Here is a 57,671-nt window from a genome sequence, read left to right on the forward strand (position 1 = left end):
CGAGCAAGGCGTGGCGCAGCGAAGTGATCCGGCCGGGCCGGCTCGTCGTCCGTGCGGCGATCTCCGCCGCGCCCGTTGGCGTCGTTGCCGTCGCAAGACAGGCAGCCGCCGCGCACACTTTCGCATCCATGATGGCAACATCCGCTGGCATCGCTCCGGCGCTGCCTCCTGCCTCCCTCCATGCGCGTGCAAGCACCGAATTACGCGCAAGATTTCTTCATCTTAGGCAAAAATTCGGATCACCAAGCAGTGGGAAACACCCGCGAAAACGTCGGAAATCGTGCTGATTCCGGGCTGCGTCCCGATGAGGTGGACGAATGCGTTGGCCGACATCATCGGTCCGGTGCGACGTCGTAAATTGATCAGCGGATTGCTCGCCGTGCACGACAAACTTCATACGTTCTCGCGCACTGCCCGATCCTGCGCGCCGGGGTGCGCAAGGCCGGTGTGCGGTCGTGCATGCCGGGGCGTTCGTGACACCGGACCAGATCAGGACCATGCTGGACCGATACGGCGATCGCCACGCCGCACTGGCGGCATGTTCGAGACCAGTGGGACAGTCTCGTCTGCATCGCGGTGATCGCGTCCCGGGACGCGTCACGCACCGGGCGCGACGAGGAGCTGCATCGCGCGCTCGAGCGATGGCTCGCGAATCCTGTCTCGATGTGGACATCGCCCGGGCTCCGTCATCGGGAAATTCTCGCGGCGCCGTCCATCCGGTCCCGGCTGACCGCTGTCGCGCATGCCCGACTCGACGAACCGCGCAGTCGCGTGACGGCTCGCGGCATGGCGCTCTGACGCGGCCGGCCGCGCCCGGCTTCGCCGACACGCGTTGATGCGCGTCGCCGCCGCCGCGAGTATGCTTGTGCCTCGAACGCTCTCCAACACGCGGCGGCACGGCGAACGCAACACCGATGCCCCGCCAACCGTCACTCACCATCGATGGATTTCGACGTCATCGTTCTCGGCGCCGGCATCGTCGGCGTCTCCGCCGCGCTGCACCTGCAGGATCGCGGCCGCAAGGTCGCCCTCGTCGATCGCGGCGCGCCCGGCGAAGGCACGAGCTTCGGCAATGCCGGGCTGATCGAGCGCTCGTCGGTCGAACCGTATCCGTTCCCGCGCAGCCCGTTCACGCTGATGCGCTATGCGCTGAACCGCTCCACCGATCTCTACTGGCACAGCGCGTCGCTGCCCGCGTTCGCGCCGTGGCTCGCACGGTTCTGGTGGGAATCGGCGCCACCGCGTCACGCGGCGGCCTCGCGCGACATGCTGCCGCTGATCGAACGCTGCATCGTCGAGCACGATGCGCTGATCGCGCGGGCCGGCGTCGGCGAACTGGTCCGCGCCAGTGGCTGGCTGGAAGCGTTCCGCACGCCGGCCGCATTCGAACGCGGCGTGGCCGAGGCCGGCCTCACCGCGCGCCGCCACGGGCTCGGCATCACGCCGCTCGATGCGGCCGCGCTGCGCGCGCACGAACCGAGCCTCGCACCGGGCTTCTGCGGCGCGCTGCACTGGCTCGACCCGAAAAGCGTCGTCGATCCGGCCGCGCTCGTCAAAGCGTATGCGCACCTGTTCGTGCAGGGCGGCGGCACGCTGCTGACGGGCGACGCCGCGAGCCTCGACGCGCTGTCGCCCGGCTGGCAGGTGCGCACCGACGACGGCCCGGCGGCCGCGCCGGCCGTCGTCGTCGCGCTCGGCCCGTGGTCCGACACGGTGTTCGGCAAGTTCGGCTACAAGATCCCGCTGCGCGAGAAGCGCGGCTACCACATGCACTACGCGCCGTCCGCGCGCGGCGTGCCGTCGGCGCCGATCGTCGATCGCGAATACGGTTATGTGATCGCGCCGATGCGACGCGGGCTGCGGCTGACGACCGGCGTCGAGATCGCGCGGCGCGGGCTTCCGCCCACGGGCGTGCAGCTCGAACGCGCGGAACGCGTCGCGCGGCCGGTGTTCGGTTTCGGCGAGCGGCTCGATCCGCATCCGTGGCTCGGCTTCCGGCCGTGCACGCCCGACATGCGCCCGGTGATCGGCCCCGCGCCCGCGCACCGCGGACTGTGGTTCGCGTTCGGGCACAACCATCACGGGCTGACGCTCGGCCCGGTCAGCGGCCGCCTGCTGGCCGAGATGATGACCGGCGAGGCGCCGTTCACCGACCCGGCACCGTATCGCGCGGATCGCTTCTGAACGCGCGACGCCGGCGCCGGCACGCAGGCCGGGATGGCGCCGAAACCCGCCGTCAGCGAAAACGAAGCTGGTTTCGCCCGAGCTGCGCGACGGATGCGCAGCCCATCAGCCGCATGTCGCGTTCGATCTCCGTGCGCATCAGTTGCAACGCGCGCTCGACGCCGGGCTGCCCGGCGGCGGCGAGCGGGAACAGGTAATAACGCCCCAGCCCGACGGCCTTCGCCCCCAGCGCCAGCGCCTTCAGCACGTGCGAACCCCGCTGCACGCCGCCATCCATCATCACGTCGATCCGGTCGCCCACCGCGTCGACCACCTCGGCAAGCTGGTCGAACGCGGCGCGCGAACCGTCCAGTTGCCGTCCGCCGTGGTTCGACAACACGATGCCGGTGCAACCGATGTCCGCCGCCCTGCGGGCGTCGTCGACCGACATCACGCCTTTCAGGCAAAACTGCCCGTTCCACTCGCGCACCATCGCGGCGACGTCGTCCCATGACATCGACGGGTCGAGCATGTCCGTGAAGTAGCGGCTGATCGACATCGCGCCGCCGCCCATGTCGACGTGCCGGTCGAGCTGCGGCAAACGGAACCGCTCGTGGGTCAGGTAGTTGATCGCCCAGGCCGGCTTCAACGCGAACTCGGTCATCCCCGCGAGCGTCAGCCGGAACGGAATCGAGAAGCCGGTTCGCTTGTCGCGCTCGCGATTGCCGCCGGTGATGCTGTCCACCGTCAGCATCATCACGTTCACGCCGGCTTCCCTCGAGCGGTTCATCATCTCGCGGTTGAGGCCGCGATCCTTGTGAAAGTAGAACTGGTAGACCTGCGGGCCCGGGCTGATCGCGCGGGCTTCTTCCAGGCTCACGGTACCGAGCGACGACACGCCGAACATCGTGTCGAATTTCGCGGCCGCGGCGGCGACGGCCCGCTCGCCGTCATGATGAAACAGGCGTTGCAGCGCGGTCGGCGAACAATAAACCGGCATGCCGAGCTTTTGCCCCATGACCGTCACCGACAGGTCGACATCGCGCACGCCGCGCAGCACGTTCGGCACCAGATCGCAGCTTTCGAACGCGCTCGTGTTGCGTCGATACGTGGTTTCATCGTCGGCCGCACCGTCGATGTAATTGAAGATCGGCCCCGGCAACCGCCGCTTCGCCAGTTCGCGGAAGTCGTGGAAATTGTGGCAATCGTTCACGCGCATTCGTCACACTCCATTCGGCGCGCGGGCGGCATGCCGGTGGGCCGGCACGCGTCGCTCGCGTCGCTGCGTTCGTTCTATACCGACGGCCGGTGTCCTCGCAAGGGATGGTGGCCGTATCGGCACCCGGAACCGCGCCGCATCGCGCCACCGCTGCCGACCATGCAGCGAATCGATTCGCACGCTCAGTCGAGCGCGCGGCCGAAGATGCGAATCACTTCATCGAGATGCTCGGCCATCGCACGGCGCGCGGCGTCGGGATCGCGCGCACGGATCGCATCGAGGATCGCGCGATGCTCGAGCTCCGACCGGTGCGGCATGTCGTTCGGCATGTACAGCGACTGCAGCCGCTGGAACATCAGGTCGTACTTGTGCGCGAGCAGCTGCTTGATCATCAGCGCATACGCCGCGTTGTCGCTCGCTTCCGCGATGCGGATATGGAACAGCCGGTCGCCCGGGTGCGTGAGCGAGCCGCTGCGGTTGTCGTCCTGGTTGCGCAGGAACGCTTCGTGGATGCCTTCGATCTGCGCGTCCGAGCCATGCTTCGCGGCCAGCGACGCGGCTTCCGGCTCGATCAGCCGGCGCGCCTGCAGCAGCGCGAACGGCGGGATTTCGGTGTCGAGATCGAGCGCGATGCCGAGCTCGGGATCGATCTCGACGATCGAGAACGGCGCGACCGTCGCGTCGGGAGCCGGCGCGGGTTCGGGCGCCGCGGCCGCTTCGGGATGGCGCACCTTCACGCCGTCGCCGACGCGCACGCTGACGAGCCCGTTCACTTCGAGCGCGATCAGCGCCTCGCGCACCGACGTGCGCGACACGCCGAACCGTTCGGCGAGTTCGCGCTCGGGCGGCAGATAGCTGCCCGGCGGGAAATCGCCGGACTCGATCATCGCACTGAGCTTGTCGGCGATCTGCTGGTAGAGGCGGCGGTTCTGAATCGGCTGGATGGACATACGTTGACGCTGGTAATCGGTTTCGTTCCGGACGGCCCGTCAAATCGCACAGACCGTTCGCGCCTATTTTATATGCCGCGCTTCACATCGCCCGGCACCGCGTAGCAGCGCGCGGCCGTGCCGCCCCACAACGCGCCGCGCTCGGCCGCCGACAGGCGCGCTTCGGCCCAGCGTTCGACCAGCGACGCGACCTCGTCATACGACGCCGCGAGCAGGCACACGGGCCAGTCCGATCCGAACATCAGCCGCTGCGGGCCGAACGCGTCGAGCGCCGCGTCGAGGCACTGCTCGATATGCCGGATGTCCTGGCCACGCAGGCCGCGCCGCCAGTCGGCCTCGGTCACGAGCCCCGACAGCTTGCACGCGACGTGCGGCAGCGCACCCAACTCCCGCAGCGACGCGCGCCAGCGCGCAAGCGCGGTGTCGTCACGCTCGAACTCGGCCAGCGCCGGCTTGCCGACGTGGTCGAGCACGAGCCAGTGCGCATCGTGCCGCGCGCAGAACGCACGGACGTCCGGCAACTGGCGTTCGAACACGAGCACGTCGTACACATAGCCGTTCGCCTGCAGCCAGGCGACACCGCGATTGAAAGCGGGATCGGCGACGAACGCGCCGACGTCGGCTTCGTCCTGCACCTGGTGACGAAAGCCGCGCAGCTTCGGGCTGCGCCACTTGGCGACACGGTCGGCCAGCGCCGGCGCACCGAGAGCCTCCCAGCCGACCACCGCCGCGATGCGTGCATCGTCGCGCGCCAGATCGAGCAGGAACGCCGTCTCGTCACGGCCGGCGCGCGCCTGCACCGCGATCGACGCGCCGAGCGCCTGCGCATGCATCTGCGGCCACAGTTCGTCGGGCAGGTAGTCGCGTGCGAGCACGCCCATCCCGGGGCCGATCCACGGATAGTCGGCCGCGCGATAACGCCAGAAGTGCTGATGCGAATCGATACGCACTGCGCCCATGATGCCCTCGTGTTCAATCACCGCGGCGGCGACGGCCCGCAGCGTCGCCCCCCGCCCGTCCGCCACGTTCAGTCGTACAACACCGCCGCGATCTTCGGATCGTCGATATTGGTCTTGTCGTACCAGTAGAACCCGGTATCGATGACCTTCGGCAGCTTCTCGCCCTTGATCGCCTTCACGGCCGCCTCGACCGTCTTGTAGCCGATCCCGATCGGGTTCTGCGTGATCGCGCCGGCCATCAAGCCGCTGCGGATCGCGTCCTTCTGCTGCTTGCCGGAATCGTAGCCGACGATCACGACCTTGCGCTTCATCTCGCGCACGCCGTTGACCACGCCGATCGCCGAACCTTCGTTGGTACCGAACAGCCCCTTGAGCTTCGGATACGCCTGCAGGATCGACTTCGTCACTTCGGTCGACTTCAACTGATCGCCTTCGCCGTACTGCACGGTCACGACCTGCACCTTCGGGTGCGCGGACTTCATCCGGTCGAGGAAGCCGTCGCGGCGGTCGATGCCGGTGCGGCTCGTCTGGTCGTGCGCGACCACCGCCACCTGCCCTTCGTCGCCGATCAGCGCGGCGAGCTTGTCGGCCGCAAGGGCGGCCGCGGCCTTGTTGTTGGTCGCGGCCGTCGTCACCGGAATGTCGCTGTCCACGCCCGAGTCGAACGCGATCACCGGAATCTTCTCGGCCTGCGCCTTCTTCAGCAGCGGCAGTGCGGCCTTGCTGTCGAGCGCCGCGAAGCCGAGCGCGGCGGGCTTCTTCGCGATCGCGGCCGACAGCATGTCGATCTGCTTGTCGACCATCGCCTCGGTTTCGGGCCCTTCGAACGTCACCTTCACCTTGTAGTCCTTCGCGGCCTGCGTCGCGCCCGATTTCACGGCCTGCCAGAACTGATGCTGGAAGCCTTTCGAGATCAGCGGGATATAGGTTTCCTGCGCCTGCGCGCCGGCCGTGACGCCCGCGGCGAACGTCAGCCCGACGATCGCGTTCAACACCTTGCTCCTGATCACTTCGCGTCTCCTTGGTTGGTATCGACTGAAATGCCGGCCCGGCCGGCGGTGAAGCCCATGCCCTGGCGCCTCGGTATCGGCGTCAGCGGCGACGCCGGCGCAGGATGTCCACGTAGACGGCGAGAATGATGATCACGCCCGTCACGACCGTCTGCCATTCCTGTGCGACCGACATGATGCGCAGGCCGTTGGTCAGCACGCTCATGATGAACGCGCCGATGATGGTGCCGACGATGCTGCCCGCGCCGCCCGACAGCGACGTGCCGCCGATCACGACGGCCGCGATCGCATCGAGCTCGTAGCCCTGCCCGAGCGCCGGCTGCGCCGAGTTCAGCCGCGACGCGATCAGCAGGCCGGCGATCCCGCACACCGCGCCGCTGAACGTATAGACGGCGATCTTCCACGCATCGACGTTCACGCCGGACAGCCGCAGCGCCTCCTCGTTGCTGCCGAGCGCGAACGTGTAGCGGCCGAAGATGGTCCGGTTCAGCACGATCGACGCGCCGATCGCGACGAGAAACAGGATCAGCACCGCGTTGGGGATCGGCAGCGCTGGAATGAGGTTGCCGATCAGCGAATCCTGCGCAATCGACGTGAAGCCCGGCGTGTCGTTGAAGTAGATCGGCCGCGTGCCCGAGATCACGAGCGACAGCCCCTTGAGCAGCATCATCATGCCGAGCGTCGCGATGAACGGCGGCACCTTCATCTTCGCGATCACGAAGCCCGACACGCAGCCCGACAGCGCGCCGAAGCACAACGCGGCCAGAATCCCGAGCGGCAGCGGCATCCCCCACTTCGTTAGCACGACGCCGGCCATCACCGCGCAGAACGTCATCAGCGTGCCGACCGACAGGTCGATGCCGGACGTGATGATCACGTACGTGCAGGCGACGGCCAGCACGCCGTTCACGGCGGTGGCCTGCAGGATCGACACGAGGTTGTCGACTTCGAGAAAGTTCGACGACGCGAAGCTGAAGAACACGATCAGCAGCACGAGGCTCGCGAACGCGAGCAGCTTCTGCCGCGCGGCCGGATTGAAGAAGCGCGATTTCAGGCTCGACGCGGCGGCCGGCGTGTCGCCGGTGGCAAGGGGCTGAACGGGATGCGTATCGTTGGACATGATCGTTAGGCGTCTGAATCGGGACAGTCAAGGCAATCAGGACAACACGGTCGACTCGCGCTGCGTCGCGAGCTGCATGATCTTTTCCTGCGTGGCGTCGGCCGCGCGCAATTCGCCGGTCACGCGGCCTTCGCACATCACGAGAATCCGGTGGCTCATGCGCAGCACCTCGGGCAATTCCGACGAGATCATCACGATCGCCTTGCCGTCGGCGGCGAGCGCGTCGAGCAGCTTGTAGATCTCGCTTTTCGCGCCGACGTCGATGCCGCGCGTCGGCTCGTCGAAGAACAGGATGTCGCAGTCGCGCAGCAGCCATTTCGCGATCACGATCTTCTGCTGGTTGCCGCCCGACAAGAGCCGCGCGGGCTGCGCGACCGACGGCGTGCGGATCGCGAGCTGCCGCACGTACGACTGCGCGGCGTCGCGCATCCCGCGCGCATCGAGAAACAGGCCGCGGCGCACGAAGCGGCGCATGCTCGACAGCGCGATGTTGTTCTGCACGTCCATCCCGACCGCAAGCCCGAAGTGCTTGCGATCCTCGGACAGGTAGCCGATGCCATATTTCACCGCGTCGGCCGGCGTGCGGATCGTCACGGCCCGGCCATGCACGCGGATCTCGCCCGCATCGACCGGGTCCGCGCCGAACACCGCGCGCGCGACCTCGGTGCGGCCCGCGCCCATCAGCCCGGCGAAGCCGAGAATCTCGCCGCGCCGCAGCGTGAAGCCGACGTCGCGGATCGCGCGGCCGCGCGACAGCCCGCGCACTTCGAGCGCAATCTCGTTCGCGGACGTATCGGGCGGCGTGCGGGTTTCCGTATCGAGCTGGCGACCGACCATCATCGAGATGATCGATTCCATCGACGTGTCGGCCATCGGCACGGTCGCGACATACTTGCCGTCGCGCATCACGGTCACGCGATCGGCGATCTGGCGCAACTCGTCCATCTTGTGCGAGATGTAGATGATGCCGACCCCATGCGCGCGCAGGTCGCGGATGATGCGGAACAGCTCGGCGATTTCCGCGTTGTTCAGCGCGGCGGTCGGCTCGTCCATGATCAGCGCGCGCGAGTCGAACGACAGCGCCTTCGCGATCTCGACCATCTGCTGCTTCGCGACCGTCAGCCGGCCGACCGGCGTGCGCGGATCGAGATCGAGCCGCATCCGCTGGAAGATCGCGGCGGCGTCGCGGTTGAGTTTCTCTTCGTCGACGAACACGCCGAAGCGGCCGCGCGGCTCGCGGCCGATGAAGATGTTCTGCGCGACGCTCAGATGGTTCATCAGGTTCAGCTCCTGATGGATGATGCCGATGCCGAGCGCCTGCGCGGCACGCGGGTCGGCGATTTCCACCGCGCGGCCGTCCATCCGGATCTCGCCCGCGTCGCGCTGGTAGACGCCCGCGAGGATCTTCATCAGCGTCGACTTGCCGGCGCCGTTCTCGCCCATCAGCGCATGCACTTCGCCCGCGCGCAGGTCGAAACGGCAATCGTCGAGCGCCTGCACGCCCGGAAAGCGCTTGCCGATGCCGGTCAGCGCGATCAGCGGCTGCGTGGTGTTCGGGTTCAGGTCGGGTTGCATCGCGCGCGGCCCTCAGCTGATCGCACGATCGAGATGCGTGTAGCCACCGTCGACGAACAACCACTGGCCCGTCGTGTGCGACGCACGCTCCGACAGCAGGAACACCGCTGTATCGGCGATCTCGTCGGCCGTCGTGAAGCGCTGGCCGAGCGGCACCTTGCCGGCAATTTCCGCGACCTTCGCTTGCGGATCGTCGAAGCCGGCGATCCAGTTCTGATAGAGCGGCGTCATCACCTCGGCCGGAATCACCGCGTTCACGCGCACGCCGTCGTCGCGCAATGCGACGGCCCATTCGCGCGTCAGCGCGAGTTGCGCGCCCTTCGACGCGCAATAGCCGCTCGTGTTGCCCTGCCCGGTCACGGCCGTCTTCGACGAGATGTTGACGATCGCGCCGCGCGCCGCCTTCAGGTGCGGCACGCAGTAGTGCGCCATCACGTAGTAGTGGATCAGGTTGCGTTCGAGCGACGCGACGAACGCATCGCGCCCGGCGTCGAGCCCGATGCTGTCGTTGATGCCCGCGTTGTTGACGAGGCCGTCGATACGGCCGAAGCGCGCCAGGGTCTGCGCGACGCCGTCGCGGCACTGTACGTCGTCCTGCAGTTCGACAGTGACGCACGCGGCGCGCGGCTGTTGCTGCGTGAGTTCGCGCCAGAAGCCGTCGTCCGGCGCGTGGCGCGCGAACACCACGGGAACCGCGCCTTCGCCGGCCAGCCGCATCGAGATCGCGGCGCCGATACCCGACGCGCCGCCGGTCACGATCACGACCTTGTCTTGCAGATTCAAATCCACTTCGCGTCTCCGTCGTTCATGTTGTCGCCGCGCACGATGCCCACGACGCACGCCATGCAAATGGCGCGCCGTCGTGCATTGCCCTGCGTCAGCCGCGGAACCGGTACTGCTCCAGCGATTCGGGCTTCATCTCGATCGAGAAACCGGGCGCCGTCGGCGGCATGTACGCCGCGCCGCGCACCACGCACGGTTCGACGAAATGCTCGTGCAGGTGATCGACGTACTCGGTCACGCGCCCTTCCTTCGTACCGGAAATGCACACGTAGTCGATCATCGACAGGTGCTGCACGTACTCGCACAGCCCGACGCCGCCCGCGTGCGGGCACACCGGCAGCCCGTACTTCGCGGCCATCAGCATCACCGCGAGAATCTCGTTCACGCCGCCGAGCCGGCACGCGTCGATCTGCACGACGTCGATCGCGCCGCGCGCGATGAACTGCTTGAACAGCACGCGGTTCTGGCACATCTCGCCGGTCGCGACCTGCACCGGCGCGATCGCCTCGCGGATCTTGCGATGCCCCTCGACGTCGTCGGGGCTCGTCGGCTCCTCGATGAACCACGGCCGCGCGAACGCGAGTTCGCGCACCCAGTCGATCGCCTCGTCGACTTCCCACACCTGGTTCGCGTCGATCATCAGCTTGCGGTCGGGGCCGATCACCTCGCGCGCGATCGTCACGCGGCGGATGTCGTCCTCGAGGTTCGCACCGACTTTCAGCTTCACGTACTCGAAACCTTCGTCCACCGCCTCGCGGCACAGCCGGCGCAACTTGTCGTCGCTGTAGCCGAGCCAGCCGGCCGACGTCGTGTAGCACGGGTAGCCGTCGCGCTCCAGCGCGGCGATCCGCGCGGCCTTGCCGGGCGCCTGCCGGCGCAGCAGGTCGAGCGCTTCGTCCGGGCTCAGGCAGTCGGTCAGGTAGCGGAAGTCGATCGCCCGCACCAGCTCCTCCGGGCTCAGGTCGGCGACGAGACGCCACAGCGGCTTGCCGACGGCCTTCGCCCACAAATCCCACACCGCGTTGACGACGGCGCCCGTCGCCAGGTGGATCGCGCCCTTGTCCGGGCCGATCCAGCGCAACTGGCTGTCCGACGTGACGTGCCGCCAGAAGCGGCCCATGTCCTCGCGAATCCAGTCGAGGTCGAGGCCGACGACGAGGTGACGCATCGCGTCGATCGCCGCGCAGCAGATTTCGTTGCCGCGCCCGATGGTGAACGTGAGCCCGTGGCCTTCGAGCCCGTCGCGGTCGGTTTCGAGCACGACGTAGGCCGCCGAATAGTCGGGGTCCGGATTCATCGCGTCGGAGCCGTCGAGCTGGCGCGAGGTCGGAAAGCGCACGTCGAGGACGCGCATCGATCGAATGATAGGCATGACGAACCGTCCGTTGAAGGGAATCAGGCCTGCACGGTACGCTGGCGCTGCTCGCCGAGCCCGTCGATGCCGAGCGTGATCACCTGTCCGGCGCGCAGGTAGACGGGCGGCTTCTGTCCGAGGCCGACGCCAGGCGGCGTGCCGGTCGAGATCACGTCGCCCGGTTGCAGGCTCATGAAACGGCTCAGGTAGCTGATCAGGTGCGGCACGCGGAACACCATCGTCGCGGTCGTGCCGTTCTGGTAGCGGTGGCCGTCCACCTCGAGCCACAGCCGCAGCGCGTGCGGATCGGGCACTTCGTCGGCCGTCACGAGCCACGGGCCGATCGGGCCGAACGTGTCGTTGCCCTTGCCCTTGTCCCACGTGCCGCCGCGTTCGAGCTGGTATTCGCGCTCCGACACGTCGTTCACGACGCAGTAGCCGGCGACGTGCGACAGCGCATCGGCTTCGTCGATATAGCGGCCGCCCTGGCCGATCACCACGCCGAGTTCGACTTCCCAGTCGGTCTTCTCCGAGCCGCGCGGGATCTCGACGTCGTCGTTCGGGCCCGAGATCGCGCTCGTCCACTTGCCGAACACGACGGGCTCCTTCGGCACCTCCATCCCCGATTCGGCCGCGTGGTCGGAATAGTTGAGGCCGATGCAGATGAACTTGCCGACACGGCCGACGCACGCGCCGAGCCGCGGCGTGCCTTCGACGAGCGGCAGCGACGAAGGCGGAATGTCGCGCAGCCGCGCGAGCGACGCAGGCGTCAGCGCGTCGCCGGCGATGTCGTCGATCACGCCGGACAGGTCGCGAATGTGGCCCTGCGCATCGAGCAGGCCCGGCTTTTCATGGTGTTTGTCGCCAAATCTCAGCAGTTTCATAGCGTCATCCGAACGGAAACGGAAAGGGGAAGTGAGCGGAAAGGGTGGTCAGTTCGACACGGTCAGTTTGACCAGCCGCCGTCGATCAGGTGAATCGTGCCGGTGGTGAACGACGCTTCGTCCGACGCCAGGTACAGCGCGAGCGCGGCCACTTCGTCCGCGCTACCGATACGGCCGATCGGCTGGCGCGCGACGAACGCCTGGCGCACCTCGTCGGCGGACACGTGGCGCGTGCGCGCCTGGTCGGCGATCCGCTGCTCCAGCGACGGCGATTCGATCGTGCCCGGGCAGATCGCGTTGCAGCGGATGCCGCGTTCGACGAAATCGGCGGCCACCGCCTTGGTCAGCCCGATCACCGCCGCCTTGGTGGTGCCGTACACGAAGCGGTTCGGCACACCCTTCACGCTCGACGCGGCCGACGCCATGTTGACGATCGACCCGCCGCCGGCTTCGAGCATCGCGGGCAGCAGCGCGCGAATCAGCCGGTACATCGACGTGACGTTCAGGTTCAGCGAGAACGCCCACGCGTCTTCGTCGCACTCGAGGATCGAGCCGTGATGCACGTAGCCCGCGCAGTTGAACAGCACGTCGAACGCGCGTTCGCTCGCGGCGAGCGCCGCGACCTCGTTCGTAGCGGTGACGTCGAGCCGCCGCGTGACCAGCCGGCCGCCCGCGCGTTCGGCGTCGGCCTCGAGCCGCACCAGCGCGGCTTCGTTGATGTCGGTCGCCAGCACGTCGGCGCCCTCGCTCGCGAACCGCAGCGCGGTCGCGCGGCCGATGCCCTGCCCGGCCGCCGTCACCAGCGCGCGTTTGCCCTGCAATCTCATGAGCATCTCTCCGAAAAAGCCGGCCGCCAGTCGGCCGATTGGCACAAAGGACTAAAGGTCCAACCAATCATAGGAAGGGATCGCCCGTTTGTCACGAAATCGCGATTCAGTATTTACCCGGGGCGGATCAATCCGTCCGGCACGCAAGAATGCGGCGGGCGAGTGGCGTTGAAGTCCGGCCTCTCGATTCGCGCAAACCCGGTACCGGCGGGCCTTCCAGCCGATTCTTCACCGACGTTCGGGACGGCGTCCGCGCCAAACTGACAAAAAAGTCATGTTCGCGTCAGGGTGCCAACGGGTGGCGCACGCCATCATGGCGTTGCCGGACCGCGCTTCCGGTACATCGCCTCCCCGCCCGCGCCGGATCCCTGCGGGCACCTCCGTCCCCTGGCGATGTATCCCGTGACTGGGCGAGCAGACACGGCGCGCGGGCCGATTTTCCGCCCCGGGCTTTCCGTCCGGGGCTTTTTGTTCTTGGTTTTTCAAGAAAATAAGCGTGGATTGTTTCTAAATCGGCAAAAGGTAATTTGAGCCAGACAGGATGTTTTTTCCGGTCACAGACGCTTACATTTAGCGCACCACTCATGGAAACCCCTACGGATTCCCCCTTGGGTAGTGACACCCACTGCCATGGCCGAACCCGCACGGGCTTTAGGAAACGGCAAAATGAAGGCCTCCCAATCCCTGCCTGCGCTCGATCCCGCCGACGTCCACGTCGAAATCCTCGAACGTTCCGATACGCTGCTCGTCGTCCGCTGGGTCGAGCCCGGCCGCTGTCACTACGGCGAGCAACGCTGGCGCCGCCGCTTCGCGCAGCGCACCGGCACCTGCGCGCTGTCGCGCCAGGTCATCCATCGCGGCGACGAAGTGTTCCGCCCGGCCGAGCGTCCGGCCCCCGCGAACGCCGCCGCCATGATCTCCGCCGCCGAGGTACTCGCGCTGGCCGGCAGCAGGTAACACCTGCCGGCCGTGCGCCAGGCTGGCGGCGCCACGCTATCCGCCAGCCAGTCCTAGAAGCGCCGATCTAATTCCCCCGCTTGTCTGCTCCGTCCGCCCGCACTATCGTTACACCACTCAATGTAACGATTACGTGCGGCGGCCGACCGGCCGCGCCGATGGAGGCAGACATGCATGCATGGAGCGCGCGCCACGTCCCGGCGCAAGGCGGCAAGGTCGCGGTCGTGACCGGCGCCAATAGCGGCCTCGGCTGGCACCTCGCGGAAACGCTGGCCGCGAAAGGCGCGACGGTCGTGATGGGCTGCCGCGACGCCACCCGCGGCGCGCAGGCCGCCGACGCGATCCGCCGGCTTCATCCTCATGCACGCGTCGAAGTCGATCCGCTCGACCTCGCCGATCTCGCGTCGATCGCACGCTTCGCGGCCGACGTCGGCGAACGCCACGGCCGCGTCGACATCCTCTGCAACAACGCCGGCGTGATGTTCCTGCCGCTGCGGCACACGCGCGACGGCTTCGAGATGCAGTTCGGCACCAACCACCTCGGCCATTTCGCGCTGACCGGCCAGCTGCTGCCGGCGCTGCGCGCCGCACGTCGGGCGCGCGTCGTCACGATGTCGAGCGGCTTCAACCGAGGCGGCCGGATTCGCGTGGACGACCTGCGCGCCGCGCATCGCTACAACCGTTATCTCGCCTATTGCGACAGCAAGCTCGCGAACCTCGTGTTCGCGCTCGAGCTGCAGCGCCGCTTCGAGCGCGCGGCGTTCGCCGGCATCAGCGTCGCCGCGCACCCCGGCTATGCGGCGACCAACCTGCAGTTCGCGGGCCCGGCAATGGACCGCTCGCCCACCCGCGCCGCGCTGATGCGTGCCGCGAACCGTTATCTCGCGCAGCCGGCCGATCAGGGCGCGCTGCCCGCGATTCATGCGGCCACGTCGCCCGATCTGGCCGGCGGCGCGTACATCGGCCCGTCCGGCTGGTTCGAATCGCGGGGGCTGCCGGCACCGGCAAGCGTGCCGCGCGCGGCGCGCAACGTGGCAACGGCGGCGTTGCTGTGGGAAACCTCGGAAGCCGCGACGGGCGTGCGCTTTCTCAGTTCCGGCGCACCCGCGGGCCGCGCGTCGAGCCGGCCGTTCGATACGGCGGCCGAAGCACGCTGAATCGCGCGTCGCCGGCCACGGCATTCTTCATACTTATTACGGCAACCGAAAAGAAAGCCCGTTGAAAGACTGTTTCGACTCCTCACTGTTACCAGTCAGGAAACAATTTATCGTCAAATTCAGCGTTTACCCTGAACACGCCGGTGACTAACATTTGATCAATCGCTCAAGACATGGTGTCGAGAGCGAACTCAATAAAACACCGGAGGTCACCATGAAATCGCTCGTTTCCGCAGTCGTTGCCGCTGCCGCCCTGTCCGCTTCGTTCGGCGCATTCGCTCAACAAAGCACCGTGACGCGCGCTCAAGTGCGCAACGAACTCGTCCAGCTCGAACAGGCCGGCTACAAGCCGGGCGTGTCGAGCCCGTACTACCCGAACGACATCCAGAGCGCCGAAGCGCGCGTTCATGGTGTCGACAGCAGCGGCTACGGCGCGCAACCGGCTCCGCTCGTCCACTCGGGCGCGCCGGCTGCCGCTTCGTCGAACGCACGCGACTCGATCTTCTTCGGCCAGTAAGCCGACGCGCCCTCGGCGGGCGCCGCGCGTCGCGCGATGAAGTCACGCAGTCCTGACGAGCCCCCTTCGCGGGGCTCGTCTGTTTTGTGAAACGCATACCTCCGCCGCCCGGCAGCGGGTGGCTTCGCCCGGACGCCCGGCGTCCGGGTGCTTTTTCCCGGCGAGGTGTGCAAGAAGACGCCGTGTGTGCCGGTCAGCCGCCCACGGCCGCGGCCCCGGCCGGCGCCGACCGCGACAGCACGCGCCAGCGCGACAGCAACTCGTCGCGATCGACGTAACAGCCCTGCAGGTGCCGACGGCCCGTCGACGGGTCGAACTCAGTGCGCGCATGCAGCACGCGCCGGTTGTCGAACGCCCACATGTCGCCCGCCCGCAGCCGGCGCTGTACGCGAAAGCGCAGCTCGCGCGCCAGCGCAAGAAACCGCCGGTACGCACGATAGACCGCCGCGACCGAACCGGCCGGCGCATCGAGCGGCCCGCGCAGGAAGTTCGCGACGCGCACTTCCGTCACGTTGCCGCGTGCATCGAGGCCGATCACCGGCGCCGAACAGCGGTAGTCGCTGTTCGCGCTCTTGTTCCAGAACTCGAACGGCGTCGATGCGAGCTGCTCGAAATCGTTCGGATGTTCGCGCCGCAGCGCATCCGCGAGCGCGAAGCCGTCGAGGAAAATGCTGTCGCCGCCCGTCGCGTCGTTCGCGAGGCAATGCAGGAACTGCACGCCCGGCTGCAATTCACGCGTCGGCAGGTCGGTGTGCGGCGGAAGATTCAGCGACGTATACGCATTGCTGTCCGGGCGCGGCTTCGATTCGACGTCGAACAGCACACCGAAATTACTTTCACGGATCAGGCCGACACGTCGTGCGATCTCGTCGACGCGGCCGCGCTCGGCCGGTACGCCTTCGACGAGCGTGAGCCCCGTGCGCTGCAACGCGCCGAGCCATGCGAGCAGCGCGCGGTCGTCCTCCATCACGTCACGCCACGCGAATACGCCGATCGCCGTCGCATCGTCGCCGGTCCATACGTGCCGCCCGTGCGCGGCCAGGCGCTCCGCACGCGACGCGTCGTCGTACGCATGCGCACGCAACCAGCCCGGCGACCACGCGCTGCGGTGCCCGTCGTTCCATTCCACATGCAGCGCGCCGTCGGTCTCGACGTGCACGGTGAGCGCCGACAGATCCTCACGCGCATCGGCGATCTCGAACACCTGTTCGCGCGTGATCGCATGCACGCATGCGGAACACGCGCAGTTGTCGCGCAGCCAGTCGAAATGGAACGGCGAGCGTCGCGCGTCGCTCCACTCGACCTCCACTACGTCATCGCCGATCGTCGCTGCGGCGATCGCCGCGTCGGCCGAAAACGTCCGCCAGTCCTCGATACGGTGTTGCGCCGCTGCCTGCATCGTTGCCTCCCGGAAAACGCCCGCTACGCGTGTGGTGCGAGCAAGAACCCGCCGACCAGCCGGTGCATCCGCGCGGCCTGCGGGCTCGTCCCGAGCGCGCGCCAGCAGCCATGCACCAGCCCCTCTCCCATCCAGTAGCGCGCGATACCGCCGGCCGCGCGAATCCGTTCGACATACACGCGCGCATCGTCGCGCAGCGGATCATGCTCCGCGCCGGTCGCGAGCACCGGCGGCAAGCCGTCGAAGCGTATAGCTTCGAGCGGGACCGATGCACGCAACAGCGGGTTGCCGTCGCGCAGCACGTCGGCCAAGTCACCGCCCCAGTACAGTTCTCGATAGCGATGCACGTCATCGAGCGTCAGCATCGGCGCGTGCGCTTCCGCGTCGCGCGCGGGCGACTGCGGTTCGAAACCGAGCATCGGATAGACGAGCGCGACGCCGTCCACGTTGCGTTCGCCCGCATCGCGCAGCGCGGTCGCCACCGCCGCCGCGAGCGTCCCGCCCGCGCTGTCGCCCGCGAGCGTCAGCGGAGGCACGCACGACCCGAGCGGCCAATGCGCGTCGCGTGCGGCACGCGTGACTTCCAGGCAATCGTCGAGCGCGGCCGGCGCACGGTGCTCGGGCGCGAGCCGATAGTCGACGGCGATCACGTCGAGGCCCGTATCGGCTGCCAGTTGCGCGGTGATCAGCGCATGGCTGTCGAGCGAGCCGACGACGAAGCCGCCGCCATGAAAAAACAGCACCGTGCCGCGCGGTGTACCGTGTGCGCACGTATAGCGCCGCAGTGCGATCGTGCGGCCGCCCGGTGCGCGCCACACGGCGTCGTGCTGCACGATGCCGGCCGGCAGCGCGGCTGGCGTCCATTCGGCCGCGAAGCGGTCGTAGAGACGGCGCTGCTCGTCGGGCGAACGCGCCGCCGCATCGGCCGGATACCACGCGTCGACGGCCGCGACGAACGCCGCGATTTCCGGTTCGAGCATCGTGTGCGCTCCGCGGTCGAAGGTCGAAAATCGAAGATCGTGAAATGAAGCGCGCCGCTAGCGGCGCGGCGGCAGCCCGATCACGCGGCCCGCATACGCAGGCGCCGCACACTCGCGCTGCAACGCATGCAGTTCGGCCACGCGCGCGGCCACGTCGTCGTCGAACGGCGCCGATTTCGCGCCGTCGCGCGTATCGACGTGCAGCAGCATCTGCTCGCTCGCCGATACCGCGTCGTCATGCCCGTCGGCGAACAGCTCGAGATACAGGTGCAGCCGCTTCGCGTCGTGCGCGAGCACGCGCGCATCGACACGCACCGGCGTGCCTTCCTTGATCTCGTGCAGATAGTTCACGTGCGCTTCGAGCGTGTAGACCGAGCGCCCCCGCTCGCGGCGCGCGGCGTCGTCGAGGCCGATGCGATCCAGCAGCGCATCGGTCGCGAAGCTGAAGATCAGCAGGTAGAACGCATCGCGCAGGTGGCCGTTGTAGTCGACCCATTCGGGCCGCACGACGTCGCGGTAAATCGTCAGCGGGGTATCGCCCGTCATCGCCTGTCCTTTAGTCCTCGAATCGCATCCCGTGCCGCGCCTTCACCGCGGCGATCGATTTCAGCACCTCGGTGATGCACTCGTCGCGATAGCGTTCGAGCGCCTTGATGCTGCGCGTGCCCTGCTGCTCGGTCGTGCCTTCGACAACGCTGTCGATCAGCGCGTCGGTCAACGTCGGCGCGACCAGCTTCGTCCACGGCAGTTCGAGCGCGGGGCCGAATTGCTGCATGAAGTGTCGCATGCCCGCGTCGCCGCCAGCCAGCGTGTAGGTCAGGAACGTACCCATGAACGACCAGCGGATACCCGCGCCGAAGCGGATCGCATCGTCGATCTCGCCGGTCGTCGCGACGCCTTCGTTGACGAGATGCAGCGCCTCGCGCCACAACGCCTCGAGCAGGCGGTCCGCGATGAAGCCCGGCACTTCCTTGCGCACGTGCAGCGGCCGCATGCCGAGCTTGCGATAGACCTCCATCGCGCCCTCGACCGCTACCGGCGACGTGCGCGCGCCGCCGAGCACCTCGACGAGCGGCAGCAGATAGACGGGATTGAACGGGTGACCGACCACGCAGCGCTCCGGATGCGTGGCCCGCGCGTAGAAATCGGTCGGCAGCAGCCCCGACGTCGACGACGCGATGATCGCGTCGGGCTTCGCCGCGCGGCTGATCTGCTCGTGCAGTTCGAGCTTCAGCGCCTCGCGCTCGGGCGCGCTCTCCTGGATGAAATCCGCATCGGCGACGCATGCCTCGATCGTCGATACGAAGCGCAGCCGCGCGGGATCGGCGCCTGGCGCGAGGCCGACGCGTTCGAGCGCGGGCCACGCGTTCGCGACGTTCGCGCGCAGTCGCGCTTCGGCGCCCGGCGCCGGGTCCCACACGACCACGTCGAGACCGTGCGCGAGCGCGCGGGAAATCCATCCGCTGCCGATCACGCCGGTGCCGATGGCGGCAAACGTCTTGATGTCGGTCTTCACAGCCATGTCAACGCATCCTTCGAATCAGGGGAAATCGGTCGACGGCCGCGCGTGGACGCACGCCGCCGTGCCATGTCAGTCAGTGGGTGAAAAAGCTCACGCGAATTCGGCGATCGCGCGACGTTCGAGCGCACGTTCGCCGCGCGCCGGCAGGCCGAGCTTGCGGCGGCCTTCGGCCGGCGTCAGCACGCGGCCGCCGAGGCGCTCGACGATCTCGCGGGCGCGCTGGACGAGCGTGCCGTTGGTCGCATGCACGCCGCGGTCGAGCCAGATGTTGTCTTCGAGGCCCACGCGCACGTGGCCGCCGAGCAGCATCGCCTGCGCGACCATCGGCATCTGCATGCGGCCGATCCCGAAGCCCGCCCAGTGCGCGCCGGGCGGCAGGTTGTCGACCATCGCCTTCATCGTGCCCGTGTCGGCCGGCGCGCCCCACGGAATGCCGAGGCACAGCTGGAACAGCGGCGGATCGTCGAGCAGCCCTTCCTTGAGCAACTGCTTCGCGAACCACAGATGGCCCGTATCGAAGATCTCCAGCTCCGGCTTCACGCCGAGTTCCTGGATGCGCTTCGCGCCGGCGCGCAACTGCGCGGGCGTCGACACGTAGATGTAGTCGCCGTCGCCGAAATTCAGCGTGCCGCAGTCGAGCGTGCAGATCTCGGGCAGCAGTTCCTCGACGTGCGCGAGGCGCGTGAGGCCGCCGACCAGATCGGTGCCCTTGCCGAAGCGCATCGGGTCCTCGCCGGGGCCGATCTCGAGATCGCCGCCCATGCCGGCCGTCAGGTTGATGATCACGTCGACGTCGGCCGAGCGGATGCGGTCGACCACTTCGCGATACAGGTTCGGGTCGCGGCTGCCGCGCCCCGTCTGCGGATCGCGCACGTGGCAGTGGGCGACCGTCGCGCCGGCCTTCGCGGCTTCGATCGCGGCGGCCGCGATCTCCTTCGGCGTGACCGGAATCGCCGGATGCTTGCCGACCGTATCGCCCGCGCCGGTGACGGCGCAGGTGATGATGACTTCGTGGTTCATGCGGGATGCCTCGCTTGATTCGGGTTGTGTCGCATTGCAGATAGCGCGTGGGCGCCGGCCCTTACAGGCCGAGATACGCCTTCACGGCAGGCAGGCCGTCCTTGCCGTCGAACGTCTTGACGCCCGCGAGCCACGGATCGAGCACCTGCGGGTTCTTCTTCAGGTACGCCTTCGCGGCCTCGGCCGGCTTGGTCTTGTTCATCACCGACTGCATCAGCTGGTTCTCGAGCTGCGTCGAGAAGCGCAGGTTCGTCACGAGCTTGCCCGCATTCGGGCAGCGCGCGATGAAGTCCGGCGCGGTGAGCGTGTACACGCGCGCTTCGCCGTAGTTCGGGCCGAACGCCGCGTCGCCGCCGGACAGGTAGTTCATGCTGAGCTGGATGTTCATCGGATGCGGCTCCCAGCCGAGGAACACGACCCACTTCTTGTCGCGGACCGCGCGCTCGACCGTCACCAGCATCCCCGCTTCGCTCGATTCGACGAGCTTGAAGCCGCCGAGCCCGTACTGGTTCGTGTCGATCATCTTCTGGATCGTCGCGTTCGCGCTGCTGCCCGGCTCGATCCCGTAGATCTTGCCGTCGAGTTCCGCGCGGTGTTTCGCGATGTCGTCGAAGGTCTTCAGGCCGGCCTGGTATGCGTAGCTCGGCACCGCGAGCGTCGCCTTCGCGCCCGACAGGTTCGGCGGCTCGACGACGTTGATCGACTTGCTGTCGAGGAACGGTTGCAGTTGCTTTTGCTGCACGGGCCACCAGTAGCCGAGCGACACGTCGAGCTGCTTGCTCTTGAGGCCGGCGAACGAAATCGGCACCGACGCGATCGTCGTGGTCGGCTTGTAGCCGAGCGCCTCGAACACGGTCGACGCGAGCGCCGTGGTCGACGTGATGTCGGTCCAGCCGATATCCGCGAAACGCACGGTCCGGCAGGTCGTGGCCTCCGTCTCGGCCAGCGCGGCGTGCGTGAACGCGCCGGTCGCCAGCACGGCCGCGGCGAGCGCGGCGATCTTCGTCGACTTCATGGTTCGGTTCCTCCCGGTTGGTCTCGCGGCAGCCGGTGCGCGAAGTGTGCGCCGGCCTGCATCGTGGGAGTAAAAGTAACGAGCCATATTCGCCGCGAGAAGACCGGCGGCGACCTGTTCTTGCCTGTTTGCGACTATGAGTGGAAACCACTAGGTTTCGCTTGAGGCTTGATGGATGGGCGTTTGGGGTTTTTCTGGCGTGCGGCGAGATTGCCCGGATGCGGCGCTCGCCTTTCGATTCCGCCATGGCTTTGCTGACGGATTTCCGACAGGTCGCCGGATCCGGTTGACCGGCCCTATGCTGGCAGTCGCCGGGCGATCGCGCGCGGCCCGCCTGTAGCCGTGCCGCCTCGTGTCCGGCCGTTGCGCGTCGCTGTAACGGACGCGCACGGACACGGCCGGCCGTCGCGATGTCGGTCTCCGGTCTTTCCGCCAAGGAACACCATGATGCTTGCCGCTTTCTTCGTCGTCGCCCTTGTCGCCCTCATCGTGCCGATGCAGCGCGGCGTGATGCGCGGCGCGGATGCGAAACTTCGCGCGCGATTCGATGCGGAAGGCCCGCGCGGCGACGCGTCGCGCCGGTTGATGCACGATGCGGGGTACCGCGTCTGAGTATCGACGTCGGGCGCAGGCCAGCCGAACTCTCGGGCCGGTACGGTGGCGATGCGGCGCGTTTAGCCCGCCGTCACCACTCGAACGAACGCCTGCGCGAGCACCGTCGGTTCGACCGGCAGCACCAGCGCGCACACCGATCTCGCATCCTCGTCCGAAATCGGCACGAACACGACGCCGTCGATCCCGATGCTCGCCATCCGCGCCGGCACGATCGCCACGCCCCGGCCGGCCGCGACGAGATTCAACATCGACGTCTTCGGCGACACGATCCGCGCGGCCGCCGGCACGAAGCCGCGCTTCAGGCACAGATCGATCACGACGCGCGCGAGGCCGCCGCGCTCCCGATACACGGCCGATACGAACGGCTCGCGCCGCAACCGCGCTATCGCGATGCGCTTGCGGCCCGCGAGCGGATGATCGACCGGCAGCGCCGCGCACAGGCGCTCGGCCGCCAGTTCGACGAAACGCACGCGTGCATCGCGCCGCAGCACCGGCAGGCGGACGATCCCGATATCGGCGTGGCCGTTCGCGATCTCCGTCACCTGATCCTCCGACGACGCACGATCGAGATCGATGCGCGCGCCCGAACAATCGCGCATGAAACGGTCGAGATCCGGCATCAGGCTGCTGACGGGCACGGTACTGGAATGCAGCAGCCGCAGCACGCCGGCCTCCCCGCGCGACAACTGCGCACCTTCGTCGGCGGCCGCCGTCAGCGTGGCCGGGATCGACGCCACGCGTTCGCGGTAGAGCGCGCCGGCCGGCGTGAGCCGCACGCCTCTCGGCTCGCGGTCGAACAGCACGAACCCGAGTTCGTCCTCGAGCTGGCCGATCTGCCGGCTGAGCGCCGACTGCGCGACATGGAGCGCACCCGCGGCCGGCGTGAAGCCGCCGAGATCCGCGACGGTCAGGAAATACTGGATTTGCCGGAGTGATGGCATGCCGAAACGAGATGGATGAGCGTCAGATTCGATATTTGCGTTATACCGGCGCGCTCCGCAGAATGAAAGCCCTCCATGCCGCCATCACCGTTGCGGCCATCCTTTCGGAGCGTTCATCCTCGTGGCTACCCTCCTGTCTTATCTGCTGGTCGTGGCGGCCGGCATCAGCGTTGCGTTGCAGCAGGTGCTCAACGCGAACCTGCGCGCGCAAATCGGCTCGCCGTGGTGGGCCGGCTCGGTCAGCTACCTCGTCGGCCTGGCCGCGATGCTGGCAGTCGCGTTGCTGTCGCCTCACCCGCGCCTGAGCGGCACGTTCTCCGGCGCGGGCTCGTGGTTCAGCTGGACGGGGGGATTGTTCGGCGCGGTATTCGTCGGCGTTGCGATCCTGATGGTGCCGCGATTGGGCGCGGCGACGACGCTCGCGCTGATCGTCGTCGGACAGATGACCGGCGCGCTCGTGTTCGACCACTTCGGCGTGCTGGGCATCGCTCAGCATTCCGCAAGCCCGATCCGCGTGGCCGGCGCGGCGTGCCTCATTCTCGGGGTCGTGCTGATCCGCGCTTGACGGCGGCGCGTGCGTACGTGACCGGCATATCGGCAACGCATGCACGCGCCGCGACGCTCACGCGGTGTTCATCATCACCGACTTGCTCTCCGTGTACTGGTCGATCACCGCGCGACCGAGTTCGCGGCCGAAGCCCGACTGCTTCATCCCGCCGAACGGCAACGCGTTGTCGAGCAGCGAGTGGCAGTTGACCCACACGGTGCCCGCGGCAATACGCGGGATCAGCTTGTGGATCGCCGCGAGATCGTTCGACCAGATGCTCGCGCCGAGGCCGTACGGCGTGTCGTTCGCGAGCTGCACGGCCGTATCGACGTCGTCGAACGGCATCGCGACGAGCACCGGCCCGAAGATCTCCTCGCGCACCACGCGCATCGCCTGCGTCGTATCGACCAGCACCGTCGGTTCGACGAAGAAGCCGGGGCCGTCGATCGCGCGGCCGCCCGCGGCGGCACGCGCGCCCTCGCCGAACCCCGAGTCGATGTACCCGCACACGCGCTCGCGCTGCTTCGCCGACACGAGCGGGCCGATCTGTGTCGCCGGGTCCATCCCCGGGCCGATCTTCAGGCTCGCGGCGATCTTCGCGACGCGCTCGATCACGCCGTCGAACACCTGCGAATGGATGTATGCGCGCGAACCGGCCGTGCACACCTGCCCCTGGTTGAAGAAGATCGCATTCGCCACGCCCAGCGCGGCCTTGTCGAGATCGACGTCGGGCAGCACGATCACCGGCGACTTGCCGCCGAGCTCCAGCGACATCCGCGTCATGTTGTCGAGCGCCGCGTAGCCGATCGTCTTGCCCGTCTGCGTCGACCCGGTGAACGCGATCTTGTCGATGCGCGGATCGCGCGACAGCGCCGCGCCGGCCGTGCGACCGTAGCCGGTGACGATATTGACGACGCCGTCCGGAAAGCCGGCCGCCTGGATCAGCTCACCGAGCCGCAATGCGCTCAGCGGCGTGTCTTCGGCGGGTTTCAGCACGATGGTGCAGCCGGTCGCGAGCGCCGGCGCGATTTTCCACGCGGCCATCAGCAACGGGAAATTCCACGGAATGATCGCCCCGACCACGCCGACGGGCTCCTTGCGCGTATAGGCGAAGATTTCGCTGTCCGGCAGGTACGGCATGCCGGCGTCGATCACGCTGCCTTCGATCTTCGTCGCCCAGCCGGCCATGTAGCGGAAGCACTGCGCGGCCATCGCGACGTCGAGCCCCTGCGCGACCATCACCGGCTTGCCGTTGTCGAGCGATTCGATCTCGGCCAGCTCGCGCGCATTGGCCTCGATCAGGTCGGCGAGCACGAGCATCAGGCGCTCGCGGTCGGTGGTCTTCGCAGTGCGCCACGGGCCTGCATCGAAGGCACGGCGCGCGGCCACGACCGCCTGCTGCACGTCGCGTTCGTCCGCTTCCGGCACGCGGGCGAGCACGGTGCCGTCGGCCGGGTTCACGACATCGAGCTGGCGGCCCGACGCGGCATCGCTCCACTCGGCGCCGATCAGCATCTGCTTCGGCTTCGCGAGAAACGCGCGCGTCGCGTCGAGCAACGCAAAGGTTTCGTTCGTCTCCATGTTCCTGTTTCCCTGATTCGTTGAGTGAGTCGGTCAGTAGCGATCCGCGACGCCGTCGATCCCGCGCGCCTGCAACGCACGGACGAGACCGGCGCGCACGGTCGCGACGTCGGACAGCGCGGGACGGCGGTGCGCGGCGACTTCGGCGGCCGTATAGGGCTTGAAGTCGCGCGGCAGCGCATCGCGGTTCATCGTCGTGAGCACCCAGTTCAGCACGTCGGCCAGTTCCCGATCCGACAGCGCCGAGTTCGACGCGCCGGGCACGCGCATCACGTACTCGCGCCCGGCCGGCAGATGCGTGAAATAGCCGAGCGAATTCGGGAGCGGCGGCACCTTGCCGGGAATGCCGCCGCCCGTCGCCGTGTGGCAACCCATGCAGTTGAGCACCCAGTGCTGCCGTGCGAGCGCGGCATCGGCCGCGTCGTCGGCCTGCGCGGGCATGGCGAACGCACCAGCCGCCGCGCCCGCCAGCAGCAGCCAGCACGAAAGCCGATGCGACAAACCGCCGAGCCACGACGACGACGCGCACCGCGTGCCGTGCACGGACGCGCGCACGCCGTTCACAGGCCGAGCCCCTTGATCACCACCGCGCGCTGCGCATGCACGGCCGTGCCGTCCATCTGCTTCGCTCGCGCCGCACGGATATCGGCCGCGGTGAACGGCTTCGCGTCGCCGTGCCGCGCGTTGAGGTCGAACACGACGTAGTTCAGCACGTGCGCGATGTCGTCGTCGCTCGCGCTCGCGAACGACGGCATCTTGAAGTTGTAGCGCTTGTCGTGCACCTCGATCTCGCCGAACATCCCGTGCAGCAGCGTCGCGATCAACTGCGCCCGCCCGGCTTCCGCCGCCGCGTACTTGCCCGGATACTCGGTCAGCGGCGGCGCGAGGCCGTCCTGCCCTTTCCCGCCCGCCTGGTGACACACCGCGCACTGCGCGTCGAACAGGCTTTTCCCGGCCGGGTAATGCACGATTTCCTGTGCGTGCGCCGCGTGCGGCAACGCGAACGCCGCGACGGCCGCCATGCACACAACGACGCCCTTTCCTGCTTGCTTCACTTTCATTGCTTCGCCGCTCCCAGCAGAACCGAAACCGAACAGTGGTAATTCGAATTACCGTTCGCCATGCACCAGTTGATGTCGTTGTTCAACGACAGCTTGTACAGCGGCTTCTCGCGCTCGTTGCGGTTGCAGAAGCACTTGCCGCACGATGTCTTGCCGCAGCAGTCGTTGTACGACACGATGTAGTCCGAACCGTCGTGCGGATTGCGGCAGGTGCCGATCCACGTGATCGGCGAAGGCGTCGTGCCCGGCGGGCAACTGCTCGACGTGCCGCCGCAGCAGCTGCAGAGCCAGCCGTCGATAGCGCAGTATTTCCAGTAGTCGCAGCTCGTCGGATCGTCGCTCGCGCCGGCACCGGATGCGCCTGACGCCCCTGATGGTGCATCGGCCGCATACGCGGTGCGGTCGACCGGCAGCAGCGGCAGCAGTGCCGACCCCACCAGCACCTTGCCGAGCCTTGCCATCGCGCTGCGCCGCGAACTGTGCTGCGCGACGCCGCGCGCCGACCGCTCGAACCATGAATCAAACACGCCCATGTCGTCGTTCTCCAATGACGTTGAAAAAGGTTCGGCCGGTCACGCGTGCTGCGCGTGTCCGTCGTGGGCATCGTGGCTATGATCGCCGTGCACGAACTGCTGCAGCGACGCGACGCCGCGCTCCTTCGCCTCGAACAGGCTCTCGAGATGCTCGCGCGTGTTGACGAGCCCCTTCGCGCGCACGGTGCCCGTTTCGTCGAGCAGCACCGCATACGGCAGCTTGCCGATCTGGTACGCGAGGCCGAGCTCCTGCGACAGCACGTACGGGAAGCGCCCGAGGTCGTGCTTTCGCGCGAAGCGCGTGTGTTCGTCGGCATCGCCGTCGCTCGCGAGCACGATGTTCACCGGCGTCGCCTCGCTGGCCTGCAGCGACGGCAGCAGCGGCAGCAGCTTCTTGCAGACGGGGCACGTCGGCGACAGGAAGAACAACAGCGTGGCCTTGCCCGCCGCGTCGATGCCGCCGACCTTCACCTGCGCGCCGCGCATGTCGGTCAGTTCGAATGTCGGCGCGATCGCGCCGACCGCCGGCCCCTTGTCGATCATCAGCGCGCCGGCCGGCATGATGCGTTCGTACAGGATGCCGACCTGGCGCACCAGCGCGAGGCAGATCGCGCCGAGCGCGAGGACGGCCACCCACAGCAGGGCGGTGGAGACGGTGAGAGCGGTTTGCATCATGAATTCCTCAGGTGGGAAAGGCGCGGGACGTTGGCGAGCAGCACGTCGACGGTGAGCAGCGCGCAGACGATCAGCAGCACGGAGAAGAACAGCGTCAGGTAGTCGAACCACACGACGGCGCGCGTGCCCGGCTCGACGAACGCGGTCGCGGCCAGCGCGACGAGCAGCAACACGCGGCCGACATGCAGCCAGCCGATGCCGCGCGGGGCGTCGGCTCGGGCGGCGGTGAAGCCGGAACAACCGCAGTCGATGTCGGTGTGGCCGCGCAGCAGGTTGATCGCGAGCCCGGCCGCGAACGCCAGGAGCAACGCGATCAGGCCGGTCGCGCCGGCCGTGCGCGTATCGGGAAACAGCAGCGCCACGGCGGCGACCGCTTCCGCGAGCGGAATTGCGAACGCGACGGGCGCGGTCAGCGCATCGGGCAGCAGCCGGTAGCCGGCGAGCGCCTGGCGGAACGCGGCGGGCCGGCGCATCTTCGCGAAGGCGCCGAGCAGCACGACGGCGGCCGCGCCGGCCTGCGCGCTGGTGGCGAGTACGGGATCGACGGTCATCGCGGCCTCACGGGTTGACGAGCAGCGTCGACGTATTGCCGACCTGCTTCTCGACGTGCAGCAGCTTGCCGCTACGCGCGTCCATCACGACGAGGTCGGAGGTCGCCGTCAGCCCGTAGAACAGCGGCTTGTCGTCCTCGCTGACCTGGATCGACACGAGCGGCTCGACCTTCAGCTGCGCGAGATCCCAGCGCGCGACGCGCTGCTTCGACTTCAGGTCGACCACCCACACCTGCGTGCCCGGGTCCTTGTGCGAGCCGTCGGTGCCCTTGTGCATCAGCACGTAGTAACGGTTCTGCTTCGCCTGCACAGCCGTCTGCTGCATGCCGCCCGGGCGCCAGCCTTCGGCGCGCTCGGCGTCCGTCAGCAGCGGCCACGGCTTGCCGAACGCCGGCTTGTCGCCGCTGAAATCGGCGCTGCGCACGTTGCCGCCGTAGGTGGTGAACAGGTATTCGCCCTTGTACCGCGACGCGTTCACGAACGCCGGGTCCTTGTCGACGTCGATGAATGCCTCCGACATCGTGCGCTTCGTCTCCTTGCCGTTCGCGTCGAGCGTGACGGTCAGCGCCTTGCCGCTTTCGCACAGCGCGGTGAAGCGGTCGTTACCCGACGGATACGCAAGCACGCACGCGGCCGTGTCGATCTCCGACAGCACCTTCTTCGAGACGGCGTCGATCACCGTCACCGATGCGGACGGCGTGATGTTCGCGACGTACAGCCGCTTGCCGTCGGCGCTGAATGCGGTGTTGTACGGCGACGGCACGTGCTGCGCGTGCTTCGCCGGAATCACGATCTCGCCCGCGTGATCGAGCGTCGTGTTGTCGATCATCTCGACGACGTCGGTGCGCGTGCCGTGCGAGCCGCGCGAGAAATAGGTCGTCGCGACGAAGCTGGTCTTGCGGTCGGGCGAGATCGCGAAGCCGGGGCCGAAGCCGCCGTCGATCTGGCCGAGCAGCTTCTTCGCATCGGCGTCGTACACGTAGATGCGCCCGTCGGTCATCGACGGCATCGAGATGTCGACGATATAGACCTCGTGCGGATGCCATGGCGGCATCTTCTGCACGACCAGTTCCTCGGGTTTTTCCGCCGCGTTCGCGCCGCCGGCCCATGCCGCTGCCAACGCCAGCGTCGCCGCGAGCGCCGCGGTTCGTCGCCTTGTCCTCATGCCGCCTCCAGTGGGAATTCACGTTATGTGGGGCGACTGTAGTTCGACAATAAAACCGTCCAGCACCCGGACCGGCAACGCGTACGTGCCGATTCGGGATATTGGAAATGCGCGTGAAAGCCGTCTGCCCCGCGCCCCTTCCGACCCTCTGCAGCACGTGTCCGGAATAGCGCTCCTCCTTATTGCGCCGACCGCTCGGCCGGTTTAATCTTGCGCGGTCCGAACGACCGCCGGAGGCGCCGTGCTCGTGTTACATCAGAGGTTCGACGACGCAGACCGGCATGCCGAGGCGCTGCGCGGCTGGGATCAGCGTTACGACCAGATCGGGTCCGGCGCGTATCGCAGCGCGGTCAAGCACGCGGTGCTCGACGGCGTGCAGCTGTTCCAGGAAACGGCGAACGTGCGCATCATCCAGCGCGGATGTTTGCCGCACGGCCATACGGTGTTCGGGATGCCGCTCACCGGCTCCGGCACCTTCGCGTTCGGCGGTGCGCGCCTCGAGCGCGGCACGATCGTGATGGCGCGGGGCGGCATACCGTTCGAACTCCATTCACCCGACGACATGTCGCTGATCGGCGTGGTCGTCGAACCCGGATTGATGCAGCAGATCGAAGATGCCGCCGACGTCCGGCTGGACGCACGCGCGCTGCGACGCGGCGTCGTCGAGGTGCCGGTCGCCGCGCGCGAACGCGCGAGCGTGCAGCTCGCGACGCTGCTCGAACGCGTGCTGTCGGCGCCCGATACGTTCGACGCGGCACGCGCGCAGTGCGCGATCCGCGCCGACGTCGGCAACGTGCTCGTCGATCTCCTCACGTACCGGATGCCCGAGCCGTCGAACCGGCTCACGCACGCCTGCCACGCCGACATCGTGCGCCGCGTGCACGACTACGTGATCGAGCACCCGGAAGCGCCCGTCGACATCCTGAGCCTGTGCACGCAACTGCGCGTGAGCCGGCGCACGATGCAGAACAGCTTTCAGTCGGTCGTGCAGACGAGTCCGCTCAACTACACACGCTCGCTGCGCCTCGCGCAGGTCCGACGCCTGCTGCTCGACACGCGGCAATCCGACCTGCCGATCAGCGAGGCGGCCGCACGCTGGGGCTTCCTGCATCTCGGACATTTCGCGAGCGTGTACAAGGCCCAGTTCGGCGAATTGCCGTCGGCGACGGCCCGCCGGACGGTGCATCGCGCAAAAACGCGCTGAACGCCGGCAAAAAACCCGCGATAATTCCGGCTTGACCGTTCGGCGCCCGCGAGCCGGGCGCGGCCCGCGCCGGCCCGCTCGCCGCGTCGCGCGTCGCGCGACGACCACCTGCTTCCACCCCACGCCCCGATGCCCGAGGATTTCCACTTCCTGCTGCTGCCCGGCTTCTCCGCGCTCGGCTTCATGTCCGCGGTCGAGCCGCTGCGCGTCGCGAACCGCTTTCGCACCGAGCTGTATCGCTGGCACGTGATCAGCGCGGACGGCGCGCCCGTCGCCGCGAGCAACGGCATTCCGGTCGCCGCCGAAGCCGCGTGCGCGGACGTCCCGCAGGTCGATACGGTGTTCGTCGTCGCGGGCTTCGATCCGCTCGTGTGCTACACGCGCACGCTCGGCGACTGGCTGCGCCGCCAGCACCGGCATGGTGCGACGCTCGGCGGCATCGACACGGGCAGCTTCGTGCTCGCGGAAGCCGGGCTGTTCGACGCGTCGCAGCCGCTCACGCTGCACTGGGAAGCGCTGGCCGCGTTCCGCGAGCGCTATCCCGGCCTGAACGCGACGCAGGAGCTGTTCGAGATCGACGACCGGCGCATCACGTGCGCGGGCGGCACCGCGTCGATCGACATGATGCTCGACCTGATCGGCCGCCGGCACGGCGCCGATCTCGCGGCGGCGATCTCCGAGCAGTTCGTCGTCAGCCGCATCCGGCAGCGCTCGGACAGCCAGCGGCTCGAGATCGCCGCGCGCTACGGCGTGCACAACCGCAAGCTGATCCAGGTGATCGGCACGATGCAGCGGCACATGGAGAACCCGCTCGGCTCGGACGCGCTCGCGCAGGAAGTGTCGATCACGCGGCGCCAGCTCGAACGACTGTTCAGCGCGACGCTGAACGACACGCCGACGCGCTTCTACCTGAACCTGCGCCTCGATCGCGCACGCGAGCTGCTGCAGCAGACCGACATGAGCATCACGTCGGTGTGCGTCGCGTGCGGCTTCGAATCGCCGTCGCATTTCTCCCGTACCTATCGCGCACGATTCGGGATGAGCCCGCGCAGCGACCGGCGTGCGACACGCTGATCGTCACGGCTTTTGATCACAATCCGACGCGGTATTGCACGTTCCGGCAGCGTTTCCCGCCGCTCGCTGAACAATGCCGGCAATTGATCGACCAACCGAAGCGGTCGTCGAAAATAATTTGGAATGTCGATGAAAATATTCTGTAACATATCAAACAAAGTTAGATAGGCAGCCTAACGACACGCCTGCTGCATCTCGGCGCACGTCGCGCCACGCAGGCTGCCCACCGATATCCAATATCGATCCGAGGGGTATGACATGACGATGCTCGCTTCGCCGTCACCGCACCTGCCTGCCGTTCGCATCCCTTCACGCGCGTCTCCCTCTTTGCCTGCCCGCTTCTTTTCGACCTGACATTTAGTCCTCCTTAGTCAGTCGATACTCCCCACACCGCTTCGCCGCACCGGTTCCATCGAACCGGCGCGCGGGCCGTGTCGTGCCTGCTCGCCACGAGCGCGCGGGCGTGTCCAACCGTTGAGATGAGGATCACGTATGCAGACATCACGCAAAGCATTGCCGCTCGCCCTGAGTCTCGCGCTCGGTTTCGGCATCGTCGGCGGCACCCTGGCCGATACGAAAGTGTCGAATCCGCAGGCCGCCAGCCTGCGCGAAAGCCTGACGCGCGGCGTCGCGCCGCCGGCCGCGAAAGCCGATACGGCCGTCGGGCAATTCCGCGCGGACGGCGTCGCCGTCACGCTGTACAACCCGGCCTGGCGCGTCAAGAAAGCCGCCGCGACGCCCGCCGCCACCGCTCGCGACTTCGTCGCGTCGCAAGCGGCGCAGCTCGGCCTCGACGCGGCGGCGCTCGCGAGCCTCGTCGTCACGTCGGAACGCAACGATGCCGACTTCACCGTCGTGCGCCTGCAGCAGCAGGCTGCCGGGCTACCCGTGTACGGCAGCGACATCGCGGTGACCGTCGCGAAGGACGGCCGCATCCTGTACGTCGCGAGCAACACGATCGGCGGCGTGGTCGCGACGACGCGCAAGTCGCAGGCCGTCGACCAGCAGCAGGCGCTCGACCGCGCCCGCGCGTATCTCGGCGTGAGCGGCTTCACGCATCTCGATGCGCAACTCGTCGCGTTCGTCGACAAGGCCGGCACGCATACCGCGTGGAAGGTGCGCGGCCGCCCGCAGGACGGCCCGAAGGGCGATTGGGAACTGCTGATCGATTCGGGCAGCGGCGAAGTGCTGCGCGCCGAGGACAAGGCGTTCTACGCGACCGACGGCACCGGCTTCGTGTTCCGCCCCGATCCGCTGTCGCCGACGAAGAGCAGCTACGGCAGCACCGGCTACAAGGACAGCAGCGACGCCGATTCGACGCAACTCACGGCCGCACGCGTGCGCGTGACGCTGAAGGAGCTCGCGCAATCTGGCACGCGCTACACGCTGACGGGCCCGTACGCGGCATGCGTCGATTTCGATGCGCCGCTCGACAAGGCGTGCCCGTCGCAGTCCACGCCCGCGTTCGAATTCACGCGCGGCAACCTGTATTTCGAGGCCGTGAACGTGTACTACCACATCGACACGTTCCTGCGGTACGTGAACCAGACACTCGGCATCAAGGCGCTGCCGTACCAGTACACGGGCGGCGTGCAGTACGACCCGCACGGCGAATCGGGCGACGACAACTCGTCGTATTCGTCGAGCAGCGGCCGGCTGACCTTCGGGCAAGGCGGCGTCGACGACGCGGAAGACGCGGACGTCGTGATCCACGAGCTCGGCCACGGTATCCATGACTGGATCACCAACGGCGGCCTGTCGCAACAGGAAGGCTTGTCGGAAGGCACCGGCGACTATCTCGCCGCCGCGTACAGCCGCGACTTCAACCAGTGGAGCCCGTCCGACGCGCAGTATCACTGGGTCTACAACTGGGACGGTCACAACGAGTTCTGGGGCGGCCGCGTGACCAACTGGAACGTCGGGCGCACCTATGCGCAGGCCCGCGGCGCGGAGATCCACACGGCCGGCCAGTACTGGGCGTCGTGCAACCTCGTCGCGCGCGATGCGATCGGCGCGCAGGCGATGGACAAGGCGTTCCTGAAGGGGCTGTCGATGACCAACAGCTCGACCAACCAGAAGGCGGCCGCCCAGGCCGTGCTGACAGCCGCCTCCGCGCTCGGCTACAGCAGCGCGCAGCTCACCGCGATCGGCAACGCGTACAACAAGAGCTGCACGTACGGCGTGACCGTTCCGCAGAAGTCGTAATGCCGCAGCAGGCGGGAGCGCGTCACACGACCTGCGGCGCGCTCCCTTCTCCGACATCGCCATCCCCATGAGATCGAACATGCCTACTCTGAAACCGACCCGCCTGAGCGCCGCGCTGGGCGGCATGCTGCTGACCGCCGCCGCGCACGCGACGCCCGTCTGGATCACGCTCGGCGACACCGCGTTCCGCCAGCTTCAACGCATCGATGCGACCGCAACCGCGCAATACAGCACGAGCGTCGATGCCGGCAAGGCGGCCGACGGCGCCGCGCGCCGCGAAACCGTTCACGTCGTCGAGATCGACGATACCCGGCTCGGCGAGCTGGCCCACGCGGTCCACCACACGCGCGGCCACGGGCCCGGCTACGTCGTTCACGATTCGTTCGACGACGCGCGGCAGGCGCTGCAACCGTTGCCGGCGACGCTCGCGAAACAGGCCGCCGCCCCCGCGTATACGGTGTCGAACGTGCCGCAGATCGGCACGTGGGTCCAGCAACTGCAGGCCAGCAACATCGTCGGTACGATCACGTCGCTGTCCGGTTTCACGAACCGCTACTACACGACGTCGCACGGCGTCGCCGCATCCGACTGGCTCGCACTGCAATGGAAGCAGCTGGCGGGTTCGCGTGCCGACATCGCCGTCGAACAGTTCGCACATACGGGTTTTCCGCAGAAATCCGTGGTCCTGACGATCCGCGGCAGCGATCCGGCCGCGGGCACCGTCGTGCTCGGCGGCCACCTCGATTCGACCGTCGGCCGCACGACGGAGAACACGCGCTCGCCCGGCGCCGACGACGATGCGTCGGGCATCGCCAGCCTCACCGAGGCGCTGCGCGTGCTGCTCGCGAACGACTACCGGCCGAAACGGACCATCAAGTTCGTCGGGTATGCGGCCGAGGAAGCCGGCCTGCTGGGTTCGAAGGCGATCGCGAAGCAGTTCCGCGCGCAGAATGCGAACGTGGTCGGCGTGCTGCAGCTCGACATGACGAACTACAAGGGCGATCCGAAGGATATCTACCTGATCACCGACTACACGAGCGCGGCGCAGAACACCTACGTGAAGAATCTGGCTGCGACCTACCTGCCGGAGCTTGCGATCGGCACGTCGCAGTGCGGGTATGCGTGCTCGGACCACGCGTCGTGGAATGCGCAGGGGTATCCGGCATCGTTCCCGTTCGAGGCCGACCAGAACGACAGCCCGTACATCCACACGGTGAACGACACGCTGGAGAACTCGGATCGACAGGCCAACCATGCACTGAAGTTCGGCAAGCTGGCGCTGGCCTATGCGGTCGATCTCGGCGGCATTGCCGGCGCGACGGTCAAGCACTGAGCGCTCTTCATCGAGCGATTGTCGCGTTCGGCGACGAAACGGGCGTTCACCCGCACGGGTGCGCCCGTTCGAATACGTTGTCTCCGGCCGGCTAGAATCGTCGTTCGACCACTCGCTACACGCTTGCCCATCATGACCGAACCCACTCGCTCCATCGACGACCTGTCGCCCGCCCGCGTCACGACCGCGTTCGACCTGCCCGGCCATACGACCGTTCACTCGCTCGGCGTCGCACAGGGCATCGTCGTGCGCTCGCGCTCGATCGTCGGCTCGTTCGGCGCGTCGCTGCAGACGATCTTCGGCGGCAACATCACGCTCTATACGTCGCTGTGCGAGAAGGCGCGCGAGCAGGCGTTCGACAAGATGCTCGCCGATGCGCGCAAGCTCGGTGCGAATGCGATCGTCGCGATGCGCTACGACTCGACCGAGATCGGCTCGGGCGTGACCGAAGTCATCTGCTACGGCACCGCCGTGCGCGTGACGCAGGACGCGTGACGTGTGATGCGCGTCACGCGTCGCGTTCGAGCGACTTCATGTTCGTGAGCTGCGGAAAGAGCCGCATCCACGCCAGCGCGACGGCGACCGTCGCCGCGCCGCCGACGACGATCGCGGCCGGCGCGCCCCACCACGCAGCCGTCACGCCCGATTCGAATTCGCCGAGCTGGTTCGACGTGCCGATGAACAGCGAGTTGACCGCGCTCACGCGGCCGAGCATGTCGTCGGGCGTGCGCAGTTGCACGAGCGACAGGCGCACCACGACGCTGATCACGTCCGATGCGCCGAGCGCGGCCAATGCCACGAGCGACAACGCGAAGTGCCGCGACAACCCGAACACGATCGTCGCGATGCCGAACGCGATCACGCCGCCGAACATCGCGCGGCCCGGCCGCCCCTTCAACGGAAAACGCGTGAGCCACAGCGTGCCCGCGAGTGCGCCGACCGCCGGCGCCGCGCGCAGCGCCCCGAGCCCCCACGGGCCGACCTGAAGGATGTCGCGCGCATAGATCGGCAGCAGCGCGGTCGCGCCGCCGAACAGCACCGCGAACAGGTCGAGCGACAGCGCGCCGAGAATCGCCGGCTCGCGCCGGATGAACGCGATGCCCGAGAACACCGAGCGCAGCGTGACCGGCTCGCGGGCGGGCGGCGCGCTGCGCAGCGGAATCGTGCCGCTCAGCATCGCCGCGACCGCGAATGCCGCGACGCTCGTGCCGAACGCGACGGGTGCGCCGACACCATAGAGCAAGCCGCCGAACGCGGGCCCGAGGATTTGCGCGGCCTGGTTCGCCGACGTCGACAGCGCGGTCGCGCGCGGCAGGTCGGTGCGCGGCACGACGGCCGGCAACAGCGACGACACCGACGGCGACTCGAACGCACGCGCCGTGCCGACGATCGCCGCGAGCGCATACACGGCCGGCGCGGCCAGCCACCCTTGCACCGCGCCGAGCAGGAACACGCCGGCGGCCAGTGCCTCGACGCTCTGGCAGATCGTCGCGATGCGCCGGCGGTCGTAGCGGTCGGCCACCTGCCCGACGACGAGCGTCAGCGCGAACATCGGCACGAACTGCGCGAGGCCGACGAGACCGAGTGCGAACGCGCTGTGCGTGAGCGCATACACGTACCAGCCGATCGCGACCGACAGGATCTGAAAGGCCAGCGACGACATCACGCGCGCGCCCCAGAAACGCTGGAACGGCGCGTGGCGAAACAGGTTGGCGGGTAACGGGGATAACGGACTGGAATCGGGCACGGGGGTGGTCATCGGGTTCTCGGCGGTCGGCGGTGCGCACCGCAGCCGTTCGGGAAAACAACGACGCACGCGAGTGCGTGCGGCAACGGTGCGGACGCGGCCAAATCGCGATGATATGCCAACCGCCGAAAACCGGCCGACCGCCGGCCCCGAGCGCCATCACAAAAAAAAGCGCGAACCGCGGTTCGCGCCAAAGAGAGACCTCGCTGAAGACGTCACACCATCCCGCCACTCCGCTCAGAACGAATGCCGCATCCCGATCCGCACGTCGGCCTGCGTCTGCGTCGTCGACGGCGTGAAGCTGTAGCCGACCACCGCATCGACGCCCTGCGACGCGCGCAGGTAATCGCCGGAGATGTAGATGTCGGTACGCTTCGACAGCAGGTAATGCAGGCCCGCCGTGCCCTGGTTCCAGTGATGGCCTTCGAAGCGCGTGTGCTGGTAGCCCGCGATGAAACTCAGCGCCGGCGTGAACTGGTACAGGCCGCCGCCTTCGTACACCTGCATGTGCGACGACTGGCCGAAGCCCTTGATCGTCGTGTACGAGTAGTTGGCGTCGAGCGTCAGCTTGCCGATCGTGTAGCTCGTGCCGATGCCGAACGTGCCCTGGCTGTCGACGTCCATCGGCGTGTTCGCGAACAGGTCGGTGCGCGCGCCGGTCGCCGGATCGACGGTGACCGTCTGCTGGCCGAGGAACGTGTGCGTGCCGATCATCGCGTACGGGTCGAACGCGTAGATGCCGTGCGGGTTGTTCAGGCGCGTGTACGCGGCGCCGATCGAGAAGTCGCCCTTCGTGAAGCTCGCGCCCGCGCTCCATGCGCTGTCGCGGTGGAAATTGCCCGCGACGTTGCCGAACGAGTACATCGCGCCGAACTTGAAGCCGTTCAGGTCGTTCGACAGGAACTTCACCGAGTTCGGCAGGCGGTCGCCGTTGAAGCGGTCGAAGTCGCCCTGGTGGATCGCATAGCCGCTGCCCCACGCCGAGATGTTGTAGATCGATACGAGTTCGTTCGTGATGTCGAGCTGGTTGCCGAACGACAGCGTGCCCCAGTCGTTCTGCAGCCCGACATACGCCTGCCGGCCGAATTCCGCGCCGCCGAAGCCGAGTTGCCCGTTGCCGAGACGGAAGCCGCTCTCGAGCGTGAACACGGCCTTCAGGCCGCCGCCCAGGTCTTCGGTGCCCTTGAGGCCGAAGCGGTTCCCGTAGGCGACGCCGTCGTCGAACTTGACCACGTGCGAACCGCCCGTGTTGTTCACGTACGTGATACCCGCGTCGAGAATCCCGTACAGCGTCACGCTGCTTTGCGCATGTCCGACGGCGGGAATACAGGCCGCGCATGCAAGCGCGGCGGCTACGGCAACTTTCGTATGCTTCATTATCGACCACCCTCCCTGAACCGTTCGATGGATAGAATCTCGTCCCGACGCGTGCCGCGATGCGCCGGTGGATTCGAATTCAGACCGCCCCGCTGGCTTCGGTATTTCGTTTTCCGCAATAACGCAGCCATTGGCGAAAAATACAAACCCATATTTCAGGTCACCCGTCTGAAGGCGACACTAAATGGTCGCCATGCGACGGATCGGGAAAACACGTAGACGGGCGGCACGGTAAACATCGGCCGCCCGGAGGGAGGGAATCAACGGCCGTCGAGGGCCGCGCGCACGGCCGGCAGGCCCGGTGCGCCGGCCGCCGTCGTCACGCCGTCGAGCCAGCCGGCGACCAGCGCCGGCTCGGCCTTCAGCGCATGTTGCGCCGCGAGCGCGGGCGAGATCTTGTTGTCGAGCATGTCGGCGATCATCCGGTTCTCGACGTCGACGGAGAACGTCATCTGCCGGAACAGCCGCGCGAGATTCGTGCACTGGCCGGCGAACCCGGCACGCGCGACCGTGTTGACCGTCGCGCCGCCGTAGTTCGGGCCGAAGTACGCATCCCCGCCCGACAGATACGTCAGATGAAACTTCGTGTTCATCAGATGCGGCTCCCACGCGAGAAACACGATCCAGCGCTTGTCGCGCACCGCGCGCTCGACCTGCGTGAGCATGCCCGTCTCGCTCGATTCGACGAGCGACCAGTTCGCGGCCCCCAGTACGTGGTCGGACAGCATCCGCTTGATGTTCTGGTTCGCGGGCGCGCCGGGCTCGATCCCGTAGATCTTGCCGCCGAAGCGGTCCGCGTAGCGCGCGAGATCGGCGAACGTGTGCACGCCGGCCGCGGCCACGTAGTCGGGCACCGCGAGCGTGAATTTCGCACCACTCAGGTTCGCATGCAGCACGTCGATCGATTTCTCGTCGACGAACGGCTTCACGAGCGGCGCCTGCGCGGGCATCCAGTTGCCGAGGAACACGTCGACCTGCCCTTTCTTCAACCCCTGGTACGTGATCGGCACCGACAGGTTCGCCACGTCCTGCCGGTAGCCGAGCGCCTTCAGCACGACGCCCGCCATCGCGTTCGTCGCGTCGATGTCGGTCCAGCCGGGCGCCGCCATCTTCACGGCGTCGCACGTCTGCGGATCGGCGGCATGCGCCGGCTGCGCCGCCACGCACGCGGCGGCGGCAAGCGCCGCGCCGATCCTTCGGATTGCTGCATTGCATTGCCGTTTCATCGTCCGCTTCCTCCGTCGTTCATGAATGTTCGCACCGTCGGACGCTCAGCGCCCGACGCGCGGAAAACGCGCCATCGCCTCGAGCGTGTCGAGTTCGATGTGATTGCGCATGTAGCGCTGGCTCGCGTCGGTGAACGGCTGCCAGTCCCACGCGTGGATGCGGCCCTGGGTCGTCGCCGCGTAATGGAAGCGTCGGCGCCGCTGGCTCGCGCGCACCTGCCGGTCCAGTTCGGGCAGGTTCCAGCGCTGCGCGGCCTCCGCGCGGAACGCGGCGAGCACGTCGGCGGCTTCCGGCTGCCCGGCCAGGTTCGTCAACTCGCGCGGGTCGTCCGACAGGTTGTAGAGCTGGTCGGGATCGGCCGGGCAATGCACGTATTTCCAGTCGCCGCGCCGGATCATCACGACCGGCGCAAGCGCGCCTTCCGCGAGGTATTCGCCGAGCGCGACATCGTGCGCGGGCGTGCCGTGCAGGTGCGGCACGAGGCTCGCGCCATCGACCGGGTCCGGCCAGCCGCCGGCGGGCGTGGCGCCGGCCAGCTCGACGAGCGTCGGCAGCAGGTCGACGTGCGACACGGGCCCGCGCACCCGCGCGGCGCCGAAGCGGCCCGGCGCATGCACGATCAGCGGCACGCGGCAGCCGCCTTCGAAGAACGTCATCTTGTACCAGAGCCCGCGTTCGCCCAGCATGTCGCCGTGGTCGGACGTGACGATCACGATCGTGTCGTCGGCGAACCCGCATTGCTCGAGCGCGGCCAGCACGCTGCCGAACTGCGTGTCGACGTAGGACGTCGCGCCGTAATACGCGCGGCGGGCGGCGCGGATCTGCGCGTCGGTCGGCGGCGTGCGGTCGTTCTCGCAGACGAAGCGCAGCCGCTGCGAATGCGGATCGCTTTCGGCCGCATCGAGCCGCACGGCCGGCATGTCGATGTCTTCGTCGCGGTACAGATCCCAGTATTCGCGCGTGATCGCATACGGGTCGTGCGGATGGGTCAGCGACACGACCATGCAGAACGGCCGCGCATCGTGCCCGGCCGCACGCTCGCGCGCGACGTCGTACAGCTTCTGTTTCGCGGCGAACGTCACTTCGTCGTCGAAGTCGAGCTGGTTCGTGCGCACGCACGGGCCGGCATCGAGCACCGAGCTCATGTTGTGATACCAGCTCGGCCGCTCGGTCGGCTGGTCCCAGTCCGGCACCCAGCCGAAATCGGCCGGATAGATGTCGGTCGTGAGGCGCTCCTCGAAGCCGTGCAACTGGTCGGGCCCGCAGAAATGCATCTTGCCGGACAGCATCGTCCGGTAGCCGCCCGCGCGCAGGTAGTGTGCGAACGTCAGCGTTTGCGCCGGCAATTCGGCGGCGTTATCGTAGGCGCCGATCCCCGACGGCAGCTTGCCGGTCAGCAGCGAGAAGCGCGACGGCGCGCACAGCGGGCTCGCGCAGTACGCGGCGTCGAACACCACGCCCTCGGCGGCGAGCCGGTCGAGCGTCGGCGTACGGGCGACGCGGTTGCCGTAGGCCGGCAGCGCGAACGGCGTGAGCTGGTCGGCCATCAGGATCAGGATGTTGGGTTTCGGGTTCGTCATCGGCGATCGTGGGGAAAGCGGTGTTCGAATGGAACGACGCGCCGCCTTGGCAGCGAGACGTCCGGCATGACGGAGGCGGTCCGCAGAAACTGCCGCGCGCAGGGGCCGCGCTGGCTAGAATTGCCGAATGCATTGCGCGGCGGCGCGCGAAGCGCATGTGCCGTACCGTCCGCTGCACTATCGCCCGCCCGAATTCACGCGGGTAGGCGTCCGGCCCTTATGGGGCCATTAGAGGGACTTATGTCGAAACCCGAACCGTTACCGTCGATGCAGGCGCTGCGCGCGTTCGAATCGGCTGCCCGGCTGGCGAGCTTCACGGCCGCCGCGCGCGAGCTCGGCTCGACGCAGCCGGCCGTGAGCCAGCAGGTGTTCCAGCTCGAAGCCGAACTCGGCGTGCCGCTGTTCGAACGCAGCCCGCGCGGCGTCACGCTGACGGCCGACGGCCAGTGCCTGTACGAAGCCGTGCGGCTGAGCCTCGACACGCTGCGCGGCGCAACCGCGACGTTGCGCGCGCGCCGCGAGCACGGCGCACTCACGATCGTCACCGACTTCGGTTTCGCGACCTACTGGCTGATGCCGCGCCTGGCCGGGCTGAAACGCGTGATGCCGGACGTCGACGTGCGCGTCGTCACGTCACAGGATTACGACGCGCAACGCGACCACGGCGACATCGCGGTCCTGTTCGGCGACGGCCACTGGCCGTCGTGCACGGCCGCGCGGCTGTTTCCGGAATCCGTCACGCCCGTCTGCTCGCCCGCGTTCCGCGATGCGCACCGGGGCGTCGCGCGGGCCGAGCACCTGCTCGCGCTGCCGCTGCTGCACGACAGCCAGCGCTCGGGCTCGAATCGCCGGCCGCCACCCGCGGCGTGACCTTCAACAGCTATGCGCTCGTGATCCATGCGGCGCTGCTCGGCGAAGGCGTCGCGCTCGGCTGGGCGCCGCTCGTCGACGAACTCGTCGCGGCCGGCCAGCTCGTGAAGCTGGTCGATGCGCCCGTCGTCACGTCGCGCGGCTACTTCCTGGTGCGCCCGCCACAGCGGCCCGAGCCGGACGCGACCCACGTGTTCCGGCGCTGGCTGCTCGACGCGTGCGCGGCGGCCTGACGCAGCACGCGCCTTCGCGTCCGTTCCGCTTCTCCGCGCCCCTTCCTCGCTCCCGCCCGCTGGCGCACCGATACCAGCCACACGGCGCGTTGGTTCTATCCGCGCCGAAATCGTCCTGATTTACTTGAGCCTCCCGCTACCCGCGCGGCGCGGCGCTGTCGTGCGCCGCCGCGCGGCCGTGCGCCCTGCCATCCGAGGAGTCTCATGACCGCCGAGCACCGCCCCGATCAATTCGTCCTGACACTGTCGTGCCCGAGCGCGGCCGGTCAGGTCGCCGCCGTCGTCGGCTTTCTCGATCGCCATCGCTGCTACGTCGATGCGCTGAACGTGTTCGACGACGATCTCAGCAACCGCTTCTTCGTGCGCTGCGTCTTTCATCCGACGGATGAAACGCTGCAGATCGACGCGCTGCGCCAGGAATTCGCGCCAATCGCGGCCGGACTCGGCGGCCACGATGGCGACAACCAGTGGGCGATCCACGACGTCAATGCACGGCCGAAGGTGCTGATCATGGTGTCGAAGCTCGAGCACTGCCTCGCGGATCTGCTGTTCCGCTGGCGCATGGGCGAGCTGAAGATGGACATCGTCGGCATCGTGTCGAACCATCCCGATTTCGAGCCGCTCGCCGCGCAGCACGGGCTGTCGTTCCGCCACTTCCCGATCACGGCCGACACCAAGGCGCAGCAGGAAGCGCAATGGCTCGACTTCTTCGAATCGAGCGGCGCGGAGCTCGTGATCCTCGCGCGCTACATGCAGGTGCTGTCGCAGGAGACAAGCGCGAAGCTCGCGAACCGCGCGATCAACATCCATCACTCGTTCCTGCCCGGCTTCAAGGGCGCGAAGCCGTATCACCAGGCGCATGCGCGCGGCGTGAAGCTGATCGGCGCGACCGCGCACTTCGTGACCGACGATCTCGACGAAGGCCCGATCATCGAGCAAGTCGTCGAGCGCGTCGATCATGCGCTGCGGCCGGAGCAGTTGCTCGCGGTGGGGCGCGACGTCGAAAGCCTCACGCTCGCGCGGGCGGTGAAGGCGTTCATCGAGCGGCGGGTATTTTTGAACGGCGACCGGACGGTGGTGTTTCCGTAAGCGGGCGGCGGCCGCACCCGAACGCGGCGGAAACGAACAAGGCCCAACCGGCGTGTAACCGGCTGGGCCTTTTTGTCGTCGTGCGACGGCGGCGCGCCCGCCTTACCGCATCACTTCACCCACGCGAAGTAATACGACAACCAGATCGTCAACGCCGCGCCGATCAGCGCCGCATACGGCATCAGGCTCAGCCATGGCGCGCGCTTCGGCACTTCCAGTTCCATATCCCGCTGCATCTGTGCGGGGAAACGGCCGCGATCTTGCCAGTAGTGGCGGAACAGGAACACCGGCACGATCAGCAGCATCGCGATCAGCCCGTTGCGCAGCGTGCCTTCGCCCTGCAGGTTCGCGCCCGCGCCGACGTAGACGAGGTTCGCGTAACCGCAGATCGCGCCGCCGACGAGCAGCCAGGTCGGGCAGCGAAACGGCCGATCCCAGTTGCCGCGATCCATCCGGTGGATCCAGCCCGACTGGAGATTCAGGAATACGAACAGCATGTAGCAGACGTTCGAGATCGACAGCACCGTCATGTAGTCCGACATCATCAGCAACACGAGGTTGAAGCCGAGGTCGGTCCACATCGCGCGCGTGGGCGAGCCATGCTCGTTCACATGCGACAGGTACTTCGGCAGCCAGCCGTCGACCGATGCCTGGTACAGCGTGCGGGACGAACCCATCATCGACGTCATCACGATCAGCAGGATCGACAGCATCAACATCACGACGACCGCATTCGCGACCCACGCGCCGCCGCCGACGATCTTCGCCATCGCGGCCGCGACGCCGGTGCCGTCGCCGATCGACGGATCGAGCATCGCCTGCGTGCCGAGCGCGCCCTGGAACGCCATCGGCACGAGCGTCATCACGACCAGACACAGTGCGCCCGACCAGAAGATCGCCTTCGCGGTGTCGCGACGTGGATCGCGGAACTCACGCGTGTAGCAGACGGCCGTCTCGAAACCGTACGAGGCCCAGCCAGCCATGAACATCGCGCCGAGCGCCATCGTCACGCCCTGCCCGTTCCACGAACCGAAGCTCGCGGCCGTGAGGTTGCCCTGCGCGTCGTGACCGAGCGGCAAGAGCGGGAGCAGGTTCGACATCGGCACGTCGCCGGTGACGAACGGTACGATGCCGACGATCAACAGCGGCGTGAGCGATGCAATGCCGAGAATGCGCTGCGTACGTGCAGCCTTCGACGCACCGCTGTGCTGAAGCTTGAACGTGATGAGAAGCAGAATCGTCGCGATGATGAACGTCGCGTTGATCCGCAGGGACAGACCCGGCTTGATGAACCCGAGATCCGCAACCTTGAGCTGCCAGTGCAGCACCGCCGCATTGGCGGGAAAGAGACTCGTGAGCGCGTAGCTCGCCGCGAGGCCGCAGCCGAGTGCAAGCATCGGCGACCACGCGAGCCAGTTGCACCACACGGAAACCGGGGCAATCAGCTTGCTGTAACGCACCCAGCCAATCGCGCCATACACCGACGCGCCGCCCGATTTATGGGGAAATAGCCCGGATATTTCCGCATAAGTCGCGCTTTGAATCAGCCCCATCGTGATCGCGGCGATCCAGATCGCCCACGCGGGCTGGCCGATCGTCGCGCATACGCCGCCGATCGTGAACAGCACGCCTGCCGGCACGCCGCTCGTCACCCAAAAAGCGTCTTTCCAGGTCAGGCCACGGTGCAGCGTATGGCCCGTCGAATCATGTGAGATGGTTGCCTCAACATCACTGGTGCGATTAGCACGCAGTCCTGCCTGACTCATCCAGTTCCTCCTCTCGATCAGTGTTAGCGCGTTGGCGCTTACGCTGCTCCGATACAAAGCAGATGACTCCGCACAAGGGCGCTAGTGTAACAACTTACGCGCTTTTTTGCAGAATCCGCAAAAGAATTCCGGGATATGACCGCATTTCATCCATATTATTTCGGATTCCTGCATGCCATTCCCGGCGTATTTTTATGATGGTTCGTACGACGTAGATCGAGGTGCTTACTGTGCGCCTTCCGTCCACGAATTCACGCGGTCGGCATGCGCCGCAATCCACGCATCCGCGGCCGCTTCCGGCTTCGAGCCGTTCTGGATCGCCAGCATCACGCTGTCGATTTCACCCGGCTTCCACTGGAATTTCTTCAGGAACGCGACGACCGGCTTCGCCTTGGTTTCGAGGCCCGGATTCACGACGCTGTCGACGTGCTCGGCGCCGCCGAACACCTTCTTCGGATCCTCGAGGAAGCGCAGCTTCCACTTCGCGAACATCCAGTGCGGCGCCCAGCCGGTCACGATCACCGGCTTGTTCGCGCCGACCGAACGCGACAACTCGGCCGTCATCGCGCTGCCCGAGCTGGGCATCAGCGTGTAGTTCAGCCCGTAGCTCTTGATCGCGTCGTCGGTCTTGCGCATCACGCCGGCGCCCGCATCGATGCCGACGATCCGGCCGCCGAAGCTGCCCTTCTCCGCATTCAGGTCGTCGATGCTCTTCGCCTTCACGTACGCGGGTACGATCAGGCCGATCTTCGCATCGGGGAAATTCGCGCCGAGGTCGACGACCTTGGCCTTGTACTCGTCCCAGTACGAGCCGTGCGTGACCGGCAGCCACGCGGACAGCGTCGCATCGAGATCGCCGCGCGCGACGCCCTGCCACATGATCCCGGCGGCGACCGGCACGAGCTTCACCTCGTAGCCGAGCTTCTTCTCGATGACGCGGGCCGCGACGTTCGACGTCGCGACGCTGTCGTCCCAGCCTTCGACGTAGCCGATTTTCAGCGTCGGCTTCGTATCGGCCAGTGCCGATGCGCTCAATGCCACCATTGCCGACAGGGCGCCGGTCCACAACAGTTTTCCGAACAGTTTCATGGTCGATCTCCTTGGTCTGCGCACCGTGCGCGTTGTCTCTCTAGGTTCTTCAACCACAAATCCGCGGTATCGTTGTTTTCCGACAGATGCTTGTCCGGACGCGACGCGCCCGGACAGCCGATGGCGTGCTTCGACTACTTGTCGATCACGAGATCCGACAGCGGCTTGCTGCAGCACAGCAGCACCATCCCCTGGTCGATCTCGCGCTGGCGGATACCGCCGTTGTGCTTCATCTCGACCTGCCCCGACACGAGCTTCACCTTGCAGGTGCCGCACATGCCCTGCGTGCACGAGGCGGGCAGCCGCACGCCCGACTGGCGCGCCGCGTCGAGCACGTGCTGCTCCGAGCCGCACGAAATCTCGCGGTTGCTCTTCGCGAAGCTGACCGTGTACTGCTTCGTCGCGGCGTCACCGCCTTCGACCGGCGGCACGAGTTCGGCGAGCACTTCGTCGCTCGCGGTCTGCGCGAGCGTTTCGAACGAGAAGCTTTCCTCGTGATACTGCTTGCGATCGAAGCCGGCTTCGTCGAGCAGGTCGCGCACGGCCTTCATGTACGGCGCGGGGCCGCACGTGAAGATCTCGCGTTCCATGAAATCCGGCGCGATCAGCTTGAGCAGCGGCAGCGTCAGGAAGCCCGTGACGCCCGGCCAGTTGGTACGTGCGCCGACGCGCTCGACGACGAACGACGTGCGGAAATTCGTATGGTTCGACGCGATCAGGTCGAGCTCGCGCGCGAAGATGATGTCGTCAGGCGTACGTGCGCTGTGCACGAACAGGATGTCGCGATCCTCCGCGAGATCGTGGTGCGCGCGGCTCATCGACATCAGCGGCGTGACGCCCGAGCCGGCCGACAGGAACAGGTACTTGCGCGCCGGATGCCGCGCGCAGGTGAATTCGCCGGCCGGGCCGAGCACGCGCACCGCCGCGCCCGGCTGCAGGTTGTCGTGCAGCCAGTTCGACACCTTGCCGCCCGGCACGCGCTTGACCGTGATCGAAATCGTGTGCGGCCGCGCCGGCGACGACGAGATCGTGTAGCAGCGGTTGATCGTCTCGCCGTCGATGTCGAGCTCGAGCGTGATGAACTGCCCGGGCTCGAACGAGAACGTGCGGCCCTGCGGCGAACGGAAGAAGAAACTCTTCACGTCGTGGGTTTCCTGCCGCACGTGGCAGCACACCAGCGTTTCCTCGACGTCGCTCGTCCAGCGCTCGGGCAGCGCGTTCCAGAACGCCGGGTGCGTCACCCGGCTGTCCGCCGGCTCGAAATTGGCCGCATCTCGCATCATGTCTTGCTCCGCTTGTTCGCTGCTCAGTACTACGCGCCGGTTTTTTCGGCGAGCCGGCCGATATACCAGGCCGAGAATTTTTCGACGAGGCCTTCCGTGTACGGCGAATACGGGCCCGGCTCGTACGCGCTGCTGTTCGCGCCGCGCTGCGAGAATTCGACGAGCGCGCGATCCTGGTCGTTGGTCGCGTTCCACACGGCCGTGAGGTTCTTCACGTCGTAGTCGATGCCTTCCTTCGCGTCCCTGTGCACGAGCCACTTCGTGCGCACGAGCGTCTTGCCGGCCGACAGCGGAATCACCGAGAACGTCACGATGTGATCGCTCATGAAGTGGTGCCACGAGTTCGGCTGCGTCCAGAACGACAGCCCGCCGAGGTCGGCCTTGTCGAAGCCGCCGAGCAGCTTCTTCGACGCGACCTTCGCATCGAGCGTCTGCGATTCGCCGTGACGGTCGAGCGGCAGGCGCTGCGTGCGGAAACCCGTCACGTCGAGCAGCTTTTCGATTTCGGCGGACGGCAGGCCCATCTCGGCCCACTCCTTGCCGCGGCGCACGCAGGTTTCGGCGAACGCGTCCATGCCTTCGGCGTTCGCGTCGGAACGCTGGTAGCCGAAGCCGTATTCGTACAGCGAGATCGTGAGCTCCGGATGGTTCGCGACGCAGTGATAGCACTCGCGGTTGTTCTCCATCGTGAGCTTCCAGTTGCCTTCCTCGATGATGTCGATCTGCGCGGCGATCTTCGTGTTCGGCAGATCGTGCGGCAGCAGGTACGGCTCCATCTCGGCGCGCATCTGCGCGAAATCGACCGGCGGCTCGTCGGCGAGGCAGATGAAGATCAGGCCCGCGAGATTCTCGACGTGCACCGACTTCAGGCTGTGCTTGCAGCGATCAAATTTCTCGCCCATGTGCTCGGCGAACATCAGCTGGCCCGTCAGGTTGTAGGTCCAGCTGTGGTACGGGCACACGATGTTGCCGACCGAACCTTTATCTTCGTTGCACAGGCGCGCGCCGCGGTGACGGCACACGTTGTGGAACGCGCGGATCGCCATGTCGTCGTCGCGCACGATCAGGATCGAATCGTTGCCCAGCTGCACCGTCACGTAATCGCCCGGCTCGGGAATGTCCGGTTCGATCGCCACCTGGATCCAGTGCTGGCGGAAAATCGCCTCCATGTCGAGCGCGAAGATGTCCTCGCTCGTGTAGAACGGTGCGTCGAGGCTGTGCCCTTCCTTGCGCCGCTCGATCAATGCACGAATGTCTGCCGATACTTTCATCGTTTGCTCCGGATTCCTTGCATCCCTGGGTTGCTTGCCGACAGGCATCAAAATCAGTAGTCGATGAGCTGATGCTCGCGCAAATACGCGAGGATCACTTGTGCTTTTTCGACCGAACTCCCTTCATTTACGACGTTGCCGCCGCGGCTTTCGGTCGTCGTCGCGGACAGCATCCGGGCATGCCCGGAGCGCTTCTCGGCGGCGACCAGCCTTACGGGTTTACGCTCGACCGGGCCGACCGTCCACGCGGTGGCGTCGGCGTCCGCACCGGGGGCCGCGAGCGCCGGCCGGATCGTGCCGGCGCGCAGCCGCGCATACGCATAGCGCGGCTCGACACCCGCGAGCGGATGGACGGCGACGACGGCCGGGAGCGCCGCGTCGACACGCCGCCGCAGCCCTTTCGGCAAAAATTGCCGGGCCGCGGCACGACCGCCCTCGACCGTCACGTCGACGGCCGAGCCGACGAGCGGATAGCCGAGTGCCGCGGCGACGCGGTACGGCAGCATCCCGGTGTCGTACGCGCCCTCGGCGCGCGTGCCGGTCAGCACGAGGTCGTAGCCTTCGAGACGCGCGGCGAGCGCGTGCACGGCATCATCGCCGTCGCGGCAGGCCAGCACCTCGACCTCCCGCGCACCGAGCGCGAGATACTCGGCCAGCGCCGAATTCGCGGGGTCGCCCGCGTGGATCACGTCGAGCGTCGCGCGATGCTGCTCGGCGAGCTGGCGGCCGGTTTCGAGCGCGGCCGCATCGTTGCGGCTGTAGCGCGCGACGCCGCTGACCGGATGCCGGCCGACGGACACGAGCACCGCGATGCGTTGCAAGGGGCGAGGGGCGTTCATGCGGCGACTCCTTCGGGTTCACGGGTACCGACCGCGGCCGGCGATTCGCCGCGCGAGGCCCGCGCGGCCTGGACCTGTTCGATCAGCGCGGCGATCGTCGCCTGCGCGTCGCCGACCACCGTCAGGTTCGCGCGCTTCGCGATCGGCGCGCTGCCGTCGAGGTTGACCGCGATCACGTGGCGGCAGTCCTTGATCCCCTGCAAATGCTGCACCGCGCCCGAGATGCCGAACGCGATGTACACGCTCGCCTCGACCGTCTTGCCGGTCGCGCCGACCTGCTTGTCGCGCGTGAAGTGGCCGTTGTCGACCGCGACGCGGCTTGCGCCGATCGCCGCGCCGAATACGCCGGCCAGCCGCTCGAACGCGCCGATGTCGGACACGCCGTTACCGGCCGACACGATGAAGTCGGCCTCCTCGAGCGCGACCTGGGCTGCGTCGATTTCATCGAGGCCGAGATCGCGGTACGGCTGCGCGGCGTCATGCGCGGGGCGGATGAAATCGGCGGCCAGGCGTTCGCCCGCGCCGACGAACGGCAGCTTCGCGTCCACCGCGTTCTGCGCGAGCAGGATCACGTCGGGCAGCGCACGGGTCGCGAACGCACGCCCCGCCTGCGCATACGCGCCCACGTGCTTCGCGTCGATTTCGACGACGTGGGTCGCGACGCTGGCGCCGGCGGCCGCCGCGTAGCGCCGGCCGAGATCGCCGTCGCCCGTCGCGTTGTCCGGCACGAACACGTGTTTCGGTGCGAGTGCGGCCACGCAGGCCTGCAATGCTTGCAGTTCGCTTTCGGGATCGAACGCGCGGCGATCGAAGCCGGCCAGCTCGATCAGCTTGTCGACGCCGAGTTCCGCGACGTCATCCTTCAGTTCGCCGAACGCCAGCAGCGCGACTTCCGTCTGCGCATCGGCGAGCACCGCGGCGGCGGCGATCGCCTGTCGTGAATGGTCGTCGAGCGCGCCGCGTTCGCCATGGGCGACCACCAGCATCACGTGCTTGGGGTCCTGCAGCGCGCGGCGCGGCTTCGCGGCCGCGGCGCCATGACCGTGCGCGGACCATTGCGCGGCGTTCGCATCGGCGCTGCCTTCCTCGCCGAGCGTGATGCGCTTCAGGCCGGCGGCCGTGATGATGAACGGCCGGCGCGGATCGATTCGTTTGATCGTATTCATCGATTCACTCCAGCGAGGCGGCGACGAGTTCGGCGACGTCGAGCACGTCGGGGCGCGGGCCCACGACGCCTTCGAGCATGGCCGTGCAATTCGGGCAAGCCACCGCGACCACGTCCGCGCCGATCATGCGCGCGTCGGCGATGCGGATGTCCGGAATACGCTGCTTGCCGGGGATGTCGGTCAGCGGCGCACCGCCGCCACCGCCGCAGCAGCGACCGCGCATGCCGTTGCGCTCCATCTCGACGACCTGGATGCCGATCGTCTTCAGCAGCTTGCGCGGCGCTTCCGTCTCGCCGTTGTAGCGGCCGAGATAGCACGGATCGTGATACGTGGTGCGCTTCTCCTGCAGCGCCTCGACCGCCTTCGGCGCGATCTTGCCGCTGTCGGCCAGTTCGGCCAGATAGGTCGTGTGATGCTTGACCGTCACGCGCAGCCCGAGCGCGCGGTATTCGTTGCGCAGGCTATGCATCACGTGCGGGTCGGCCGTCACGATCTGCCGGTACGACAGCGTGCCGAGCGTGCCGATCAGGCGCTTCGCCATCTGCTGGAACGTCGCTTCGTCGCCGAGCCGGCGCGCGACGTCGCCCGTGTCGGTTTCGGTCGCGCCGAGCACCGCGTAATCGACACCGGCCTTGTTCAGCACCTTCACGAACGCACGCAGCGTGCGCTGGTAACGCATGTCGAACGCGCCTTCGCCCGCGACGAACAGCACGTCGACCGGCTTGCCCGGCTGCGCGACCGGCGCGCTCAGGTCCACCGACCAGTCGTAGCGCGCGGCCGTGTCGTAGCCGCCCATCGTGCCGGTCTCGCGCAGGTTCGCGAGCACTTCCTGGCCCTTGCCCGGCACCGTGCCGTGCACGAGCGTGCGGTTGCGGCGCATGTCGACGATCGCGTCGACGTGTTCGATCAGCATCGGGCACTCCTGCACGCACGCGCGGCAGGTGGTGCACGACCACAGCGTCTGTTCCTCGATCAGGCCCGACACGATCGGGCCGTTCGGTTCGCCGCGATGCTGGCCGACCGGGATGCCCGGCGACGGGCTGCCCGCGTATGCCGCATCGGAGCCGCCGGCCATCCCGACGACGAGATCCTGGATCAGCTTCTTCGGGTTCAGCGGCTGGCCCGACGCGAACGCGGGGCATGCGGCCTCGCACTTGCCGCACTGCACGCATGCGTCGAAGCTCAGCAACTGGTTCCAGCGGAATTCGACCGGCTTCGCGACGCCGTACTCCTGATGCTCGATGTCCGGCAGCTTCAGTGCGGTCGGCGGCGTGGCCGTGCCGTTACCGGTGAACGATTCGCGCGTGGCCGCGAAACGCTCCTGACGCGGGTGGAACGCGAGATGCAGCAGCCCGGCGATCGCATGCTTCATCGGGCCGCCCTTCGCGGCGCCGACCGTCATCGTGAATGCGCCGATGCCGATCAGCAGCGCGCAGAGCACCGCGAACGCGCCCGACATCGCGCCGGTCGGCACCAGCATGAACAGCACGAGGCCGAGCGCGAACGAACCGAGCAGCCAGGGCAGCGTATTCCACGGGCCGCGCGACAGGCGCGCCGGCACGTCCTTCGCCGCGCGTCGACGCCACACGAACACCGCGCCGACCAGCATCGCGAGCGCCGCGAGGAAGATCAGCTTGTCGAGCCACGGCGAGTAGATCGCGAGGCCGTAGTTGACGAACACCAGCGCGAGCGCGCCGATCGCGCCGCCGGCGGTCGCGACGTGGGTCTTCGCGATGTACGGATCGCGGGCGACCACGTGGTGCAGGTCGACGAAATAACGCTTCGGAATCGCGAACAGGTTCGCGACGCCGAACGAGCCGGGCGCCGTGGCGCGGCCCAGACGCCAGTAGGACGAGCGCTTCGCGACCGCGAACGCGAGCCCCGCCACCGACAGCCACAACAGGGCGGTAATGAGGAAGGACGGGTTCATCTTTTAGAAATCCTTCACGAGACGCAGCGAGTCGTAGATCGCACCGTGGACGTTGTGCATCGAGATGCAGTCGCCGACACGGAACAGCAGGAAACGGCCGTTGCCGAGTTCTTCCGACAGGCACGGCTGCGGCTCGGCCGCGAACAGCGTGTGCGGATCGATCTGGCCGCGGTTCACCGATTCCGGCTTGAGCTTCCAGTACAGCTCGTCGTTCGGCGACGAACCGTTCTCGATCACCACCTGGTCGACCGCGCGCTCTTCCAGTTCCTCGGTGTACTCGTTGCGCAGCACGGCGATCATCTTGCCGTTCTCTTCATAGACGCGATCGAGCATCGTGTTCGGCGTCGGAATCACGCCGAACGCGTACAGGCGGCGATAGAAGATCGGGAACGTCGTGCCGCCGCAATCGTCGGCCACCTTCACGTCCGGCGTGACGACCTCGACCTTCGAGCCGCGGCTCGCCATGAAGTCGGCTACGCCCGCGCCCGCATGGGTGCTCACGCCGTCGAACAGCAGCACGTTCTGCTTCGGCTCGACCTTGCCGGTCAGGATGTCCCACGCGCTGACGGCGAGACCTTCGGCCACGCCCCACGCCGGCACCTGCCACGTGAAGCTCGACCCGCCCGTCGCGAGCACGACGATGTCCGGCTTCTCGGCCATGATCACCTTCTCGTCGGCGGCCACGCCGAGGCGCCGGTCGACGCCCAGACGCTTCGTTTCCATGTCGAACCAGCGGATGATCCCCGACATCTGCTCGCGCTGCGGCGCCTTCGCGGCGATCATCACCTGGCCGCCCACTTCCGCGTTCTTCTCGAACAGCACGACGTCGTGGCCGCGCAGCTTCGCGACACGCGCCGCCTCGAGGCCTGCCGGGCCCGCGCCGACCACCACGACCTTGCGCTTCGGGCCGCGCGACTTCTCGATGATGTGCGGCATCGTCGCTTCGCGCGACGTCGCCGCGTTCTGGATGCACAGCACGTCGAGGCCGTTGTACTGACGGTCGATGCAGTAGTTCGCGCCGACGCACTGCTTGATTTCGTCTTCGCGGCCGTCGCGGATCTTGATCACCATGTGCGGATCGGCGATCTGCGCGCGCGTCATGCCGACCAGGTCGATCATGCCGTTCGCGAGCAGGCGCTCGGCCTGGCCCGCATCGCGAATGCTCTGCGCGTGCATCACCGGAATCTTCACGACCGACTTGATGCCGGCCGCGAGGTGCACGAACGGCTCCGGCGGCAACGCCATCGGCGGCATGCAGTTGGCGATCGTGTTGTGCGTATCGCCGCCCGAGCCGACCACGCTCAGGTAGTCGATCAGGCCCGTCTCCGACATCGCCTGCGCGATTTCCTTCAGCGCTTCGTGATCGAGGCCGTCCTCGTGGAATTCGTCGCCGCACATGCGCAGGCCGACGCAGAAATCCTTGCCGACCGCCTCGCGCACGGCCGTCAGCACTTCGATGCCGAAGCGCAGGCGGTTTTCGAGGCTGCCGCCCCATTCGTCGGTGCGGTGGTTCGAACGCTTGCTCCAGAACTGGTCGATCAGGTGCTGGTGCGCGGCGGAGATTTCGATGCCGTCCATGCCGGCCGCCTTCACGCGCTTCGCGGCCGCCGCGAAATCGCCGATGATGCGGCGGATCTCCTCGATCTCGATGATCTTCGCGTTGCCGCGGTGCACGGGTTCGCGCACGCCCGACGGCGACATCAGGTGCGGCCAGTGCTCGCCGTGGAACGACGAGCGGCGGCCCATGTGCGTCGCCTGGATCATGATCTTCGCGCCATGCTTGTGCATCGTGTCGGCCAGGCGCGTGAGCGGATCGATGATCTTGTCGGTCGACAGGTTCACCGATTTCCACCAGCCTTGCGGGCTGTCGATCGACACCGGGCTCGAACCGCCGCAGATGGCCAGGCCGACGCCGCCCTTCGCCTTTTCTTCGTAGTAGCGGATATAGCGGTCGCCCGGCAGGCCGCCCGGCTCGGCGTACACCTCCGCGTGCGCGGTGCTGACGATCCGGTTGCGCAGCGTCAGCTGGTTCAGCTGCATGGGTTTGAACAGGTGGGGATAACGCATCGCTGGCGACCTCTGGCGTTCGAATGTCTCGTGTTGCGGGTGTTGTTCTGCTTCAGTGAATCAATGCGTCAGTGCATCAGTGCATCAGTGCGCGATCGGCGACACTTCGAAGACGCAGTGGTCGTGATGCTCGGCCGCGCACTGCACTTCCTTCGAGTACGCACGCGGCGCGCCCTTGCCTTCCGGCGTCGTGTCGTTGACCCAGTCCATCGCGCCCGCAAACCAGCCCGCGAACATGTAGCAGAGCTTGCCTTCCTTGCCCGGCTGCTGGAGCACGAACGACGAGTGGCGCAGCTCGATCTTCGCGCGTGCGCTCGCCGGATCGGCCTCGATGATCGAGAACAGGCCCCAGCCGCGTTGCGACAGGCGCTTCAGGTAGTGCTCGAACACGGCCATGCCGGTGATGCCGTGCTGCTTCGCTTCCTTGTCGCACCAGTGGTAGGCGGATTTGTAGCCGGCCTTGTAGAGGATCTCGGCATACGCTTCGACGCCGAGCGCTTCCTCGACGGCGACGTGGTTGTTCGTGAAGAAGTGGCGCGGCACGTACAGCATCGGCAGCGCGTCGGTGGTCCAGACGCCGGTATCGGGATCGACGTTGATCGGCAGTTGCGGTTGCATCGTGGTGACTCCGTGAGGAAATTGGCCGCGCGGCTCGGTGCGCCGGCGCGACATCGTCCGCGCGCCCACGCTGCTTGCGCGGGCACGTCCCGATTTTTTATGTTGAAACGAAGGGAGCGGTTCGGCTCGGCGAGGGCTTACGCGCCCCACACGTCCTTGAACACGCGCACCCAGTTCTCGCCCATGATCTTGCGGATGCGCGACTCGCTCCAGCCGTGGCGTTCCATCGCCGCGGTCAGGTTCGGGAATTCGCCGATCGTGCGGATGCCGTCCGGGTTGATCACCTTGCCGAAGTTCGTCAGCTGGCGATAGCGGCCCTTGTCATGCGTCAGCATGTCGAAGAATTCCTTCGCGAAATCCTGCGTGAAGTCCGTGCCGATGCCGACCGCGTCTTCGCCGATCAGGTTCACCACGTAGTCGATCGCCTCGATGTAGTCGTCGATGTTCGCTTCGATGCCGCGCTTCAGGAACGGCGCGAACATCGTCACGCCGACGAAGCCGCCCGCATCGGCGATCTCCTTCAGCTGCGCGTCGCTCTTGTTGCGCGGATGTTCCTTCAGACCCGACGGCAGGCAGTGCGAGTAGCACACCGGCTTCTTCGAGAACGCGATCGCTTCCGACGACGTGTTGCCGCCCACATGCGACAGGTCGACCATGATGCCGACGCGGTTCATCTCGGTGATCACTTCGCGGCCGAAGTCCGACAGCCCGCCATCGCGTTCGTAGCAGCCGGTGCCGACCAGGTTCTGCGTGTTGTAGCAAAGCTGCACGACGCGCACGCCCATGTCGGCGAACGCTTCGATGTAGCCGAGGTTGTCCTCGAACGCATGCGCGTTCTGGAAGCCGAGGATGATCCCCGTCTTGCCTTCCTTCTTCGCGCGGAAGATGTCGTCCGTCGTGCGCACGAGCGTCAGCAGCTCGCCGTTGTCGCGGATCTTCTTCTTCATCACGCCGATGTTGTCGACGGTCTTGGTGAAGTTCTCCCACACCGACACCGTGCAGTTCGCGGCCGTGATACCGCCCTTTCGCATGTCCTCGAACACCGGCTTCTCGAACTTGGAGATGTTCAGTCCGTCGATGATGATGCTGTCCTGATGCAGCGTGCTCATATCTGCTCTCGCTCGTGTGACTGTTCTTGTGGGGTCGATCAATAGATCGGGAAGCGCTCGCAGAGCGCGAAGATCTCGCGACGCACGCGCTGTTCGGTTGCGGGGTCGCCTTCCGGGTTCGCCCGCAGCGCGTCGAATACTTCGAGGATCAGGCGGCCGACTTCACGGAACTCCGCGACGCCGAAGCCGCGCGTCGTGCCGGCCGGCGTGCCGAGGCGGATGCCCGACGTGACGGTCGGCTTCTCGGTGTCGAACGGGATGCCGTTCTTGTTGCAGGTGATGCCCGCGCGTTCCAGCGCCTGCTCGACCGGCGCGCCCTTCAGGCCCTTCGGGCGCAGGTCGACCAGCAGCAGGTGGTTGTCGGTGCCGCCCGTGACGAGATCGACGCCGCCGGCCTTCAGCACTTCGCCGAGCGCCTGTGCGTTCGCGAGCACGTTGTCGATGTAGGTCTTGAAGTCCGCGTGCAGCACTTCGCCGAACGCGACCGCCTTGCCGGCGATCACGTGCATCAGCGGGCCGCCCTGCAGGCCGGGGAACACGGCCGAGTTGATCTTCTTCGCGATTTCCTCGTCGTTGGTCAGCACGAAGCCGCCGCGCGGGCCGCGCAGCGTCTTGTGGGTGGTCGACGTGACGACGTGCGCGTGCTCGACCGGGTTCGCGTGGCGGCCCGCGGCGATCACGCCAGCGATGTGCGCCATGTCGACCATCAGCTTCGCGCCGACGCTGTCGGCGATCGCGCGAAAGCGTGCGAAGTCGAGCGCGCGCGGGTACGCCGAGAAGCCGGCGATGATGAGGTTCGGCTTGTGCTCGTGGGCAAGGGCCTCGACCTGGTCGTAGTCGATGCGCAGCGTATCGCGGTTCACGCCGTACTGCACGGCATTGAACCACTTGCCCGACAGCGCCGGCTTCGCGCCGTGCGTCAGGTGGCCGCCGGCATCCAGCGACATGCCGAGCACCGTGTCGCCCGGCTTCGCCAGCGCGAGCATCACCGAGCCGTTCGCCTGCGCGCCCGAGTGCGGCTGCACGTTCGCATAGCCGGCGTTGAAGATCTGCTTCACGCGGTCGATCGCGAGCGCCTCGACTTCATCGGCGAATTCGCAGCCGCCGTAGTAGCGCTTGCCGGGATAGCCTTCCGCGTACTTGTTGGTCAGCACCGAGCCCTGCGCCTCGAGCACGGCGCGCGACACGATGTTTTCCGACGCGATCAGCTCGACCTGCGACTGCTGACGCTCGAGTTCCTTCAGGATGGCGCTGCGCACCGGCGCGTCGCGCTCGGCAAGGGGCTGCGAGAAGAAAGGCTGGGTGTTCGACATAGTGCGTCCGTGACGAAGAATAAAGGGCTGCAACCGAAGCTCAAGGCCCGCCGTGCCTGGGTTTCCCACGCTTCCAGTGCAAGGCTGCCGACGGCTCTATTCTTGTCGTTCGGATTTTCGGCGGATTGATGAATTTAGACGCGTTCTTTGCCTTTTCCGCCATGCACGTCCGTTTTGTACAAGTGACCGGTCGTGCTTTTC

The 57,671-nt window shown here is 67.3% G+C and carries 51 protein-coding genes and 1 pseudogene; 13 read left to right on the forward strand and 39 right to left on the reverse strand.

Translation table 11 applies throughout. The annotated features are described in order from the left end of the window. The first annotated feature begins 942 nt into the window (after window positions 1-942). Complete coding sequence (locus H3O04_RS02710) at window positions 943-2,184, forward strand: NAD(P)/FAD-dependent oxidoreductase (protein WP_006480705.1); 1,242 nt, start codon at window positions 943-945, stop codon at window positions 2,182-2,184. A 52-nt stretch (window positions 2,185-2,236) separates the two neighbouring features. On the opposite strand, the gene H3O04_RS02715 is transcribed toward H3O04_RS02710, so the two are convergent. The 10 genes from H3O04_RS02715 to H3O04_RS02760 all read right to left on the reverse strand — a co-directional run bounded on the left by H3O04_RS02715 (window position 2,237) and on the right by H3O04_RS02760 (window position 12,844). Then, window positions 2,237-3,382 (reverse strand): alpha-hydroxy acid oxidase, encoded by a 1,146-nt coding sequence (locus H3O04_RS02715; RefSeq protein ID WP_006480704.1) that lies wholly within the window; start codon window positions 3,380-3,382, stop codon window positions 2,237-2,239. 182 nt (window positions 3,383-3,564) lie between these two features. Beyond that, window positions 3,565-4,332 carry a FadR/GntR family transcriptional regulator gene (locus H3O04_RS02720; protein WP_006480703.1) on the reverse strand — a complete coding sequence of 256 codons (768 nt, stop codon included), beginning with the start codon at window positions 4,330-4,332 and terminating at the stop codon, window positions 3,565-3,567. A gap of 68 nt (window positions 4,333-4,400) precedes the next feature. Beyond that, the gene (locus H3O04_RS02725) at window positions 4,401-5,291 is read right to left on the reverse strand and encodes an amidohydrolase family protein (protein WP_006480702.1); all 891 of its coding nucleotides are present in this window, start codon (window positions 5,289-5,291) and stop codon (window positions 4,401-4,403) included. A gap of 68 nt (window positions 5,292-5,359) precedes the next feature. Further along, complete coding sequence (locus H3O04_RS02730) at window positions 5,360-6,301, reverse strand: ABC transporter substrate-binding protein (RefSeq protein WP_012339568.1); 942 nt, start codon at window positions 6,299-6,301, stop codon at window positions 5,360-5,362. 82 nt (window positions 6,302-6,383) lie between these two features. Then, window positions 6,384-7,421, reverse strand: coding sequence for an ABC transporter permease (locus tag H3O04_RS02735; protein WP_023475655.1), 1,038 nt, complete (start codon window positions 7,419-7,421; stop codon window positions 6,384-6,386). Between the two features lie 36 nt (window positions 7,422-7,457). Then, entirely contained in the window at window positions 7,458-8,996 is a 1,539-nt protein-coding gene (locus H3O04_RS02740) for a sugar ABC transporter ATP-binding protein (RefSeq protein WP_023475654.1), read from the reverse strand. Between the two features lie 12 nt (window positions 8,997-9,008). Further along, on the reverse strand, window positions 9,009-9,785 hold the full coding sequence (locus H3O04_RS02745) for an SDR family oxidoreductase (protein WP_034175184.1): 777 nt from the start codon (window positions 9,783-9,785) through the stop codon (window positions 9,009-9,011). Between the two features lie 88 nt (window positions 9,786-9,873). Continuing rightward, on the reverse strand, window positions 9,874-11,151 hold the full coding sequence (locus tag H3O04_RS02750) for an L-fuconate dehydratase (protein WP_006480697.1): 1,278 nt from the start codon (window positions 11,149-11,151) through the stop codon (window positions 9,874-9,876). 23 nt (window positions 11,152-11,174) lie between these two features. Then, window positions 11,175-12,017 carry an ureidoglycolate lyase gene (locus H3O04_RS02755; protein ID WP_006480696.1) on the reverse strand — a complete coding sequence of 281 codons (843 nt, stop codon included), beginning with the start codon at window positions 12,015-12,017 and terminating at the stop codon, window positions 11,175-11,177. A 62-nt stretch (window positions 12,018-12,079) separates the two neighbouring features. After that, entirely contained in the window at window positions 12,080-12,844 is a 765-nt protein-coding gene (locus H3O04_RS02760) for an SDR family oxidoreductase (protein ID WP_011547133.1), read from the reverse strand. Between the two features lie 666 nt (window positions 12,845-13,510). Between H3O04_RS02760 and H3O04_RS02765 the strand changes: the two genes are divergently transcribed. The 3 genes from H3O04_RS02765 (at window position 13,511) to H3O04_RS02775 (ending at window position 15,475) form a co-directional block, all read left to right on the forward strand. Continuing rightward, window positions 13,511-13,801 carry a DUF3331 domain-containing protein gene (locus tag H3O04_RS02765; RefSeq protein ID WP_011547132.1) on the forward strand — a complete coding sequence of 97 codons (291 nt, stop codon included), beginning with the start codon at window positions 13,511-13,513 and terminating at the stop codon, window positions 13,799-13,801. Window positions 13,802-13,971: 170 nt separating this feature from the next. Then, window positions 13,972-14,958: an oxidoreductase gene (locus H3O04_RS02770; RefSeq protein WP_202587095.1), complete on the forward strand. Its 987-nt coding sequence runs from the start codon at window positions 13,972-13,974 to the stop codon at window positions 14,956-14,958. A 214-nt stretch (window positions 14,959-15,172) separates the two neighbouring features. Further along, window positions 15,173-15,475, forward strand: coding sequence for a DUF4148 domain-containing protein (locus H3O04_RS02775; RefSeq protein ID WP_006480691.1), 303 nt, complete (start codon window positions 15,173-15,175; stop codon window positions 15,473-15,475). Between the two features lie 193 nt (window positions 15,476-15,668). On the opposite strand, the gene H3O04_RS02780 is transcribed toward H3O04_RS02775, so the two are convergent. From H3O04_RS02780 to H3O04_RS02805, 6 genes are all read right to left on the reverse strand, one after another. Further along, window positions 15,669-16,874, reverse strand: coding sequence for a TauD/TfdA family dioxygenase (locus H3O04_RS02780; protein ID WP_202587096.1), 1,206 nt, complete (start codon window positions 16,872-16,874; stop codon window positions 15,669-15,671). 23 nt (window positions 16,875-16,897) lie between these two features. Then, entirely contained in the window at window positions 16,898-17,854 is a 957-nt protein-coding gene (locus H3O04_RS02785) for an alpha/beta hydrolase (protein WP_202587097.1), read from the reverse strand. Between the two features lie 57 nt (window positions 17,855-17,911). Continuing rightward, entirely contained in the window at window positions 17,912-18,400 is a 489-nt protein-coding gene (locus H3O04_RS02790) for a thioesterase family protein (protein WP_006480688.1), read from the reverse strand. A 10-nt stretch (window positions 18,401-18,410) separates the two neighbouring features. Beyond that, window positions 18,411-19,376, reverse strand: a complete 966-nt coding sequence (locus tag H3O04_RS02795) for an L-carnitine dehydrogenase (protein WP_202587098.1) — start codon at window positions 19,374-19,376, stop codon at window positions 18,411-18,413. A 90-nt stretch (window positions 19,377-19,466) separates the two neighbouring features. Beyond that, a complete protein-coding gene (locus H3O04_RS02800) occupies window positions 19,467-20,396 on the reverse strand; it encodes a 3-keto-5-aminohexanoate cleavage protein (protein WP_023475649.1) in 930 nt (309 codons plus the stop codon). 61 nt (window positions 20,397-20,457) lie between these two features. After that, window positions 20,458-21,411, reverse strand: a complete 954-nt coding sequence (locus tag H3O04_RS02805) for a choline ABC transporter substrate-binding protein (RefSeq protein ID WP_006480685.1) — start codon at window positions 21,409-21,411, stop codon at window positions 20,458-20,460. Between the two features lie 444 nt (window positions 21,412-21,855). Between H3O04_RS02805 and H3O04_RS02810 the strand changes: the two genes are divergently transcribed. Continuing rightward, on the forward strand, window positions 21,856-22,023 hold the full coding sequence (locus H3O04_RS02810) for a hypothetical protein (protein WP_162595446.1): 168 nt from the start codon (window positions 21,856-21,858) through the stop codon (window positions 22,021-22,023). Window positions 22,024-22,085: 62 nt separating this feature from the next. On the opposite strand, the gene H3O04_RS02815 is transcribed toward H3O04_RS02810, so the two are convergent. Beyond that, a complete protein-coding gene (locus H3O04_RS02815; RefSeq protein WP_202587099.1) occupies window positions 22,086-22,967 on the reverse strand; it encodes a LysR family transcriptional regulator in 882 nt (293 codons plus the stop codon). Between the two features lie 121 nt (window positions 22,968-23,088). Here H3O04_RS02815 and H3O04_RS02820 point away from each other — a divergent pair, with 121 nt between their 5' ends. After that, window positions 23,089-23,532, forward strand: coding sequence for a DMT family transporter (locus tag H3O04_RS02820; protein WP_006480683.1), 444 nt, complete (start codon window positions 23,089-23,091; stop codon window positions 23,530-23,532). Window positions 23,533-23,589: 57 nt separating this feature from the next. Here the strand turns inward: H3O04_RS02820 and H3O04_RS02825 are convergent, their stop codons facing one another. Genes H3O04_RS02825 through H3O04_RS02855 form a run of 7 tightly spaced genes read right to left on the reverse strand, consistent with a single transcriptional unit; the run spans window position 23,590 to window position 29,080 of the window. Further along, window positions 23,590-25,095 carry an aldehyde dehydrogenase family protein gene (locus tag H3O04_RS02825; protein WP_105797896.1) on the reverse strand — a complete coding sequence of 502 codons (1,506 nt, stop codon included), beginning with the start codon at window positions 25,093-25,095 and terminating at the stop codon, window positions 23,590-23,592. Window positions 25,096-25,128: 33 nt separating this feature from the next. After that, on the reverse strand, window positions 25,129-25,659 hold the full coding sequence (locus H3O04_RS02830; RefSeq protein WP_202587100.1) for a cytochrome c: 531 nt from the start codon (window positions 25,657-25,659) through the stop codon (window positions 25,129-25,131). Beyond that, window positions 25,656-26,156 carry a c-type cytochrome gene (locus tag H3O04_RS02835; RefSeq protein ID WP_202587101.1) on the reverse strand — a complete coding sequence of 167 codons (501 nt, stop codon included), beginning with the start codon at window positions 26,154-26,156 and terminating at the stop codon, window positions 25,656-25,658. The genes H3O04_RS02830 and H3O04_RS02835 overlap by 4 nt, the downstream gene beginning before the upstream one ends. Then, complete coding sequence (locus H3O04_RS02840) at window positions 26,153-26,689, reverse strand: methylamine dehydrogenase light chain (protein WP_006480680.1); 537 nt, start codon at window positions 26,687-26,689, stop codon at window positions 26,153-26,155. The genes H3O04_RS02835 and H3O04_RS02840 overlap by 4 nt, the downstream gene beginning before the upstream one ends. A gap of 39 nt (window positions 26,690-26,728) precedes the next feature. Beyond that, a complete protein-coding gene (gene mauD / locus H3O04_RS02845) occupies window positions 26,729-27,364 on the reverse strand; it encodes a methylamine dehydrogenase accessory protein MauD (RefSeq protein WP_034175181.1) in 636 nt (211 codons plus the stop codon). Continuing rightward, a complete protein-coding gene (locus tag H3O04_RS02850; protein WP_006480678.1) occupies window positions 27,361-27,915 on the reverse strand; it encodes a MauE/DoxX family redox-associated membrane protein in 555 nt (184 codons plus the stop codon). The genes mauD and H3O04_RS02850 overlap by 4 nt, the downstream gene beginning before the upstream one ends. 7 nt (window positions 27,916-27,922) lie before the next feature. Next, a complete protein-coding gene (locus H3O04_RS02855) occupies window positions 27,923-29,080 on the reverse strand; it encodes an amine dehydrogenase large subunit (RefSeq protein WP_006480677.1) in 1,158 nt (385 codons plus the stop codon). A 241-nt stretch (window positions 29,081-29,321) separates the two neighbouring features. Here H3O04_RS02855 and H3O04_RS02860 point away from each other — a divergent pair, with 241 nt between their 5' ends. The 5 genes from H3O04_RS02860 (at window position 29,322) to H3O04_RS02880 (ending at window position 35,391) form a co-directional block, all read left to right on the forward strand. Continuing rightward, entirely contained in the window at window positions 29,322-30,284 is a 963-nt protein-coding gene (locus H3O04_RS02860; RefSeq protein ID WP_023475641.1) for a helix-turn-helix domain-containing protein, read from the forward strand. 129 nt (window positions 30,285-30,413) lie between these two features. Further along, complete coding sequence (locus H3O04_RS02865; RefSeq protein WP_006480675.1) at window positions 30,414-31,358, forward strand: GlxA family transcriptional regulator; 945 nt, start codon at window positions 30,414-30,416, stop codon at window positions 31,356-31,358. A gap of 492 nt (window positions 31,359-31,850) precedes the next feature. After that, window positions 31,851-33,563, forward strand: a complete 1,713-nt coding sequence (locus H3O04_RS02870) for a M36 family metallopeptidase (RefSeq protein WP_202587102.1) — start codon at window positions 31,851-31,853, stop codon at window positions 33,561-33,563. A 79-nt stretch (window positions 33,564-33,642) separates the two neighbouring features. After that, window positions 33,643-34,896: a M20/M25/M40 family metallo-hydrolase gene (locus tag H3O04_RS02875; protein ID WP_202587103.1), complete on the forward strand. Its 1,254-nt coding sequence runs from the start codon at window positions 33,643-33,645 to the stop codon at window positions 34,894-34,896. Window positions 34,897-35,028: 132 nt separating this feature from the next. Next, window positions 35,029-35,391 carry a YbjQ family protein gene (locus H3O04_RS02880; RefSeq protein ID WP_006480671.1) on the forward strand — a complete coding sequence of 121 codons (363 nt, stop codon included), beginning with the start codon at window positions 35,029-35,031 and terminating at the stop codon, window positions 35,389-35,391. 13 nt (window positions 35,392-35,404) lie between these two features. On the opposite strand, the gene H3O04_RS02885 is transcribed toward H3O04_RS02880, so the two are convergent. The 4 genes from H3O04_RS02885 to betC form a co-directional block, all read right to left on the reverse strand. Beyond that, window positions 35,405-36,655: an MFS transporter gene (locus H3O04_RS02885; RefSeq protein ID WP_034175179.1), complete on the reverse strand. Its 1,251-nt coding sequence runs from the start codon at window positions 36,653-36,655 to the stop codon at window positions 35,405-35,407. Between the two features lie 225 nt (window positions 36,656-36,880). After that, window positions 36,881-38,020: a porin gene (locus tag H3O04_RS02890; RefSeq protein WP_006480669.1), complete on the reverse strand. Its 1,140-nt coding sequence runs from the start codon at window positions 38,018-38,020 to the stop codon at window positions 36,881-36,883. Window positions 38,021-38,280: 260 nt separating this feature from the next. After that, window positions 38,281-39,246 (reverse strand): choline ABC transporter substrate-binding protein, encoded by a 966-nt coding sequence (gene choX / locus H3O04_RS02895; RefSeq protein ID WP_124477600.1) that lies wholly within the window; start codon window positions 39,244-39,246, stop codon window positions 38,281-38,283. A 45-nt stretch (window positions 39,247-39,291) separates the two neighbouring features. Then, complete coding sequence (gene betC / locus H3O04_RS02900; protein WP_202587104.1) at window positions 39,292-40,827, reverse strand: choline-sulfatase; 1,536 nt, start codon at window positions 40,825-40,827, stop codon at window positions 39,292-39,294. A gap of 240 nt (window positions 40,828-41,067) precedes the next feature. On the opposite strand from betC, the pseudogene H3O04_RS36615 reads away from it, so the two are divergent. Both H3O04_RS36615 and purU read left to right on the forward strand, forming a co-directional pair. Beyond that, a pseudogene (locus tag H3O04_RS36615) lies at window positions 41,068-41,930 on the forward strand (choline sulfate utilization transcriptional regulator). A gap of 204 nt (window positions 41,931-42,134) precedes the next feature. Further along, entirely contained in the window at window positions 42,135-43,019 is an 885-nt protein-coding gene (purU, locus tag H3O04_RS02910) for a formyltetrahydrofolate deformylase (RefSeq protein ID WP_023475635.1), read from the forward strand. Window positions 43,020-43,129: 110 nt separating this feature from the next. Here purU and H3O04_RS02915 read toward each other — a convergent pair whose 3' ends face one another. From H3O04_RS02915 to H3O04_RS02965, 11 genes are all read right to left on the reverse strand, one after another. Next, a complete protein-coding gene (locus H3O04_RS02915; protein ID WP_011547105.1) occupies window positions 43,130-44,785 on the reverse strand; it encodes an APC family permease in 1,656 nt (551 codons plus the stop codon). A 225-nt stretch (window positions 44,786-45,010) separates the two neighbouring features. After that, complete coding sequence (locus H3O04_RS02920; RefSeq protein ID WP_006486270.1) at window positions 45,011-45,874, reverse strand: glycine betaine ABC transporter substrate-binding protein; 864 nt, start codon at window positions 45,872-45,874, stop codon at window positions 45,011-45,013. Between the two features lie 134 nt (window positions 45,875-46,008). Continuing rightward, on the reverse strand, window positions 46,009-47,157 hold the full coding sequence (locus H3O04_RS02925; RefSeq protein WP_011547102.1) for a hybrid-cluster NAD(P)-dependent oxidoreductase: 1,149 nt from the start codon (window positions 47,155-47,157) through the stop codon (window positions 46,009-46,011). A gap of 29 nt (window positions 47,158-47,186) precedes the next feature. Next, a complete protein-coding gene (locus H3O04_RS02930; protein WP_023475632.1) occupies window positions 47,187-48,428 on the reverse strand; it encodes an aromatic ring-hydroxylating oxygenase subunit alpha in 1,242 nt (413 codons plus the stop codon). Window positions 48,429-48,481: 53 nt separating this feature from the next. Beyond that, window positions 48,482-49,267, reverse strand: a complete 786-nt coding sequence (locus tag H3O04_RS02935) for an electron transfer flavoprotein subunit beta/FixA family protein (RefSeq protein WP_202587105.1) — start codon at window positions 49,265-49,267, stop codon at window positions 48,482-48,484. After that, window positions 49,264-50,433, reverse strand: coding sequence for an electron transfer flavoprotein subunit alpha/FixB family protein (locus tag H3O04_RS02940; RefSeq protein WP_202587106.1), 1,170 nt, complete (start codon window positions 50,431-50,433; stop codon window positions 49,264-49,266). The genes H3O04_RS02935 and H3O04_RS02940 overlap by 4 nt, the downstream gene beginning before the upstream one ends. Before the next feature lie 4 nt (window positions 50,434-50,437). Further along, window positions 50,438-52,363 (reverse strand): (Fe-S)-binding protein, encoded by a 1,926-nt coding sequence (locus H3O04_RS02945; protein WP_202587107.1) that lies wholly within the window; start codon window positions 52,361-52,363, stop codon window positions 50,438-50,440. A gap of 3 nt (window positions 52,364-52,366) precedes the next feature. Continuing rightward, window positions 52,367-54,430, reverse strand: coding sequence for an NADH:flavin oxidoreductase (locus H3O04_RS02950; protein WP_006480658.1), 2,064 nt, complete (start codon window positions 54,428-54,430; stop codon window positions 52,367-52,369). A gap of 84 nt (window positions 54,431-54,514) precedes the next feature. Next, window positions 54,515-55,048, reverse strand: a complete 534-nt coding sequence (locus tag H3O04_RS02955; protein ID WP_006480657.1) for a DUF5943 domain-containing protein — start codon at window positions 55,046-55,048, stop codon at window positions 54,515-54,517. A gap of 137 nt (window positions 55,049-55,185) precedes the next feature. Then, window positions 55,186-56,157 carry a dipeptidase gene (locus H3O04_RS02960; RefSeq protein ID WP_006480656.1) on the reverse strand — a complete coding sequence of 324 codons (972 nt, stop codon included), beginning with the start codon at window positions 56,155-56,157 and terminating at the stop codon, window positions 55,186-55,188. A 38-nt stretch (window positions 56,158-56,195) separates the two neighbouring features. Beyond that, window positions 56,196-57,470 (reverse strand): serine hydroxymethyltransferase, encoded by a 1,275-nt coding sequence (locus H3O04_RS02965; RefSeq protein WP_023475628.1) that lies wholly within the window; start codon window positions 57,468-57,470, stop codon window positions 56,196-56,198. Window positions 57,471-57,671 lie beyond the last annotated feature (201 nt).

Source organism: Burkholderia sp. KCJ3K979 (assembly GCF_016759955.1).
Lineage (GTDB): Bacteria > Pseudomonadota > Gammaproteobacteria > Burkholderiales > Burkholderiaceae > Burkholderia > Burkholderia orbicola.

Coding starts and splice junctions, on each gene's coding strand:
- H3O04_RS02710 (WP_006480705.1), top strand. CDS start 943: ATGGATTTCGACGTCATCGTTCTCGGCGCCGGCATCGTCGGCGTCTCC.
- H3O04_RS02715 (WP_006480704.1), bottom strand. CDS start 3,382: ATGCGCGTGAACGATTGCCACAATTTCCACGACTTCCGCGAACTGGCG.
- H3O04_RS02720 (WP_006480703.1), bottom strand. CDS start 4,332: ATGTCCATCCAGCCGATTCAGAACCGCCGCCTCTACCAGCAGATCGCC.
- H3O04_RS02725 (WP_006480702.1), bottom strand. CDS start 5,291: ATGGGCGCAGTGCGTATCGATTCGCATCAGCACTTCTGGCGTTATCGC.
- H3O04_RS02735 (WP_023475655.1), bottom strand. CDS start 7,421: ATGTCCAACGATACGCATCCCGTTCAGCCCCTTGCCACCGGCGACACG.
- H3O04_RS02740 (WP_023475654.1), bottom strand. CDS start 8,996: ATGCAACCCGACCTGAACCCGAACACCACGCAGCCGCTGATCGCGCTG.
- H3O04_RS02750 (WP_006480697.1), bottom strand. CDS start 11,151: ATGCCTATCATTCGATCGATGCGCGTCCTCGACGTGCGCTTTCCGACC.
- H3O04_RS02755 (WP_006480696.1), bottom strand. CDS start 12,017: ATGAAACTGCTGAGATTTGGCGACAAACACCATGAAAAGCCGGGCCTG.
- H3O04_RS02760 (WP_011547133.1), bottom strand. CDS start 12,844: ATGAGATTGCAGGGCAAACGCGCGCTGGTGACGGCGGCCGGGCAGGGC.
- H3O04_RS02765 (WP_011547132.1), top strand. CDS start 13,511: ATGAAGGCCTCCCAATCCCTGCCTGCGCTCGATCCCGCCGACGTCCAC.
- H3O04_RS02770 (WP_202587095.1), top strand. CDS start 13,972: ATGCATGCATGGAGCGCGCGCCACGTCCCGGCGCAAGGCGGCAAGGTC.
- H3O04_RS02775 (WP_006480691.1), top strand. CDS start 15,173: ATGAAATCGCTCGTTTCCGCAGTCGTTGCCGCTGCCGCCCTGTCCGCT.
- H3O04_RS02780 (WP_202587096.1), bottom strand. CDS start 16,874: ATGCAGGCAGCGGCGCAACACCGTATCGAGGACTGGCGGACGTTTTCG.
- H3O04_RS02785 (WP_202587097.1), bottom strand. CDS start 17,854: ATGCTCGAACCGGAAATCGCGGCGTTCGTCGCGGCCGTCGACGCGTGG.
- H3O04_RS02790 (WP_006480688.1), bottom strand. CDS start 18,400: ATGACGGGCGATACCCCGCTGACGATTTACCGCGACGTCGTGCGGCCC.
- H3O04_RS02795 (WP_202587098.1), bottom strand. CDS start 19,376: ATGGCTGTGAAGACCGACATCAAGACGTTTGCCGCCATCGGCACCGGC.
- H3O04_RS02800 (WP_023475649.1), bottom strand. CDS start 20,396: ATGAACCACGAAGTCATCATCACCTGCGCCGTCACCGGCGCGGGCGAT.
- H3O04_RS02805 (WP_006480685.1), bottom strand. CDS start 21,411: ATGAAGTCGACGAAGATCGCCGCGCTCGCCGCGGCCGTGCTGGCGACC.
- H3O04_RS02810 (WP_162595446.1), top strand. CDS start 21,856: ATGATGCTTGCCGCTTTCTTCGTCGTCGCCCTTGTCGCCCTCATCGTG.
- H3O04_RS02815 (WP_202587099.1), bottom strand. CDS start 22,967: ATGCCATCACTCCGGCAAATCCAGTATTTCCTGACCGTCGCGGATCTC.
- H3O04_RS02825 (WP_105797896.1), bottom strand. CDS start 25,095: ATGGAGACGAACGAAACCTTTGCGTTGCTCGACGCGACGCGCGCGTTT.
- H3O04_RS02835 (WP_202587101.1), bottom strand. CDS start 26,156: ATGAAAGTGAAGCAAGCAGGAAAGGGCGTCGTTGTGTGCATGGCGGCC.
- H3O04_RS02840 (WP_006480680.1), bottom strand. CDS start 26,689: ATGGGCGTGTTTGATTCATGGTTCGAGCGGTCGGCGCGCGGCGTCGCG.
- mauD (WP_034175181.1), bottom strand. CDS start 27,364: ATGATGCAAACCGCTCTCACCGTCTCCACCGCCCTGCTGTGGGTGGCC.
- H3O04_RS02850 (WP_006480678.1), bottom strand. CDS start 27,915: ATGACCGTCGATCCCGTACTCGCCACCAGCGCGCAGGCCGGCGCGGCC.
- H3O04_RS02855 (WP_006480677.1), bottom strand. CDS start 29,080: ATGAGGACAAGGCGACGAACCGCGGCGCTCGCGGCGACGCTGGCGTTG.
- H3O04_RS02865 (WP_006480675.1), top strand. CDS start 30,414: ATGCCCGAGGATTTCCACTTCCTGCTGCTGCCCGGCTTCTCCGCGCTC.
- H3O04_RS02870 (WP_202587102.1), top strand. CDS start 31,851: ATGCAGACATCACGCAAAGCATTGCCGCTCGCCCTGAGTCTCGCGCTC.
- H3O04_RS02875 (WP_202587103.1), top strand. CDS start 33,643: ATGCCTACTCTGAAACCGACCCGCCTGAGCGCCGCGCTGGGCGGCATG.
- H3O04_RS02880 (WP_006480671.1), top strand. CDS start 35,029: ATGACCGAACCCACTCGCTCCATCGACGACCTGTCGCCCGCCCGCGTC.
- H3O04_RS02885 (WP_034175179.1), bottom strand. CDS start 36,655: ATGACCACCCCCGTGCCCGATTCCAGTCCGTTATCCCCGTTACCCGCC.
- H3O04_RS02890 (WP_006480669.1), bottom strand. CDS start 38,020: ATGAAGCATACGAAAGTTGCCGTAGCCGCCGCGCTTGCATGCGCGGCC.
- choX (WP_124477600.1), bottom strand. CDS start 39,246: ATGAAACGGCAATGCAATGCAGCAATCCGAAGGATCGGCGCGGCGCTT.
- betC (WP_202587104.1), bottom strand. CDS start 40,827: ATGACGAACCCGAAACCCAACATCCTGATCCTGATGGCCGACCAGCTC.
- purU (WP_023475635.1), top strand. CDS start 42,135: ATGACCGCCGAGCACCGCCCCGATCAATTCGTCCTGACACTGTCGTGC.
- H3O04_RS02915 (WP_011547105.1), bottom strand. CDS start 44,785: ATGAGTCAGGCAGGACTGCGTGCTAATCGCACCAGTGATGTTGAGGCA.
- H3O04_RS02920 (WP_006486270.1), bottom strand. CDS start 45,874: ATGAAACTGTTCGGAAAACTGTTGTGGACCGGCGCCCTGTCGGCAATG.
- H3O04_RS02925 (WP_011547102.1), bottom strand. CDS start 47,157: ATGATGCGAGATGCGGCCAATTTCGAGCCGGCGGACAGCCGGGTGACG.
- H3O04_RS02930 (WP_023475632.1), bottom strand. CDS start 48,428: ATGAAAGTATCGGCAGACATTCGTGCATTGATCGAGCGGCGCAAGGAA.
- H3O04_RS02935 (WP_202587105.1), bottom strand. CDS start 49,267: ATGAACGCCCCTCGCCCCTTGCAACGCATCGCGGTGCTCGTGTCCGTC.
- H3O04_RS02940 (WP_202587106.1), bottom strand. CDS start 50,433: ATGAATACGATCAAACGAATCGATCCGCGCCGGCCGTTCATCATCACG.
- H3O04_RS02945 (WP_202587107.1), bottom strand. CDS start 52,363: ATGAACCCGTCCTTCCTCATTACCGCCCTGTTGTGGCTGTCGGTGGCG.
- H3O04_RS02950 (WP_006480658.1), bottom strand. CDS start 54,430: ATGCGTTATCCCCACCTGTTCAAACCCATGCAGCTGAACCAGCTGACG.
- H3O04_RS02955 (WP_006480657.1), bottom strand. CDS start 55,048: ATGCAACCGCAACTGCCGATCAACGTCGATCCCGATACCGGCGTCTGG.
- H3O04_RS02960 (WP_006480656.1), bottom strand. CDS start 56,157: ATGAGCACGCTGCATCAGGACAGCATCATCATCGACGGACTGAACATC.
- H3O04_RS02965 (WP_023475628.1), bottom strand. CDS start 57,470: ATGTCGAACACCCAGCCTTTCTTCTCGCAGCCCCTTGCCGAGCGCGAC.